Origin of the sequence: Sporofaciens sp. JLR.KK001, assembly GCF_036941055.1 — a bacterium.
Taxonomy (GTDB): Bacteria; Bacillota; Clostridia; order Lachnospirales; family Lachnospiraceae; genus Sporofaciens.
The window spans coordinates 288,357-346,027 of the sequence record NZ_JAYMNO010000002.1; the positions used below are offsets into that span (position 1 = coordinate 288,357).

A 57,671-nucleotide genomic window follows, 5' to 3' on the forward strand; every position below is an offset into this window, starting at 1 on the left:
AATCCCTCTTTGTCAAGCTGCAATTTCCTGTATCAGCTCTGACGCTTAAATTTATACTTACACTCTTAGAGTACATTGGATTTTATTTTCTCATTTTGCTTTATCAACGCAATCTTATTTAAGCCATAAAATCCCTGTATTCTGCTTTTTTAACTTTTGTTGTTATCTGCTCCTTCACCACCTTTCCACATGGTCCTCTATATCAACCGTATTTGTATCTTTTTAGCGATCTCTTCCTTGTATTCTCTCAATGGAGTCTCTTTCATGGATTCCAGTATCCTCCTGTGCTTTTGCTCCCTACTCTGCTTTACCTTTTTCCATATTTTTTCCCAAGCCTCCATGATCTGGCTGATCATGTGCCCAATCTGGATCAGATAATAATGGTTTTTCAGTGCCTGATAATTCCTGCTGTACTGGTGTTCCAGATGGTATCCCTGCCTTTTCTGCGCGTTAAACCCATCATTCTCGATTCTCCATCTCATCCTTCCGCGCTCCACCAGTCCTGCCACATTTTTTCTGGTGATTGGCAGATCTGTGAGAAACCAGAATTCTTTCCGGATCGTTTCTGCTTTTCCCTTTTTCCTGCCCTTTTTGCAGATATGCTCCCCGCTTTCTCCATACTCTGCCAGATTTACCTGATGTCCTTTATAATCTATATCTGTCACGTAATCATACCATTCCTTCCCAGTCTGTGTTTCGCGCTCCTGGTAATTCTTCTCCATTTCTTTCAGTTCTCTGTATTCTTCCCCAATGCTCGGGATGCTCCCCTCCTTATACCGCAGGATATACCGCCAGTTTTTTCCTTTGCATCTCTCAAAGAAACCTTCACAGGCATACAGACTGTCCCCGCACAGGCAGATCGGCAACCTTGGAAACGCTTTTTTCAGCTTTTCCATTAAACGCCAGCAGGCCTTCCTTTCACAGTCCTGTTTCTCCATTTCTTTTCCCTCTTCATTATCCACAAATTCCGTCTGAATACTGATCAGGATTTTCGGATGCAGTACCAGCTTTGCTTCCAGCACATAATAATAGTTCTCCTGATACTCTTTTTCCGTCCCCTTGTTATGGGTCCGGTGCAGGCTTTTCCCATCCAGTTCCCTCCGGCTGCTGCAAAGCTGCGTTCCATCTATGATCACCTGCCAGTACTTGCCCCTGATTCGCATATTTTCAAAAGCCCGGCTGCAAAGAAGCCTGCTGCAAAGGCGGTTTAAGATGTCCTGCAATTTTTCCGGATCTACTTTTTCCAGATACCGGTTGATGGTTTCCCAGTAGGGAAGCTCCTCCACGGTCTGTTCCTCCCCGGATAGATGCCAGATGTTTTGTTACTTTTCACACCCACGCCATCTGTATAATAAAGAAAAGGTTGCTGCTTTGGCGTTAAGCTTTAGCAACAACCTTTTCCTGTTTTAGTTTGGGCGGGCGTTTCCGTTCATATATTTCTGTTATCTTCTGATATACATCTACATTTTGTGCGCGTAACAAATAGACTATGCTTAAGCCATTACAAATATCGTTTAAACTTTCTTGGCTCCGCAGAGTAATTGCCTGCTTCTGTTTTCGTTTATAGACTCTTGCCAATCTTTCACATAGGGAATTATTGGCTGGAACCCGTTTATCATGCAGGAACAATAATTCACTTTCTTTATATTCCCTTAACCGGAGAAATAGATTATACCCTTCCCTATAATACTCAGTCGGCGGCTCATCCTGATATTCTTTCTCCGCCTTGTTCAGGATTTCGTCATACCTTTTCTCGAATCCCTCAACAATTATCGGATCAAGTTCTTTCTCCCCCAACCCATTTCGGTAATGCAGCATCTCCTGGAACAATCCGTGCATCTCCTTGTTCCATTCCAGCTGCGGCTCATTCTGCTCGCTTCCGATCAGATAGCGGCAGTCATGCTGGGTACACTCCTGATGTTTTGTTCCATAACGGTAAAATGTCTTGTCATGGTCATGCAAGACAATCCCAACATAATTCTCAAGCGGCGTTCCTTCTATTCCTTTATGCCCTTTTTTCTCCCTGCCTATATAAAGTGCCACATCTGCGATCGGGGATGCAAGTATAAGGACCTGCGCACTGTGCCCATTTACAGATGCGTTTGTAAAATCTGCATTCATGACCGGAGACTGCATTAGTTTCTTTATAATCTCTTTTTTCTCTTCCGCTGTTTTCGCTGAAAATTCCCTGGTAAGACCATTGATCATGCCGTCGGACAGTTCGATCTCGCCTTTTGTCAATTCTGAGATTAGCTTTCTTATTTTTCCATGGGATACGTTGCATTCATTGCTCAGGAGAAAGGCAAGTGCCTTCACCGTCCCGTCATAGTTCACTTCATTAATATATCCTTCTGGAAATGGAGCATGTACACGGGCTCCGGTTCTTTTGTCACGGTATTCCTTTGTCGTATATTCCATGACCGCTACAGACATCTGGATGACCACTTTCTGTTTCCGAATGATTTTTCCTGTCTCATAATAATTCTCTTTATCCAGGTATTTTGCAGGCGCAGGGATTTCATGTGTCTCTGTTACGGCATGGAGCTTCCTGCGGTGTCCGGCATGGCCTGGCTGTCCGCCTGGTTTCCGGTCAGTTTTTACCCGGCTGTTCGGGATTTTTTTCCTGCCGGGTTTCTGCTGGGAAGAGGGGATGGATGAATTCTCAAAATCCATATTGACCTGCGCAGTCAGTTTTTGGTTCAGGCCTTTTTCTTCCTCCAGTTCAGCCCCTACCCTGTAGAATTCCTGTCTTATATCACGGCATTTATCTAATGCTTCATCTCTCTGGCGAACAACTTCCAGATTCTCTTTTTTGAGCTTTGCAATGAGACGGTCCTTCCTGTCAAGTTCTTTCTGGCATTCGTGGTAAAGATCATCATTTGCTTCCATCCATTGATTCCGGACAGACCGGATCTCCTTACGTGCCTGTGCTAATTCTTGTTTTAATTCCCGGATATTTTTTTCAAGTTTCCGAATAATGCTCTTATATTCTTCTTCTAATTTCCGGTATCTCTCGCCGGATTTAAATTCGGCGATCTGCTGTGCCAGTGATTTCACTTTGTACTGTAATGCACTTGTATATTCAAATGGATTCATCTGTACTCTCCTTTGATGAATTAGGGGCGGGAATCTAATACCTGTGCCATCGTTCTGCTTAATTCTATTGTCTCTTCCAGTTGTAATGTCAGCATGGAAATATATTCTTCTTTCTGTTCAAGAAGCTCTTCCGAAGTCCGAATGCATTTTTCCTGGATTCGGATTACATTTTCTGCTTCTTTAAGAGCATTCTCCAATTTAGAGATCTGTAATTTATATTTTTTTATAAGTGATGTTTCTTTACTCATTGCTGCCTCCGCACTTGTAATAAAAAAAGTATAGCAGAAATCTGGAAAAAAAGCGAATGAAGGAAATCTGGTATTCGTCATTTTGCCAGGGATAAATCGTTGATTTTTCAAGACAAATGGATATCAAACCACGCAGAAAAAGATGTGAGAAGGGGATTTTAAGACGAAAAACAGAAAGGAGAAAATGTTATCCACAAGAAATACCTGAGGACAAAATATTATTAACATTTTGTCCTCAAACGTATCATTTACTGTGGATAAAAATTTTTTCAATTTCAGCACATTTACCAACACTTTCTAAAAAGCCTATTACTGGCGTGGGTGTGAAAAGTAACGATGTTTTTGATCATTTCACTGGAATTGAATTCTTCACTTGTTTTCCTCATACTGCTGATGTAAAATAGAGAAGAAAGGATACGGGTCATAAGAAGTAACACAGCAGGATAGGTAATATAGCTCTGGTTTCTGGGATCTGGAATCTGTTTTAACAGGGGTAAAAGATCTGGGAAAAAATGCCGGATTAGCTTGGCTAATTCACATGCAAGGTTCAACTGTTCCAGGTGTTCCCTAACCTCTTTTCTTCTGATTTTTATTCTTGCTTCATAGTAAAACCTCCTCTCTTTTATGGTGGTGCGAAAAAATAGTTGTTTGGTTACTTCTATTATCGCGCATCTTCCCATAAAATGGGAGGTTTTTTTATTAATTTTTTTTAAGCGTCAGAGCTGGCATCATCTTATGCCGCGCCAAATAGTAATATACCTCTTTTTATTAATACTTCCATTTGCCGACAAAAAGGCTTCGGAAGCTATACCTCCGAAGCCTTTTCATTTGCTTAATAACTATTGCTTAATAACTATTTAACGGCCCTTCTTTGTTGTCGTTGTCTTTTTAGCTGTACCAGAAGACTTGGTCGCTGCCGTCTTCTTGGCCGTTGTTGTAGATTTTTTAGCTGCTGTTGCAGTCGTCTTCTTTGCTGCTGCAGATGTCTTAGCGGATGAGGAAGATTTTGCTTTCTTACCCTTCTTCGCCTTGCTGCGGATAACCGCAATTACTGCGATACATGCCGCTACGGCTGCTACGACCCACATAATGATCTTGCTGGTATCTCCTGTCTTAGGAAGGAGAGATGCAGCGGCAGCTTTCAATGCGTCTGCTGCAGACTGGGCAGCCGACTTGGCGTCATCACCGTTGGCATTGTCACCATTGGCCGCATTAGGATCTGCATTGGCCGCGTTAGGATCTGTTGCAGTGCCGTCACCATTGCTGCCATCCGGGTTATTCGGATCATTACCATCCGGGTTGTTTGGATCGTTACCATCCGGGTTATTCGGGTCGTCCGGGTTATTCGGATCATCTCCATCCGGGTTGTTCGGATCATCCGGATTATTCGGATCATCTCCATCCGGGTTCTCCGGCGCCGTTGACCATGCAATTCCAATCGGTGATGTACCGTTTACTACAAATGTTACGCCCTTACCTGTTCCCTGGAATACCTCTGAGCCTTCACTGCTCATACAGGTCTCAATCTCTCCTGCCGAGTATTCTGCAAAGTCATCTGTCTCAAACATATGTGCTGCTGAGAACTGATTCTCCGTAGCAACCACGCCCTGCGGAAGAGACTTGGCCGGTAATGTAACCGGGATACCGCCGTTCTCAAAATCGCCTGGCTGAGCGTCTCTCGTCTCTGGATCACCTGCATCGTTGCGGGTAATAACCTGTACTTTCACATCGTAGAATGCTGTATGTTCCTGATCCTGATATGCTCCCAAGCCTGCTAGATGCCTTGTCAGATCAGTCGTAACTTCCTGCATACTTGTGTATCCTGCATCCTGTAATCCCTGGGTAAGCTCCATGCCGTCCGATTGATTCGGAATAATGCGCTTCCAGGTGGTCTTGTACTTCGGACCGGAGTCGGCTAATGGGGACTTCGGAGTCGTTAGTTCTGGAGAAGATACGGGGTCGCTTGGTTTGTAAACCAGAGTCTCTTTGTACCTAATCTGACCAATATATTTTGTACCAGGTTTACAATCTGTTTTATCCACTACAGTTGGACTATACGGAACATCTTCGTCACTTCCTACGGTTATGATACGATATTCTACATCTGGATCATCTACCTTAGGTATTGTTACCGTATATGTCTTCTTATCTGCATTTCCTTCATTAATTGATAATTCAAATGCCGAAACATCTGCCTTCGGGTTTTTCAGTTTCTCAAAGACAAGTTCATATGGTAGCATCATCTCTTGTACAACGTCACCTGTTCCTACAGACCGTGCATAGAAAATATGTTTATCTGTAGCATCCTTTGCTGCATTGATACCTGTAAATACTGCTGAACTCTTAGTCTTATCTTCACTGTTAGTGCCGTTAACCCAACCATCTTCCACGGCCGGATCTCCATCCATCTTGAACTGGTAGTCTACACCGGCTTGCTTCTGAATCTGTATCGTACAGTCAAAGGTTGTTCCGTTCGCTCCGACAACGTAAGGATCTACGTGATTCGGCTGACGTTTTTCAGGTGTTACTTTCTCAATAATCAAAGCTTCCGCTAATGGTAATTCCGCACCATCATACCCGACAACAATATAGTTTCCGCAAAGAGATCCATCAGCATATTGCAGTTCAATTTTTTCAGGATTGAGGTGTACACTCTTATATGTACCAGCATGCCCCTCATTCTTTTCATCAACAATACCTGGCGATTTGAGTATGATTTTTCCTTTATCAGCCTTTACAAGTCCTTCAAAGTCCACTCCTTCTAAAGTTACTTCACCATTGCCATTATAATATTTTGGATTCGGAGAAGCTTTTATTTTGCTGCTTGTGTCAATAGTAATTTCTTTTGGGGCAATAACATAATCTTCTGTTACTGTGCCTTCATAATTACCTTTGCCTGTTATAGTATACGTTATTGTTCCTGCATTAGTAAAATCTGCTGCTTCTCCACCCGAAGGTATTAATTCATAATCTGTTTTTTCATTCAAAACTATATCTTTATCGTCTATTTTAACTTTGACTGTAACATCCGGCTTTTGTGATGTGCCATCATATATTGGCTTTTCTGGATTAAATGTTACAGTAGCTCCATCAAGAGAAATACCTGAAACTTTATATTCAACCTCCTTCGATCCTTCAAAATCACTATCACTTGAAGGTTTAATTACAGCCTTATAAGTCCCTACATCAAGAGGATCTCCCCAGTTGATACTATATTCATTTTTCTCAACAGAAAGTTTACCAAATGTTGCAGATGCCAATTCAGGTGTAAGTTTTTCGCCCGTATAAGTTAACGGCTGTTTAACTTCGAAAACACAATCTGAAATTTGTGCTGGACGTACTTCAATTGTATCTGTAAGTTTAAATTCTTTATCAAACTCTTTTTGACCGTTTTCTTTTGTATAAAAAGGATTTTTATGTTTATAAGTTACAGTATAAGTTCCTCGTCTAAGTATTTTTGTATCAAGACTTGGCGCAGACTCATATCTGCTTATATAATGATCCCAACCATTCGTATCAACATAATAATAATTAGATTCATCCTCATCGTCTTCAGATCTAGGTGTTCTTTCTTTAGGTACAAGGATTTTATCTGTTAAATCTTCTCCCGTATAGAATATTTCATCTTTATTCATCTTCGGAGCGATATCAATAGTTTTTTCCGACAAAGACACATATTCTTTTATGCCCTTCGGCAGAGGCGGAAGGTCAGTACTTATATAATCCCTGTTATAAATTGCATTATTTTGAGGAGTATCCGAATTACCAAAGTTTCTAATTATGCAATCCTGAAGACTTGTTGGATTCTTAGCAATCGTCAATGTACTATCTGGACGGAGAAGTAAATGTGTATCATGGATGTCTTCACTTATTGTCCCATCTCCCCATATAACTCCAGTAGTATTATTTTTGGTAGCCGTATCATCTTCTGCTTCCCACACTATTGCATTAAGTTTATGTTCTTGAGTTCCTTTATTGATTACTCCTGTAAGAGAAGTATCATTAGTGAAAATATCTCCACTTCCATCAAGAGAAGATAATGTATCGCATAAAATGCCGGTCGTTAAATCAGTAGAGCCCTTCTCCACTGTACCGCCAATAGCAAACACTTTGCCCCCAGATATATCAATATTTCCACCGCTAGACTCATAGGTTTGTGCATGACCGATTCCAGGACCACCCGGTTGAGTTGATTCAACAACACCATTTACTTTATATTCTTTAGCATTGCCACCTATGGCTACTACTTCAGCATCATTTTTAATAGAAATATTTCCACATTTACCTTTAGAACCGCTACCTATACCAGCGGCAGCTTCACCTCCAGTTGCTTCTATACGACCGCCAAGAATGGTAATATTTCCAGTTGCGTCAGTAAATCCACCGATTCCAGCACCACCACTACTACCTTGAGCTTTCAATGTACCTGGTCCATGAATTATTAAATTACCCTTATTTCTAACCTGTAATCCAGCGCCTCCTTTACTAGGATTCGTTTGACTAGAATCATCTGGATCTGGAATATCTATTGTACTGTTATCCAATGTAGACGTGGTATCTTTACCTAAATATAAATCAACAGTTGCACCAGTATAAATCTCAAACGGAGGAGCTGCTACATCTCCTGTAATCTTTATATCGCTATCAAAATATACGGTATGTGTTCCACCAACCACTGCAATCGTACGTGACTTGTCTATATTGCCTTGTGTAATACGATGACCTGGACATTTCTTATTGTTAGAATTACATTTTTCAGAAAGCGATACGGAACTAGTGATAGTAGATAAATCGTAATCTGGTCCTTCGTCAGGATCCGCTGCCTTTGCCAATAACGGCGCAGAACATAATATCGTAGATGCGGCCAAGGACGCCAGCAATAACTTTAATTTCTTTCTTTGCATCATAGTAGTCCTTTCTTCATTAATATTTCTTGGATATCTACCCTATCTATGTAAACAGAGTATCATTCTGTCTCTAAGATTTCATTATATATAAGTATACCGCATAATTTGTCGAAGTTCAACGACTTTGTCCCTGAAATGAAACTGCACAGTTACCATTTACTGACAAATCCGTAACCAGTAAAGATATGCCTATATATAGAAATTTCTGAATATACGCTATTATATTCAGAGAATCCGCCCAAGAATCCGGTTTTTCCAAAATCTTTCCATAAAATTTGTCTCTAACCCGGAAACATGGCATGACATTCCATTTCCTTAATATCCACTATAATAATATATCGTCACAAAAGGAATTTTGATTATAAGAGTTTCGCGATATGAGCAAGAAAGTTGTTCCAGTTATATTTTGCAATATTTATTAACGGATTAGTTTCCTGCCTTTTCTCCTCTGCTTACTGCCTGAAAGCCTCCATCGCAAGGCGCTGCCGCCTGAGAAGCAAAAGCACGGAAATAAGTTTGACGGCGATGCGGGCGCACCTGCTAGAGCTTTTAACGGCGCAATAGTCGGGCCAGGCAGTTCAGGAGTTCGATTTCTGACCGGATGAAGCACTAATACAGCATTGCGGAATTCACCGTTAATTGTGCAATGCTGTATTAGAAGACCGGATTTTTCTTTCTGCGGACACGTTTTGAAGAATGTTCATACAGGTAAAATCAGATTACAGTATACAAAAAGCCCGCTTTTGAGGTCGTACAAGCAAATACCATAAGTTAGCTTTTTAAAAAGCTTTACTTTATTTTCATTTCTTCGTGAAGCAACACTAAATCCAGGAAATTAGGGATTGACAAAACGAAATTCATGCTTAGACTATACATAAATCAAAACTGATGTTCTGTCAGTAGATTTCTATATTAGGTATTTCTTGCAAGATCTGCAAAGAATTCATATGTATTTTTCAAAAATATTTTTCAACGCAGCTATGAAGCAAGAATAAAAATCAGAAGAAAAGAGGTTAGGGAACACCTGGAACAGTTGAACCTTGCATGTGAATTAGCCAAGCTAATCCGGCATTTTTTCCCAGATCTTTTACCCCTGTTAAAACAGATTCCAGATCCCAGAAACCAGAGCTATATTACCTATCCTGCTGTGTTACTTCTTATGACCCGTATCCTTTCTTCTCTATTTTACATCAGCAGTATGAGGAAAACAAGTGAAGAATTCAATTCCAGTGAAATGATCAAAAACATCTGGCATCTATCCGGGGAGGAACAGACCGTGGAGGAGCTTCCCTACTGGGAAACCATCAACCGGTATCTGGAAAAAGTAGATCCGGAAAAATTGCAGGACATCTTAAACCGCCTTTGCAGCAGGCTTCTTTGCAGCCGGGCTTTTGAAAATATGCGAATCAGGGGCAAGTACTGGCAGGTGATCATAGATGGAACGCAGCTTTGCAGCAGCCGGAGGGAACTGGATGGGAAAAGCCTGCACCGGACCCATAACAAGGGGACGGAAAAAGAGTATCAGGAGAACTATTATTATGTGCTGGAAGCAAAGCTGGTACTGCATCCGAAAATCCTGATCAGTATTCAGACGGAATTTGTGGATAATGAAGAGGGAAAAGAAATGGAGAAATAGGACTGTGAAAGGAAGGCCTGCTGGCGTTTGTTTCTTTGAGAGATGCAAAGGAAAAAACTGGCGGTATATCCTGCGGTATAAGGAGGGGAGCATCCCGAGCATTGGGGAAGAATACAGAGAACTGAAAGAAATGGAGAAGAATTACCAGGAGCGCGAAACACAGACTGGGAAGGAATGGTATGATTACGTGACAGATATAGATTATAAAGGACATCAGGTAAATCTGGCAGAGTATGGAGAAAGCGGGGAGCATATCTGCAAAAAGGGCAGGAAAAAGGGAAAAGCAGAAACGATCCGGAAAGAATTCTGGTTTCTCACAGATCTGCCAATCACCAGAAAAAATGTGGCAGGACTGGTGGAGCTAGGAAGGATGAGATGGAGAATCGAGAATGATGGGTTTAACGCGCAGAAAAGGCAGGGATACCATCTGGAACACCAGTACAGCAGGAATTATCAGGCACTGAAAAACCATTATTATCTGATGGAATCGGAATCCCTTTGCGAACGGTGATGCCTGGAAAAATACGCACTAATGAACCAACAGTATCAAAGAGGGGACTGTCGGGAAATGAAATTTTCACACAATATCTTGCCGTGGTGTCTAATCTGTTTCCGTATATTGTGGTTAAATTATCATTTCCCGAGCCCCTTACTGTTTAGCTTTCTGTTAATGGTAGTTCCTTTATAATTATCACCGCATGAATATACCTCCACAGGCGCATAACCTCTCCCTTCTATGCATATGATTATGCAAGGGAGAGTGATCAGACATGATAGATATCAAAGCGAATCCTTCTGCTTATGCAATGATCAAAGGGAACCAGAACCATCCGGATATCGAAGGAAGAGTCGATTTTTACGATACATATGGAGGAACAGTGGCTGTGGCATCTGTTCGGGGGCTTCCGGCAGAAGCCGCAGAGAACAGCTACGGCTTCCATGGATTCCACATTCATGCCGGCGATACATGTACGGAGAATCCTCAGGGAGAATTCTCTTCTGCCGGCGGCCATTATAACCCGAAGAATACCGTACACCCGGCCCACGCCGGCGACCTTCCGCCGTTACTGGCGAATTCCGGGAACGCCTGGGCGGCAGTGTATACGGATCGCTTTTATCCGGAAGACGTCGTTGGACATACGGTCATTATCCATGAGAGGGCAGATGATTTCCATACTCAGCCGTCCGGCAATGCAGGTGAAATGATCGCATGCGGCGAGATTGCAGCGTGGGATCCGGATATTCGTTAAGCTCTATATTCAAAAACCGCCGAATTTTCATCAGATTCCACCGGATTCGTGTACACATTTCATAAAATATGATTTTTTAGTTAAAATACTATTTACAAATCGTCTCATACGTGTATAATGAATACCATCAAAAACAAGGGCGTTTTCTTTACGGAGAAAGCGCCCTTCTTTTGTGTATTATTATTGATAACAGGAGGAAGGCAAATGAAAAAACTGGAAATCATCATTCAGCCTGAGAAGCTGGAGGATTTAAAATCCATACTCGACGAGAGTGAAGTGTCCGGCCTCATGATCAGCAATGTCATGGGGTACGGTAACCAGAAGGGCCATAAAAAAGTATACCGCGGTGCGGAATATAATGTCAATCTTCTGCCGAAGGTTAAGGTAGAGACTGTCATTGAACCAGAGGTTGCCGAGAAGCTGATCGAGACGATCGTCTCTGAGATTCGGACCGGCAAGTACGGGGACGGCAAGATCTTCGTATATGAAGTGGAGGATGCTGTTCGTATCCGAACAGGCGAACGCGGATCCGATGCACTGTAAGAACACAACTGAACATATTCAACATGCTTATCAATGGAGATAATTACGGAAACAACAGCCGTCCTTATCTCCTTTTATTTGGGAGGAATTAACATGGATTTGACAACTTTGATCACAAACGGTATGGATACCGCCGAAGCAGCCGGGCTGCTTATGAATATCATGTGGACCATGATCGGCGCATTTCTCGTATATTTTATGCAGGCAGGATTCGCAATGTGTGAAGCGGGATTCACCCGCGCCAAGAACACGGGCAATATCCTGATGAAGAACATGATGGACTTCGTTCTTGGGAGCTTGTTCTTCTTCGTATTTGGCTTCGCTGTCATGCACGGAACAGACTGGAACGGGATCATCGGCATCAAAGGATTCTTCAGTCCTTCTTCACTGGCGGATGCGGACGGGATGTTTAACGGACTTCCGATCGGAGTCTTCATGATCTTCCACACCGTATTCTGTGCAACCGCGGCGACCATCGTGTCAGGCTCTATGGCGGAGCGGACGAAATTCATCGCCTATCTCGCCTACAGCGCGGCGATCAGTATCTTCATTTACCCGGTATCCGGACACTGGATCTGGGGCGGAGGCTTCCTGTCTGAGCTTGGTTTCCATGATTTCGCAGGTTCCGCAGCAGTACATATGGTCGGCGGTCTCTGCGCCCTGGTCGGCGCGAAGATCCTTGGACCTCGTATCGGGAAATACGGCAAAGACGGCAAGGCGAGAGCCATCCCAGGACATAATCTTCCGATCGCAGCGCTTGGCGTATTTATCCTGTGGTTCTGTTGGTTCGGTTTCAACTGCGGTTCTACTACCGCCGCTGCCACCAGCCTTGGACACATTGCCATGACAACCAATCTTGCCGCCGCTGCCGCTACGCTTCTGGCCATGATCGTTACATGGATTCGTTACGGCAAGCCGGATGTGTCCATGACATTTAACGGATCTCTCGCAGGACTCGTTGCGGTCACCGCCGGATGCGATGTGGTAAACGAGTGGGAAGCCATCATGATCGGCGCTGTTGCAGGTATCTTAGTGGTATTCTCCGTTGAATTCTTCGACCAGGTTGTCAAGATCGACGATCCTGTCGGTGCGATCAGTGTTCACGGTGTCTGCGGCGCCGCAGGTACGATCCTGACCGGTGTATTCGGAGAAGGCTGCAGCCTTGTCACTCAGTTGATCGGAGTCGGCGCAGCCGCTGCCTACGTGCTGGTGATGGCCGTCATAGTATTCACCGTCATCAACAAGACGATCGGGCTTCGCGTTACGAGGGAAGAGGAAGTTGACGGACTGGATGTCCATGAACATGGATCCTCTGCTTATGCGGATTTCAACTTTAGAATATAAATACTATAGGCAAAATCATAACTGCTGCAGGGTCTTCACCGGGGCCCTGCATGCGCCGTCCTCGCACAGATAATACATTTCCCCCTCCTGCGGTATCGGGTATTCTGCGGTAAACGGCGCACATTCTGCCAACTCTTCTTGATTCTCTTCTGTCTTGACCAGAATACTCATTCCCCCTGCTGCCAGCTCTGCCAATTGCATCCTCAGCTCCTCTGACATCCTGCCGCTCACCGTACATACCAGCTCCTTATGCGGATAGATAGCGTCTGCCATGGCAAGCAGCGCATAACTGTACCCTGCCGGATACTCCTGTATCTCCCCGGCACAGAAACCAAGCTGTCTTCCTGCCGCCTCCTGCCATCTGTTCTCTCCCGTCAGCAGCGCCAGACGCTGGAGCGCCATTGCCGCCGCCGAATTGCCGGACGGAATAGCCCCGTCATATATTTCCTTGGGACGGGCGATCAACCGGCCGGCATCCGATGCGCTGATATAGTAACCGCCCGCCTCACTGTCCTCGAAGAATTCAGCCATCTGCTGTGCACGGAGAATTGCATTGCCCAGATATTCTGTCTGGAAGGTTGCACCGTACAATTCCAACAATGCAAGCGTATAGACCGCATAATCCTCCAACTGGCCCTTATGAGCCGTCTCCCCGTCACAGTAACGCAGATAGAGACGGTTGTCCTCTCCGGTCATATGTGTTTCGATAAAACGCTGCGCTCTCTTCGACGCCTCCAGATAACCGTCCTCCTTAAGCACCGCGCCCGCCCGTGCAAATGCAAGGATCGTCCAGGCATTCCAGGAGAGCAGGATCTTATCGTCTTTATGAAGCTTCGTCCGGCTAAGCCGGTACTCATACATGGCTTGTATCCAGGATGACCGTACCGATCCGGTTGTCTTCTCAATCCGGTTGGGGATGCTCTTCCCCTCAAAATTCCCCTCTTCTGTGATCCCATACAGACGGCAGAATGCCTGTCCATCATCCTTGCCAAGCACAGACTCTGCCTCTTCCGGCGTAAATACATAGTATTTTCCTTCCACACCGTCACTGTCCGCATCCTGACCGCAGTAGAAGCCTCCCCTCACATCTGTCAGCTCCCGGAGGATATAATCCGCCGTATGCCTTACTGTGTCCGCGTATTTCTCCTTACCGGTAAGACGGTAGATTTCCAGATATGCCAGTATCAACAGCGCATTGTCATACAGCATTTTCTCAAAATGGGGCACAAGCCACCGCTCGTCTGTAGAATACCGTGAGAAGCCACCGCCGATATGGTCATGGATTCCGCCCTCCGCCATTGCATCCAGCGTCCTCTCTGCCATACGTAGCGCTTCTGATCCTTCCCTGTCTGCCCTACACCCCTCTTCTTCCTCCGCGTACCGCATCAGGAAGAGAAGATTGTGAGGCGCCGGAAACTTCGGCGCGCTGCCGAAGCCTCCCCAGACCGGATCAAACTGCTGTGCAAAGATCTGATACGCTTTCCTTAGAATTGCATTATCCCTGCGGGAGATTCTGCTGTTTCCTGGATTGGCGGCGCTCCCTGTTCTGTTGATTGCCGCCGTGATCTCCTCTCCCGCCCGAACCAGTTCTTCCCGCCGATCCTTCCACAGGCTCAGCAGTTCTCTTAGGATATCCACAAGCCCGGGACGTCCGTAATACCGCTCTCTGGGGAAATATGTCCCGGCGAAAAAGGGCTTCTGCTCCGGCGTCATGACGATCGTAAGCGGCCAGCCGCCGGAACCTGTGACAGCCTGACATACCGACATATATACTGCATCAATGTCCGGCCGTTCCTCCCGGTCTACTTTGATACATATATATCCCTGATTCAAGATCTGTGCTGCCGTCTCATCCTCGAAGGATTCATGCGCCATCACATGACACCAGTGACAGGTGGAATAGCCGATACTCAGGAAGATCGGCTTGTCCTCTTCCTTCGCTCTGCGGAATGCTTCCTCACACCAGGGGTACCAGTTGACCGGATTGTCTTTGTGCTGTAATAGATAGGGGGACTTTTCGGATTTTAATCTGTTTGACATTGCCTGCTCCTTTCAGCTATGGATTACATTTCAATATAATTTTCCCCAAATCTCCCGGAAATAGAACAATTTTTCGCAAACTTCTTCGGACATTTTATGCAAGAATTCCAAAAGCTGTTCGGGAAATAATCAAACAAAAATTCTGGAAATGCACTGAGGATAAATATATTACCTTCAACTATATAATCTTGCTGAAGAATATAGATATAAGCCGGGCTCACCAAATCCTTATATGTATCATGTTTTATAATTTCTTTCTCACCTAACAGACACGATATCCTCATTACAAACACATTTAAAATCTCACGCCATACTTCAAAATCATATTTTCTAAAATCCCTATACTTGCTCTTTTGTACAGATCTTCTTTTATAATTATCAAATTCATTTAACTGACAATAACATTCTTCCCCATGACCACATATCCCCGGGTTAAAATCTCTCAATGCCTCTACCATTGGATAGCTAATATATAGTTTGCCATTTTCTGTCTCATTATCAAAATTCGACAGCATCTCATTGATTACATCTGTTTCACTATTTTCAAACGATAAATTATTCTGATGTCCATCATAATCAAAAAATAAATATACTTCCGAAAAGTCATCTCGTGTCAATCCCTTCAAATGACTTTCAAGTTCCGGACATTTTTCTCTCAATATCTCTATAATATCTGTTTCAAAATCGTCTGCCTTCAATGTCTGCCAGATCATATATATGTTCTGTCCTGCAGGCAGTGTAAGAATTTTAAAATTGGAATGTTTTATTCTCTATCTTTTCCATCAAAAGCACCTGCCTTATACATCTTCTGCAAATTATGCGCTTTTCTCAACTCTTTGTCAGTGGCTCCTGCCAAAGATGTAATCTTGTTATTCTCAAGTATGAAATAACAATCTGGTCTTAACAAATCATTACTCATGAGATCTGTATTATGGGTCGTAGTAAATATCTGTACATGTTCTATTTCATATAACCTTTTGATAATATTTTTCGCTAATTCAAAATGATAAAAAGCATCAAACTCATCAATATAAACAAAAGATGCTTCCCTCATTTTGGTATACCAATAATAAAACAAGGTCAGAGATCTTGTCCCTGTGGATGCGATCTTGAAAAAATTAGCTTTTTTTTGATTTTCAAATCGACAGTATATCTTTTTCTCTCCGTCTATTTCCTCCGCTGCCAGATCATAAGTAATTTCATTTTCCTTCAAAAACTGTTGAAATTCTGACAACTTTCCACTTTTGATAATCTCCTCCGATATGTTACCGCCTCCAGATTGAAAGCCTTCATACCCTCGATGATCCAGTGAATAAAATAAAAGCATCCGCTCCACATAAGATATAAATTCGTGAAAAACAGCGTTCTCACAATTATCTGGCAATATTGCATTGCTGTTTACATATTTTACTCTGGAAATTGGATTAGCTGCTCTTATCGTGTTATTGAGCGTTTCTGTCCCTTCTAATCGTGTTAAACCTTCTTTCCGGAGATGATCATAGTATATCACTTCTCTTCCTTCTATAGATAAACGTTCAAACTCCAACTTATTCATGGCAGATTTTCTATATTGATAGATCACCTCTTTATCATGAAAAACAAATACATATTCAAATTCTGCATAAGATTTGGGATTATTCATATTCAAATAATAATCATAACGGGCAGACAACACCTGGTTATCTGTTAAATGACTTATTATATCACAGACAGCAAGCCCCAGATTAGATTTACCACTGCCATTGATTCCAAACAAAATCCCCTTTGTAATAACCCCTTCATAGATAGCCTTTTGACTAAAGTTATAATTACTCGGCGCTCCCAAGTCTAATACTAATTTTTCCTGAAATCCTTTGAAATTCTCAACACTAAATTTTTTTAACATAACAGACTCCATCCTTACCTTTTTTCTTATTATAGCCTATTTCATAAATAAATATCAACAAATACCGTATTATATCTACACTTATACCGTAAAAATAATACGGATATATGCAGATCTCAGTCAAAGACCCCTCTGCAGTCGCCAAATGTTCATGCAAGCATGCCCGCTTGGCTCATTGCTCGCAGGAATAACCAAAAACCCCGGAAGCTCATCCAGCTTCCGGGGTTCTACTGTCTCTGTCATATATTCCTCAAACTATAATCCCAGCACATCCGCGATCGCGCCCATCTCCTCCAGCGCAACATCGATCAGGTCGTCCAGACTAAGCCCTGTGAACTCAATGGACTCCATATAATCCCGGTTCGCCCCCGCCGCGAAGCGAAGCTCGTTGAACCGCTTCATCACGGACTTATGCTTCACGCTGGCGATCTTCTTATCCGGATAGATCTGCGCCACCGCCTTCACGAACCCGCTCATAGGATCAGCCGCCAGTACCGCATACTGTATGGTCGTCTTCGCCTTCACGCCGCTCTTGGGATTATGCGCACAGATAGCGTCAAACAAGACCTTGTCCTCGATCCCCTCTTTCCTAAGGATCTCCACCGACGTAGGGCCATGCACTCCCATATCATGCTGCCAGTCACACTGCTCCTCATCCAGGTCGTGGAGAAGTCCTACGATTCCCCAGTATTCTACATCATCCGGCGCCAACCGCTTGGCAAGCCCCTTCATGATCGCCTCTACGGCATAAGAATGGGTAATGTAGTTCTGCCCCTTCATATATTTCATCAAGATATCATGTGCCTGTTCTCTGTTCACGGCCAATATTCCTCCTTATCTGGATCCTACTCTTCCGGTACTACGATCAGATCCTTCGTATAGTGGTTCAGTACCTCGCACCCGTCCTCTGTGATGATCACAAGATCTTCGATACGAACGCCGATGCCCTCATCCGCAAGATAGATGCCCGGCTCTACGGAGAAGCACTGCCCTACCTGGATAATATCCTCATTTACAGAGGATACATCTCCGAATTCATGGTCCTCAAGACCGATGGAATGGCCCGTCCTGTGTGTAAAATACTGTCCGTAGCCCTTCTCTTCGATATAGTTCCTTGCTGCAAGGTCCACATCACACATCCTGTTGCCCGGCTTCGCAGCTTCGATCCCGCGTCTGTTCGCCTCTGCCACAATGTCATAGATCTCTCTTGCACGGTCTGATACTTCCCCGATAAATACTGTTCTTGTCATATCGGAAGCATAGTTGTCCTTGAATGCGCCGATATCAAGGATGACGCAGTCGCCGCGCTTGCCCTTGGAATCGTCCGTTACATGATGCGGATCTGCCGCGCCCTTGGCGTAAGCCGTGATCGGGTCAAATGATACATCCTCACATCCAAGCTCCTTGTAGATCTCACGGATCTTGGCATTCAGTTCCTTCTCTGTCAGTCCCTTCACTACCCATGGGATCAATCTCTCCATGGCGATATCATTGAGCCTTGAGGATTCTCTCATCAGCTCCTTCTCCTTCTCATCCTTGACCATACGGATATAGTCGATGATCGGCGAACCGTTCACGAACTTGCTTCCGCCGCCCAATTCCTGCAGGCGGAGCAGGAATCTTGCCGGCCATGTCTTGTCGATTCCCATTACCTTGTCCTTCTCAACGAATCTGCTTAAGATCTCGACTCCGTCCTCAATATCATCATACCATACCAGTTCTACCCCAAGATCCTTCTCCTGCGGGAATAATTTGTTGATCACCAGCTTGTGATTGCCGTTGACATTGAGATACAATGCCAGAAGCCTCTCTCCCGGAGCGATCCATTTGCCCGTAAGATAGAAGATTGCAACCGGGTCCGATATGATCATCTGCGGAATCTCATGCTCTTCCATTGATTTTAATACTCTTGCCACCTTGTTCTGATCCATAGTTGTCCCCAACCTTTCTTAATAATAAACTGCCAAAATCGGCAGCTTCCCACTACCGATTTTAATAATTTCATTATAATATCATGCCTGTAAAAAGTCAATTGGTTGGCGGGTATTATTCACTATTCCGGTTTTTCCCCGTACATGAACCGGTGCAGCCGCTACAGCCGCACCCGCAGCCGCCTCCGTTCTTCTTCTTTTTCCAGATGCTTCTTAAGGCCAGCGCAGCCGCTGCCAATATAATCAGACCTACGGCTGCTGTTGATACAATACTGCTCGCTGCTAATGCCATACAAACTCCCTCCTGTTCATTCCGTCTTCTATCTCAATCAGACATACCAATATATCACAATGCCTTCGCTCTCCCGGCGCTCACACTTGACAGGTTCACCTGCAGCAGATCGCTCTCCTTATAAGGTCTGAACAGAAGATATAAGAATCCGCCAAGTACAAGAACTGCCGCCGCTGTACCGATCCCCAATTCACCGCCGGTGAATAATGTTCCAAACTGGAAGATACACAAGGATACCGCATATGCGAAACCGCACTGATATCCGATCGCGAACCAGGTCCATCGCGCATTGTTCATCTCTCTCTTGATCGCCCCGATCGCCGCAAAGCACGGTGCGCACAGAAGATTGAACACCAGGAACGAATATGCCGAGAGCATCGTCATGCTTGCCGCAAGCGCTCCCCAGATCTCTGTCCCGTCTTCTGCCACTTCTGCGAATCCATAGAGGATCCCGAAGGTTCCCACAACATTCTCCTTCGCCACGAGTCCCGTGATCGCCGCAACTGCTGCCTGCCAGTCTCCCCAGCCAAGCGGGATGAACAGCCATGCAAAGCCTCTGCCGATATTGGCAAGGAATCCGCTGCTTAAGTCATCCACCATCCCAAACTGTCCGTCAACAATACCGAAGTTTGACGTAAACCAGATGAAGATCGTAGACAGGAGGATGACTGTTCCCGCCTTCTTGATGAAGGACCAGCCTCTCTCCCACATGCTTCTAAGTACATTTCCCGCTGTAGGCATATGATACGCCGGAAGCTCCATAACAAACGGCGCCGGATCTCCCGCAAACATTCTTGTCTTCTTCAGAATGATCCCGGAGCATATGATCGCCGCGATCCCTACGAAATACGCGCTCGGAGCCACCCATGACGCTCCGTCAAAGAGCGCGCCCGCGATCAATGCTATGATCGGAAGCTTCGCGCCGCATGGGATGAATGTCGTCGTCATGATCGTCATCTTCCGGTCACGGTCATTCTCAATAGTACGGGAAGCCATAATTCCCGGAACCCCGCATCCGGTCCCGATCAGCATCGGGATAAATGATTTGCCGGACAGCCCGAACTTACGGAAGATCCTGTCCATGATAAATGCAATCCTCGCCATATAGCCGCACGCTTCCAGGAACGCCAGGAAGATAAACAGCACCAACATCTGCGGAACGAAGCCCAGCACTGCGCCCACTCCGCCCACGATACCATCAAGGATCAATCCCTGCAGCCAATCCGCGCAGTTGATACTTACGAGAGCATTCTCAATCATAGGCGGGATGACTTCGCCAAACAGCACATCGTTGGTCCAGTCGGTCACAAATGCGCCTACCGTCGATACCGATACATAATATACCAGCCACATCACCGCCGCGAAGATCGGCAGCGCCAGCCACCGGTTTGTAACGATTCTATCAATCTTATCCGATGTTGTCAACTTCTCTTTCTCAGCCTTCTGCAGACACTTATCAATGACGGAGGAAATATAATGATATCGCTCATTGGTGATAATGCTCTCTGCATCGTCGTCCAATTCTTCTTCGGCTTTGGCGATGATCCCTGTCACATCCAACTCCTGGCCTAGCTGCTCCATTATCTTGCCGTCTCTTTCGAATAATTTGACCGCATAGAATCTCTTCTGATTCTCTGGTATCTCTGTCAGCAGCGCTTCGATTTCGCCAAGATATCTCTCTACCTCCTCGGCGAATTCATGAACTGCCGTAAGACTTTGCCGTGCCTTCGCCGCGCTTACTGCCCTGTCTGCCGCTTCCCTGATTCCGTCTCCCTTAATCGCGGAGATCGCTACGACCTCACAGCCTAAGCTCTCTGCCAATTGCTGTGTGTCGATCTTGTCGCCGGACCTTCTGACCACATCCATCATATTTACCGCCATGACGACCGGAATCCCCAGCTCCATCAACTGTGTGCTTAAGTAAAGGTTCCTCTCCAGATTCGTTCCGTCTACGATATTCAAGACGGCGTCCGGGCGTTCTGCGATCAGATAATTCCTGGCAACCACCTCTTCTAAGGTATAAGGTGACAGAGAATATATCCCCGGCAGATCCGTGACTGTAACCTCTTTGTTGTCTTTTAATCTTCCTTCTTTCTTCTCCACCGTAACTCCCGGCCAGTTTCCTACGAACTGGTTAGAACCTGTAAGTGCGTTGAACAGCGTCGTCTTCCCGCTGTTGGGGTTACCGGCAAGTGCAATCTTCACTCCCATCTGTCTCTCCTCCTTACTTTACCTCAATCATCTGGGCATCTGCTTTCCTGAGCGATAACTCATAGCCCCTTACCGTCACTTCTATCGGATCACCGAACGGCGCTACCTTCCTGACATAGACCGAAGTTCCCTTCGTGATCCCCATATCCATGATCCTGCGTTTCGTTGCGCCTTCTCCGTGAAGCCTGACGACCACCGCATTCTGGTCGCATCTGACATCCTTTAGTGTCTGCATATTCTCATCTCCTCCTATAATCTCTGATCCCATGACAGGTTATACTATGATCTTATTCGCGATTCCCTGGCTTACCGCGACTCTGGATTCCTTCACCTGAACAATGATATTTCCATGATTGCTCGACACTACCTTCACTTCCTCGCCTACGGTAAATCCCAGATTCTCAAGAAATCTCTTCGATTCATCCTTTCCGCCGATCCGCCGGATCGCGGCGGCTTCTCCGGAATTCAGCATCGTTAACGGCATATCATTCTCCTCCTTATTAATTGATATTGATTGTCATTTACATTGGTATTGTATTCCAAATGATATTGATTGTCAATACCATTATTGATTATTTTTTTATCAAAAAAAAGACAAGAAGCCGTATATATGCTTCTTGCCTTTATCAAACCATTATCTATATTATTCTTCTACCAGTTCAACCAGCTCTTCCTCTTCGTCAGTTTCCATACCGATCGGTTCGGCTCCGCCTTCCAGATCCTCCGCGTGAGCAAGATCCACTGCCTCTTCAAGGGCTTCATCGCCTTCCCATTCCATATCGTCTTCATCCAGCATCAGTTCATCTTCCATGCTCAGGCCGGAATCCAGCTTGACGTCACGGTATTTCCTCATACCTGTACCGGCAGGGATATGCTTACCGATAATGACGTTCTCCTTCAGACCGATCAGCGGATCCACCTTACCCTTGATAGCCGCCTCTGTCAGCACCTTCGTCGTCTCCTGGAAGGACGCCGCCGACAGGAAGGAATTCGTCGCGAGAGACGCCTTGGTAATACCAAGCATGATCTGCTCGCCGGTTGCCGCTTCCTTGCCCTCCGCAAGCAGCCTGGCGTTCGCATCCTCGAACTCCAGTCTGTCTACATTGGTGCCAGGCAGGAATTCCGTATCTCCGGCTTCCTCCACACGGACCTTCTTAAGCATCTGACGCACGATGACCTCGATATGCTTATCATTAATATCAACACCCTGCAGCCGGTATACACGCTGTACTTCCTGGATCATATAGTCCTGTACGGCGCGCAGTCCCTTGATCCTCAGGATATCGTGAGGATTCACACTACCCTCTGTCAGCTCGTCGCCGGCCTCCAGTACCGCCCCGTCCTGAACCTTGATCCTGGAACCGTATGGGATCAGATATGCCTTGGATTCCCCGGTCTCATTGTTCGTTACGATAACTTCTCTCTTCTTCTTGGTATCGTTGATATTCGCGATACCGGCAAACTCCGTGATGATTGCAAGACCCTTCGGCTTTCTCGCCTCAAAGAGCTCCTCGACACGGGGAAGACCCTGTGTGATGTCGTCACCGGCAACACCTCCCGTATGGAAGGTTCGCATGGTAAGCTGTGTACCAGGCTCTCCGATAGACTGTGCCGCGATGATACCGACAGCCTCTCCGACCTGTACCGGCTCTCCGGTCGCCATGTTGGCGCCGTAGCATTTCGCGCAGACACCGTTGTGGGACTTACAGGTAAGGATGGTACGGATCTTGATCTTCTTCAAGGTCTCTCCCTTCTCATCCACACCCTTCTTCATGATCAGCTCGGCGCGCTTCGGCGTCACCATATGGTTCGCCTTCACAAGGACATTGCCGTCCTTGTCTACGATATTCTCACACAGGTAACGTCCTGTAATACGCTCCTGCAGACTCTCGATCTCTTCATTCCCGTCTACGAACGCCTTGACATACATACCCGGGATCTCGCCGCCTTCATCCATACAATCTACTTCATGGATGATCAATTCCTGTGATACGTCAACCAGACGCCTGGTCAGATATCCTGAATCGGCGGTACGGAGAGCCGTATCGGACAGACCCTTACGCGCTCCATGGGCAGACATGAAATATTCCAATACGTCCAGACCTTCACGGAAGTTGGACTTGATCGGCAGCTCGATAGTACGTCCCGTCGTATCCGCCATCAGTCCCCGCATACCTGCAAGCTGCTTGATCTGCTTATCGGAACCGCGGGCGCCGGAGTCTGCCATCATGAAGATGTTGTTATACTTATCAAGCCCGGACAGAAGCGCCTCTGTCAGCGCGTCATCTGTTGCTTTCCAGGTCTCTACGACCTCTTTGTAACGCTCTTCCTCCGTGATCAGACCACGCTTGAAGTTCTTCGTGATCTTATCCACCGTATCCTGCGCCTGCTGGATCATCTCCGGCTTCTGCGGCGGCACCGTCATATCGGAGATCGATACGGTCATAGCCGCTCTGGTTGAATACTTATATCCGATGGACTTAACTGCATCCAACACCTCTGCCGTAGCTGTAGATCCATGGGTATTGATTACCTTCTCAAGGATCTGCTTCAATTGCTTCTTACCTACGTGGAAATCCACTTCCAGCAATAAGTCCGCGCCTTCTGCCTCCCGGTCAACGAATCCAAGATCCTGCGGGATAATCTCATTGAAAAGGAAACGTCCAAGAGTGGACTCTATATTACCGCTCTTCTCCGTACCGTCAGGCATCTTCTTGAATACCCGCACCTTGATACGCGAATGGAGCGTGATCGCGTCATTCTCATAAGCGAGGATCGCCTCGCTGACATTCTTGAAGAACTTGCCTTCTCCCTTCGCTCCGGGTCTCTCCTGTGTCAGATAATAGATACCAAGCACCATATCCTGTGAAGGAACCGCAACCGGTCCGCCGTCAGAAGGCTTCAGCAGGTTATTCGGCGACAACAGAAGGAACCGGCACTCTGCCTGTGCCTCCACGGACAGCGGCAGATGCACCGCCATCTGGTCTCCGTCAAAGTCGGCATTGTACGCGGTACATACCAACGGGTGAAGCTTGATCGCCTTACCCTCTACCAGAATAGGCTCGAACGCCTGGATACCAAGCCTGTGCAGCGTAGGGGCACGGTTCAGCATAACCGGATGCTCCTTGATCACATCCTCCAATACGTCCCATACCTCCGGCTGTACCCTCTCTACCATCTTCTTCGCATTCTTAATATTATGAGCAGTTCCGTTCTGAACCAGCTCCTTCATAACAAATGGCTTGAACAGCTCGATCGCCATCTCTTTCGGAAGACCGCACTGATAGATCTTAAGCTCCGGCCCTACGACGATAACGGAACGTCCTGAATAGTCAACACGCTTGCCCAGAAGGTTCTGACGGAAACGTCCTGACTTACCCTTAAGCATATCCGACAGGGACTTAAGCGCACGGTTACCCGGCCCTGTGACCGGACGGCCGCGGCGTCCGTTGTCGATCAGCGCGTCCACCGCCTCCTGCAGCATTCTCTTCTCATTTCTAACGATAATGTCCGGCGCGCCAAGCTCCAACAGACGCTTCAGACGGTTATTCCTGTTAATGATCCTCCGGTACAGATCATTAAGGTCAGACGTAGCGAAACGTCCGCCGTCCAACTGTACCATAGGACGAAGATCCGGCGGAATAACCGGGATCGCCGTCATGATCATCCACTCCGGCTTGTTTCCTGACTCACGGAAGGCCTCGACAACCTCCAGACGCTTCACGATCCTCGCGCGCTTCTGTCCGGTCGCTCCCTTTAACCCTTCCTGCAGCTCATGATAATCCTTATCCAGATCAATGGACTGCAGCAATTCCTGAATGGACTCTGCGCCCATTCCTACACGGAATGCACTTCCCCACTTCTCTCTGGCTTCCTGGTATTCCTGCTCTGACAATACCTGCTTGTACTGCAGGTCGGAATCTCCCTTATCCAGCACAATGTAGGACGCAAAATACAGCACCTTCTCCAACGTCCTTGGAGACAGATCCAGTATCAGCCCCATGCGGCTCGGGATACCCTTGAAATACCAGATATGCGACACCGGAGCGGCCAGGGCAATATGCCCCATACGCTCACGGCGAACACTTGACTTCGTAACTTCCACACCGCAGCGGTCGCAGACCACGCCTTTGTAGCGGATCTTCTTGTACTTGCCGCAGTGACATTCCCAGTCTTTGCTTGGTCCGAATATTCTCTCGCAGAACAAACCATCCTTCTCCGGCTTCAGTGTCCGGTAGTTGATGGTCTCCGGCTTCGTAACTTCTCCCCTGGACCATTCCAGAATCTTCTCAGGCGATGCCAACCCGATTTTGATTGCATCAAAAGTCATTGGCTGATACGTTTGTTCCTTGTTGTTTTCTGGCATACTGGCACCCCTTCCTATTCATCATCCGATAAATCATCATATCCAAAATCATCATCTTCCGGTTCATAATCCATGTCGAAATCGTCCTCTTCAGGCTCTTCTTCCTCCACATCGATCAATTCATCTCCCTGGAATTCCTGCTCCGTATATCCATGCGCACCAAGATCATCGTCCTGACGGTATTTTCTGTCTCCTTCGATCAATGAGCGGAAATCTGTCTCTCCCATATCCGCCGTCTCCATGATCTCAACCTCTGTATTGTCGTCGCGCAGCACGCGCACATCCAGTCCAAGGGACTGCAGCTCCTTAAGCAATACCTTGAAGGACTCTGGAATACCCGGCTCAGGGATATTCTCACCCTTAATGATCGCTTCATAGGTCTTCACACGTCCGACCACGTCGTCAGACTTCACAGTCAGGATCTCCTGCAGTGTATAGGATGCGCCGTATGCCTCCAGCGCCCATACTTCCATCTCACCGAAACGCTGTCCGCCGAACTGCGCTTTACCGCCCAAAGGCTGCTGTGTAACCAGTGAGTAAGGACCGGTGGAACGGGCATGGATCTTGTCGTCAACCAGATGATGCAGCTTCAGATAATGCATGTGCCCGATCGTAACCGGACTGTCGAAATACTCTCCGGTACGTCCGTCTCTTAAGCGTACTTTACCGTCTCTGGAGATCGGTACGCCCTTCCATAGATTCCTGTGCTCCCGATTGTCGGACAGATACTCCATAACCTCCGGCAGCAATTCTTCTTTATACTTAGCTTCAAACTCTTCCCAGCTCAAATTGACATAATCATTAGCCAGGTCAAGCGTATCCATAATATCATTCTCATCCGCACCGTCGAATACAGGTGTGGCAATGTTGAATCCCAATGCCTTGGCCGCCAGAGACAGATGGATCTCCAATACCTGCCCGATATTCATACGCGACGGCACGCCCAGCGGATTCAATACGATATCCAGCGGACGTCCGTTAGGCAGGAACGGCATATCCTCCACCGGCAGTACACGGGATACAACACCCTTGTTACCGTGACGTCCGGCCATCTTGTCACCTACGGAGATCTTCCTCTTCTGGGCAATATAGATACGGACCGCCTGATTCACACCCGGTGACAGTTCATCCCCGTTATCACGGGTAAATACCTTCGCATCCACAACGATACCGTACTCACCGTGCGGAACCTTAAGGGATGTATCTCTGACCTCTCGGGCCTTCTCGCCGAAGATCGCACGAAGAAGCCTCTCCTCTGCCGTAAGCTCTGTCTCTCCCTTAGGAGTCACCTTGCCTACCAGGATGTCTCCTGCACGCACCTCCGCACCGATACGGATGATTCCTCTCTCATCCAGATTCTTAAGCGCGTCATCGCCGACACCCGGAATATCGCGGGTAACCTCTTCCGGTCCAAGCTTGGTGTCACGCGCTTCTGCCTCATACTCTTCTATATGAACGGATGTGTATACATCCTCCTGAACAAGCCGCTCGCTTAGCAATACGGCATCCTCATAGTTGTAACCTTCCCAGGTCATGAATCCGATCAGCGGATTCTTACCCAGAGCCATCTCGCCGTTTGACGTAGACGGGCCGTCTGCTATCACATCTCCGGCCTCCACCTTGTCTCCCTTGAACACGATCGGCCTCTGATTATAACAGTTACTCTGGTTACTTCTTAAGAACTTCGTCAGCTTATATCTTCTGAGACTGCCGTCCTCCTGACGGATCGTGATCTCTGTGGAAGTAGCGCGCTCTACTACGCCGCCCTTCTCCGCGATCACACATACGCCGGAATCGACCGCAGACTTCTCCTCCATACCTGTACCTACGACCGGAGCCTCCGTCATCAGAAGCGGCACTGCTTGACGCTGCATGTTAGAACCCATAAGCGCACGGTTCGCATCGTCATTCTCCAGGAACGGAATCAGCGCCGTCGCAACAGAGAACACCATCTTAGGAGACACGTCCATGTAATCGAACATACGTCTCTCGTACTCCTGCGTCTCCTCACGGTAACGGCCGGATACATTCCTGCGCTTAAAATGCCCTTCCTTATCCAACGGCTCATTCGCCTGCGCAACATGGTAGTTGTCTTCCTCGTCGGCCGTCATATAGACAACTTCCTCGGTAACCACCGGATTCGCTGGATCGTCATGATTGATCCTGCGGTACGGCGCTTCGATGAATCCATACTGATTAATCCTTGCATAGGTTGCAAGGGAGTTGATCAGACCGATATTCGGACCTTCAGGCGTCTCGATCGGACACATCCTTCCATAGTGGGAATAGTGAACGTCACGCACCTCGAAACCTGCACGGTCTCTGGACAGACCGCCCGGTCCCAACGCGGACAGACGTCTCTTATGGGTCAGCTCACCCAGCGGGTTATTCTGGTCCATGAACTGTGACAGCTGGGAGGAACCGAAGAATTCCTTCACCGCCGCTGTAACAGGCTTGATATTGATGAGCGACTGCGGAGAGATCCCTTCAAGATCCTGGGTAGTCATTCTCTCACGCACAACTCTCTCCAATCTGGACAGACCGATCCTGTACTGGTTCTGCAGAAGCTCTCCAACAGAACGGATGCGCCGATTGCCCAGGTGATCGATATCGTCATCATTACCCAGGCCATACTCTAAGTGAATATTATAATTAATGGAAGCCATGATATCTTCCTTCGTAATGTGCTTCGGAATCAGATCATGGATATCTCTGCGGACCGCATCCTTAAGTTCGTCGATGTCTCCGCCCGTCTCCTCTAAAATCCCTTCAAGAACAGGATAGTATACCTGCTCTGTAACCCCAACTTCCTTGGGATCGATATCAACGACCGCAGCAAGATCCACCATCATATTCGACAGAACCTTGATATTGCGTTCTTCATCCGGCCTCTCGATCCACACATACGGAACCGCCGCATTCTGAAGCTGATCCGCCAGATCGCGCGTGATCTTCGCGCCGCCTTCGGCGATCACTTCCCCGGTAATCGGACTTGCAACAGTCTCTGCAAGAATATGACCGGTAATACGGTTCCTGAAGGAAAGCTTCTTATTGAACTTATACCTTCCGACCTTCGCCAAGTCATAGCGTCTCGGGTCGAAAAACATGCTCGTGATCAGACTCTCCGCACTGTCCACCGCAAGCGGCTCGCCCGGACGGATCTTCTTATATAATTCCAGAAGACCTTCCTGGTAATTCGTGGCAGCGTCCTTCTCAAAGCTTGCAATGATCTTCGGCTCCTCGCCGAACAATTCTACGATCTCAGGATTCGTACCGATTCCCAATGCACGGATCAATACCGTAATCGGCACCTTCCTTGTTCTATCTACACGTACATAAAAAACGTCATTGGAGTCCGTCTCGTATTCCAGCCACGCGCCGCGGTTAGGAATCACGGTGGAGGAATACAGCTTTTTACCCAGCTTATCATGCGCGATCGCATAATAGATGCCGGGTGAACGTACTAACTGGCTTACTATAACACGTTCTGCACCATTAATCACAAATGTACCCGTACTGGTCATCAACGGCAGATCACCCATAAATATTTCATGCTCGTTGATTTCATCTGTCTCTTTGTTATGAAGCCTTACCCGTACCTTAAGTGGCGCCGCGTAGGTTGCATCGCGTTCTTTACACTCTTCGATCGTGTACTTCACGTCTTTCTCGCACAAAGTAAAATCAACAAATTCCAGACTCAGATGACCACTATAGTCCGTGATCGGGGAAATGTCATCAAATACTTCGTTCAGTCCTTCATCCAGAAACCACTGATAAGAATCCTTCTGGACTTCGATCAAGTTCGGCATCTGAAGAACTTCTTTTTGTCTGGAATAACTCATGCGTGAACTTTTTCCGCTTTTAATGGGACGAATTCTGTTTTTCTCCATATTGACGTTTCACTCTCCTCGCATATTTTTTGAAAAACAAACAATATTGAAAACCATTGGAAACAGCGCATTCCCCACCGTTCCCATGCGATATTATGGCAGAACTTTCCACAATAGTGCATTTTTTACTATACCATAGAGGCCTGGGGCTTGTCAATGAATTTATTTCAAATATTTTTTTAACTTGCGGGTAACCGCCTGAATATCAATAGGTTTGGCCAAATGGTCGTTCATGCCGCACTCTAAACACTTCTGGATATCTTCCGAGAAGGCGTCTGCAGTCATCGCAATAACCGGAATATCCGAGTCCTCCCGATCCAGTTCCCTGATAGCTCTGGTTGCTTCGTAGCCGTTCATCACGGGCATCCTCACATCCATAATGACCGCGTCATAATATCCGACCGGGGATTTCTTAAATTGCGCGACACAGACCTCTCCGTTTTCTGCCCAATCCAATTCCAATTCGAGATCGGAGAGCAGCTCTTTCGCAACCTCCCAGTTAAGCTCGTTGTCTTCCGCCAGCAAGATATGTTTCCCCTTAAGCTCCAGATCGGCAGCTTCTTCGTTCTTTTCAGCCGCATCCATCTCCTTCTCTTCGGCCTTCTCGAGATCAAATGTGACATGGAATTCAGTACCTTTGTCCAGTTCGCTGCGGACGGCGATCGTACCGCCCATCGCGTCTACGATATATTTAGTGATTGCCATTCCAAGCCCGGAGCCTTCTGTTTTCTGTACCTGCGCATTGTCTTCCCTGCTGAAGGAATCGAATAATTTCTCCTGATATTCCCTGGACATGCCGATCCCTGTATCCGACACCAAGAAATGCGTTCGGACGCGGGACGTATCTTCCGGTAACGCTTCCTGATACAGAGTTACCTGGACAGAACCGTTATCCTGGGTAAATTTGACCGAATTTCCCAACAGATTGATCAACACCTGATTCAGCCTCACGCTGTCACAGCGCACGTTTTCTGCAAGAATATCGTGTACAACCGTGTCAAACTGCAGGTTTTTCGCCTTGACCTGAGGCTGTACGATATTTACGACACTGTCCATAACCTCCCTCAAGGATATCGGCGCGATATTCAGCGTCATTTTGCCACTTTCGATCTTCGACATATCAAGCACATCATTGATAAGGCCCAGAAGGTGATTACTGGATAATTCAATTTTGCGCAGGCATTCCTGAACCTGCTCCTGATCATGCGTATTGGCCAGGGCAATGGACGTCATACCGATTATAGCATTCATAGGAGTACGGATATCATGGCTCATACTGGACAGGAAATCCTGTTTTGCCGAATTGGCATGTTCGGCTTCTTGCTGCGCCCTTTCAGCAATTTTGCGCGCCGCGTCCATCTCCGTATTCATACGTTCTAATTCGGATACCTGTTTCCTGAATATCCCCAAATACTGGAAAAATATATACAGCAGCATGGCAATTACAGCAAATGAAGCAGCGTAGACGATAATGAGCCAATGGCTGCCCATATCAGAAATCACATGATCCAGCCCGTCAAAAGGAAGAATCGTCACCAGGTACCAATCACAATAGGGCAGGCTGGTACAATACAGATGCCGGCGCGATTTGCCGATTTTCAAAATAACCGAATAATCTTCCCCCTTATTCATCGCCTCCGTCATCTGCCTGATATAGTAATCCGCTTCCCCATTCCGTCCGCTTATGATACTCCGCAGCCTGTCAAAATAGTTTTCATCAACGTCGCCCTCCTCCCCGACAACGTAACTGCCGTCCTCGCGTATTACAAACGAATAACTCAGTGAACTGTCCGAATCAAGGAAGAGAACCTCGCCCATATACTTAGTTGAAAGACCTACGATCATAGCAAGGCTGCCGCTTCCGTCAGACATAGGATATTCGCAGGGAACGCCGAACAAGATCACGCCGTTCCCCTCGCCGTCAACAGCGGATGCCGCTACACGTTCCCCGTTTTTCAAGCTGTCCAAAAAATGTTCCGGGTGATTTAACTTCACAGTATCGCCGTAGATCATCTCCATTTTACCATCCGGCGAATATAAGGCGGCGCACATAAAATGCCTTGCCTTTGCGCCGTATTCTATCTCTTCTTTTGATCCGTAGCTGGAATTCTCTTCATCTGCAGCGATATGCGCTATGGATTCCGCCATGGTCAGCCGTAGATCAATAATCGTCTCAAAATGTAAAGATACCTGATCATTCATTCCGCCCATATAAGCCGTGCCTATATTCTTAATCGTGTTTTCGCTCATCTTATTGATGGACATTCCTAAGAATGAAAATACGAAAATATTCAGGCAAATGATTACTGCAGTGCTGATTTTAAGAGAACGCGGCACAACCATCTTTTTCATATTTTTTAACATCTCCATTCTTTGATCTTAGTTATCGTGCAAAGCAAAAGGGTAAGACTATCGCCGTCTCAGCCGGTTCATGACCCTGAACATCTTCCTGATGTCCACAGGCTTCGCCAGATGTTCATCCATTCCGGCATCCTTCGTCATCGCTATATCTTCGTCAAACGCATTCGCCGACAGCGCTATGATGGGTACGGATCCTGCGTCCGGCCGGGGAAGGCCGCGGATCACCCGGGCCGCCTCATATCCGCTCATAACCGGCATCATCAGATCCATGAGAACACAGTCGAAGGTTCCCGGCCTGCTTGCAGAGAATACATCCACAGCTTCCTTCCCGTCGTTTGCAGTCACGACCGACGCCCCCGCCTCTTCAAGCATGAATTCTACGATCTCGCAGTTGATCTCATTGTCCTCCACCAAGAGGACGCGCATTCCGCCAATATCGCTCCTTGCACTCCTCTCCTCATCCGCAGACCGGGTATTCTGCACCTCGTCGATCTGTATCGGCAGGATAATCTGGAATACGCTTCCCCTGCCGACCTGACTGTCTACCTTGATCGTCCCTTTCATCTGGTCTACCAGCTTCTTCACGATAGACATACCAAGACCAGCGCCGTTATAGTGAGTCCTTGCGCCCTGGTGTTCCTGAGTAAACGGTTCAAAAATATGCTTTTTGAAGTCTTCCCCCATGCCAATTCCGGTATCTTCGATCTCAAATCTGTAGTCTGCGGTCCCGTTCTGACAGCCGGTTTCCTTCACCCGGATAGATACAGCCCCATGAGGCCGGTTATATTTGAGAGCATTGTCGATGATATTCACCAGAATTTGCTTCAGGTACATCGGATTACCGATCAGCCTGCTATGCTCCACATCGACTTCTTCCACCTCAAGACGGATCCCTCTCTCTTCTGCCTGGGCTGCTAAGATCGCGGTACAGCTTTCCAACGAGTCATGGATATCAAAGGATTCTTCTACCGACGGTCTTCCGCTCTCCAGCTTGCTCACCTGAAGAACGTCATTGACCAGAGACAGCAGATGCTCTGTGGATATACGGATCTTCTTCCGGCAATCGCTCTGCCGCTCTGGTTCATCCTGTCTTTCCTCCATGATTGCCAGCATTCCCAGAATTCCGTTGATCGGCGTGCGCAGATCGTGGGACATACGCGAGAGGAATTCGCTTTTTGCAGAGTTCGCCCGCCTTACCTTCTCCAAAAGCTCCATGATCGCCTGCTCCTGCTTCTTTCTGGTCATCATGGTTTCTGTGATATCCTGATGGTATCCGTTCAGGCAGGCCCCCGTTTTTTTGAAGGTCTTGTCCTGTACGCCGCCGCAGCGGACATAGATTTTCCCCAGCTTCGGGTGATTCCATGGATAGATCACCTCGGAACGCCCAGTTTCCAATATCTCACGGACCGAATCCTGCACCATCTCCACATAGTCCGGCTCAATATTATCAAACCAGTGCCGATAGCACTCCTCCGGTCCAGTCTCATCCGACACTCCCAGAAGAATCCGCATGGTCCGGTCCGCATACATCCTGGGCCCGCACCCCTCCTCAAGTTCGATGGTCCAGATACCGGTTCTGGCTCCCTCCAGAATATCCTCCATGCTTTTCCTTGCTTCAAGCTTGTTCTTCTCTTCCTGCTCCACCACGGCATTGACATCCCGCTGGGCAAATATAGCGCAATTCTCCTCCGCCGTTTTCTCTGTAGCGGAATAATGGATCTCCATATGTTTCAGCCCATATGCATTGTCTTGCACCTCATAACGCACATAGAACTTCTTCTTTTTCTGAAGCTGAGCCAGCACATAGTCCCTTTTCGTTACGGCAAAAAGTCGCTCCTGATCGCGGGGAACCACGTACCGGGTAATATACTGCTCCATAGCCGATCGATACCCGTCTTCAAAACTGACGGCCCAATCCATGCTCATCTGTTCGCTGTTCCGGTATATCTCACATTCGCCGGTGTCGAAGTTCACCTGATATATCCCCAGATAATCCACGCTGAGGGCATGGAGAACGTTATGGCTGCGCTTTTGAAGTTCACGGACCAGATTGCGCCGTTTTAAAGAGGATACGATAAAATATGCGGCGGTTTGCAGCATATTTGACGCATATTCCAAAAGCTTTGCCGGCGGATTGTCTACGCCGTAAAAACCGATAAGCTTTTCCCCGTCATAGAGCGGCACTACCACAAGAGAACGGATATTCTGCTCCTTTAAGATCTCATACTGAAGAGGGGCGCTATCCTTGATCTCTTCCAGATTCTCGATGACGATATGCCTGCCGATATCAAAGTTCCGATACCAACCGGCGCACACCTCTGAAGGAACATTCTGGAGATTCTCCTTTTCCGGTTTTACTCCTTCGGCCACCCATTCATAGGTATTGTCGTCGCCGCCGCGGTCGTTCTGTTCAAATATATAGGTGCGTTCTCCGTTCAGGGCTTTTCCCAGACACTCCAACAGCACCTCCAATGACTGGTCCGGAGTTTCCTCCAACAGGGCTACACGAAGGCCCTCATTAATGACGGTCTCCAAATTCTGAACATTTTGCATATCACTGTGCCGCTCACAGCCTTCAGCAGCCGGTGCACTTCCGCCGCCCCGTTCAAAAAACTCCCTTGAATTATTCATACACCTATCCTCCATACAGACCGCATTCCGGCCATCATTCGTGTGAACTTAAAAGTTTTACTGCAAAAAACCGCCCCTTATGGAGCGGTTCATCTGTCAGTCGACCTATCCCTGATTATTTGAGGTTAACTTCTGCACCCTCTGCCTCAAGTTTAGCCTTGATCTCCTCAGCCTCCGCCTTGGAAACTGCTTCTTTCACTACCTTCGGAGCTTCGTCAACTACTGCCTTAGCTTCCTTAAGTCCTAGTCCTGTGATCTCACGAACAACCTTGATAACCTTAACCTTAGAAGCTCCTGCAGATACTAACTCTACGTCGAACTCATCTTTCACTTCCTCTGCTGCTGCCTCTCCGCCTGCTGCTGCAACTACAACGCCTGCTGCTGCAGATACGCCAAATTCTTCCTCACATGCTTTTACTAATTCATTCAACTCTAATACTGATAATTCTTTGATTGCATCAATAAATTCAGCTGTTGTCAACTTTGCCATTGTATTATCCTCCATATTTAATATTATGTGACAGCTAACCTGTCCGCCCATCTATACGGCATCTGAAATGCATGCCCGGATGGGTATCGTTCGCACATACCTTATGGTATAGCTTTTCCCTATTCTGCCGGGGTCTCTGCTGCTTCTGCTGCTTCTTCGGCCGGAGCCGCTGCTGCACAGGCTTCTGCTCCGCCCTGCTCTGCGATCTGATTGAGAACACGTGCAAGATTGGTGATCGGTGACTGCAAGCTTCCAAGCAGCTTGGACAGTAACTCTTCTCTTGACGGGATCTTAGCTAACTCTGACAGTGCAGCGTTATCATACAAAGTTCCCTCAACCACTCCTGCCTTCAGTTCAAGAGCCTTCGCATCCTTAGCGAACTTGCACAGGATCCTTGCCGGAGCCGTTGCATCGTCCTTAGAGATCGCGATCGCGCTCGGGCCTTCCAGATGCTCGTCCAATGCCGCAAGCTCAGTCCCTTCGAAAGCTCTCTTCATCATTGTGTTCTTACAAACCTTGTAGATGATCCCCGCTTCTCTTAACTGCTTACGAAGCTCTGTATCCTGCGCAACAGTAAGTCCGCGGTAGTCAACCAATACAACACTTGCCGCATCCTTGACGTCATCTGCAATCGCCTGTACGATCGGTTGTTTTAATTCAACTTTTGCCACGAATGGTGCACCTCCTTCTGTTATTGAATACGTTGACTGCGTAAAGAAAAGCACTATTAAAAACACCCCTATGCAAAGACACAGAGGCGTTGTAAATTCATAAACATCGAATCTAACTTTCCTCGGCAGGCGTTGATCTGCTTACGCTTGGGATCTCATGTGAAACCCCTCGCACCTGCTGTCTTCGGCAGTCGAATGACATTATATCATCTCAGGACGTTTCTGTCAACTGATTTTCCGGTGAATTTTCGCCGAATTTCACTCCGTCCCCAACTGCAGTTTATCGAAATGCTCTCCCGGCACCATTATCTCCAACTGCTTATTCAGATTATCGATCACCACTTCATCATGCTCCCCGCCGAATTCTCCGTCCAGCGTCCAGGGAATCTCCTCCAGCGATTTAAAGGTGATATGTCCCGTCTTAAACGTATACATATGCTTCGTATCCACCTGTTCTATCAGAAGCGCCGCGATAATCTCCTGCAAAGCGATGGGATTAGCCGGCTTCCTGATCAGCGTCACCTCGAACAGCCCGTCATCGAATACCACCTGCTTCCCGATCATGCTTCGGAATCCGCCCACCGAGCGAGAGTTCGTCACCATTCCAAATATGAATTCATCTTCAATAACTTCTCCGTCATGCTCTACCCTGATGCTGTAAGACGGCACGTTGAACAGACGTTTCGTACCCTCCAGCACATAAGCCAAATGTCCGAGTATATTCTTCACTTCCTGCTTCGTCTCATATGATACATCCGTAAATATACCGAAAGCCGCCACATACACGAAGATATCATCATTAAACTTACCGACATCACAGGGAAACCGCTCTCCGTTGACCGCATTATCCGCCGCCTTAAGCAAACCCTTGGGAATATGCAGGCTGTTGGCAAAATCATTGGTCGTGCCTGTCGGGATATATCCTACCGGCGTTCTTGCGCTGCGGTGCATCATCCCCGTCACCACTTCGTCGATCGTACCGTCCCCGCCGCTGCAGACGACCAGATCATATTCTTCGGCATTATATCCAAGGATCTTCTTATACGCGTCTCTGTATGCCTGGGTCGGATATACCACCACCTCGTACCCGGCCTTCACAAAAATGTCAATAATATCCGACAGCTTGGGCCTCAATAAGCCTTTCCCCGCTCGCGGATTATAGATAAATAACATTCTCTTCATATTAAACAGCTCTCCTTCTATATTAAATCCTGCGCCGTCATGCGAACGCATGATATTCTATGCCAAAAACACAAAGAGGACATATTACATGCCCTCCTAGATATGTATACCCATCCGGGTATCCTGCAGTTAATGCCCGCCTGGCCGGCAAGCTGCCGTCCGGCAATGTATACTTATCCGGATACCTCTCAATGCATACCTATTAAGCAAACAGGCAATTCCGGTCATGTACAACTAGTTACTTGCAACAAGGAAATCCTCTATCCCTGCCACTGCCTCACTCTCATCTTGTCCTTCCGCTACTACTGTGATACGCTCACCTTTCTGTAACTTCAGACTCATCATCCCCATGATACTCTTCGCATTGATCTTTTTGTTATCAATCTCAATAAACACCTGGCTCGCGTACTGGCTTGCTTCCTGAACCAGATGTGCAATCGGACGTGCTTCCATGTCCATATTGTTTTGAATCGTAACAGGTTTCTTAGTCATAAAAAATTGCTCCTCCTTGCTATTCCCTTAACTTTACCGCTATATCACTTAACTTCCTGAGCCGGTGGTTCACTCCTGATTTCCCGATCGGGTTCTCAAGAAGCCCCCCCAGTTCCTTCAAAGTCGCTTCCGGATATGTAAGACGTGTAAGGGCGACGTCTTTCAGTCCTTCCGGCAACTTGTCAAAACCAATAGTATCGCGTATATACTTGATATCTTCCATCTGTCTGACAGCAGCAGATACCGTCTTGTTAATATTCGCCGTCTCACAGTTCACCTTGCGGTTCACAGAATTACGCATCTCCTTCATGATGCGGACATTCTCAAGTTCCAGCAAAGCAACATGTGCTTCCATCACATTCAGAATGTCAACAATCTGCGAGCCTTCTTTCAGATATACAACGTAGGTCTTTTTTCTCCCCACGATCTTCGCTTCCATATCAAAACTATTGATCATAGTCTTAAGATGATCTGCCTCTTCCCATGTATTACAGACGATCTCAAAATGATAAGATTTGCTCGGATCACTCATGGAACCGGCCGTGATAAATGCGCCCCGGATATACGCACGCTTACAGCAGACCGCCTGCACCATTGCGTTTCTGACTGCCAGCAGTTCTTTTCCTTTGGCGTAAATATCGTAACTTGCGCTGCCCTTTGCCATGTTCCTACGAATTGCGATACCTGTTCCTATATTAAATGTTTTTTGCAATAATGTAAAGCATTTTCTTGCAACTGCAAAATTTTCCGTATGAAAGCGGATAATGCATCTGCCCTTTTTATCCTCGGCAAACTCTCCCGACATACGGACAAATGCAGACAACTCCGCCAGATTGCAATGCCTTGCTTTCGCATAATGCTCTGACAATTCTTCCTTTATCATGCCCGAAAATGACATCCCATACTCCTATCTTGCTTTCGTAACCGTATCTTTCCCAATATCCCTGTGTTCGATGCGGATTCCATAATTCTCATTCTTACTCAAAATTTCAAACAGCTCGTTAGCCAAAGTAACTGAGCGGTGCTTCCCTCCGGTACATCCGATCCCGATCACCAGCTGGGTCTTGCCCTCCTGAACATAGTTAGGTATCAGAAATTCAACCAGATCTGTCATCTTCTCCAGGAATATTTCCGCCTTCTTATTGTCCATGACATAATCTCTGACCTGCCTGTCATTGCCGCTGTGCGGACGTAATTCTTCTATATAATAGGGGTTCGGAAGAAACCTTACGTCAAACACCAGATCCGCATCCGGCGGGATCCCGTATTTGAATCCAAATGAGAGCACAGATATGTACAGGTTCTTATACTCCTTATTCTGTACAAATATCTTATTCAGCTCTCTCTTTAACTCCCGGGTAAGCATATGGCTCGTGTCGATCAGATAATCCGCCTTTTTCTTAAGAAACAAAATTCTTTCCCGTTCCTTCTGAATCCCCTCGTCCACACGGCTGTCATTGCCCGCCAGCGGATGAAAACGCCTGGTCTCCTTGTAACGCTTGATCAGTACGTTGTCTGACGATTCCAGAAAAAGGATCTCATACTTCATTCCGGCCCCGTCCAATTCCCCCAATACCTCCGCCAGTTCATCCAAGCTCTGTCCGCTTCGGATATCCACGCCCAGAGCGGCCTTATTCAGTTCACTCCCCGGTACACGCAGCAGATCCGCCATCTTCGGAATTAGCTGAACCGGCAGATTGTCCACACAAAAATACCCCACATCCTCCAGCATCTTAAGCGCCGTACTCTTCCCCGCGCCCGACATTCCGGTTACAATCACACATCTCATCTCAGAATTCTCCCTGTCTCTCAATTACTCGTTTTATCTCAGAATTCTCCAAGTCTCTTCACTTCAGGTTCCAGCCTTACCCCGAACTGTTCCTCCACCTTATCTGATACCCGGCGCATCAGCTCCGCCACATCGGCCGCCGCCGCTCCGCCCTTATTGACTACGAAACCACAGTGCTTCTCGGACACCTGCGCCCCGCCGACCGCGAATCCTCTAAGTCCGGCATCCTGGATCAATTTGCCCGCAAAGTACCCTTCCGGCCTCTTAAACGTACTTCCGGCGCTTGGATACTCCAAAGGCTGTTTACTGACCCTTTTCTCTCTCAGCTCCTCCATCCGCGCCCTGATCTCATCCTTATCGCCTCTCTGCAGCTGTATTCCGGCTCCCAGCACAATTGCCCCTGTTCTGGCCGCAATGCTGGTTCGGTAACCGAATTCCATCTGGTCCGCAGGAACCGCGCGCACCTCTCCTTCCGGCGTCAGCAATGTAACCTCTCTGATCACATCCTTCATCTCACCGCCGTATGCACCCGCGTTCATAATACATGCGCCGCCCAGAGTCCCCGGAATACCAGAAGCGAATTCAAACCCTGCGAGTCCTTCTTCCAATGCACGGTTTGCAATGGCTGACAGCAGCGCTCCCGCCTGAGCCGTAACCGTATCTCCCTCAACCCGAATCTCATTCATCTCCCGGTAGATCTGTATGATCACTCCTTCATATCCCCGATCTGATACCAGAAGATTGCTCCCATTCCCCACAATGTAATAGGGAATCTTCCCTTCCCGGCACACAGCGACAATCGCCCGCACCTCCTCGGACGTCCTCGGCGTTACGAATACCTTCGCCGGGCCGCCGATCCGAAAGGTCGTGTGGTTCTTCATAGGTTCTTCCAACTTGATCTGCTCGTCTGTAATGATCCCTGATAATTCATTATATATGCTTCGTCCCATATTATTCCCCGTTTATTTTCTTATTTTGTTTCATACCAGTTACATATTACGCCTTACAATATTATGCCGTCAAATATCGGCTGATAACATTGTACGCAGTCGTGCGCTTTCTTATTATAACTGATATGGAGAATTTTTAACAGTCTAAATATCATTTTACTTTTGCATCCATATTCACCATTCCTGCATATCTACTTCAGAGCCAAATGTCATTTCCAGAAGTTCTGCGGCAATATATGGCGGTTTTAAGTCTGCTTGTCTGTTATGGCCTTATCTTTATTGGCTTGTATTATTCTAGAAAAAGAAATCAATTATATGAGCGAAAGGATTAAATCTCTTTCCATTACTTCTGAAAATGGCTTTGTCCTTATTCCCACAGATAATGATAGCATCAAAAGATTAGATGCTGTACTTAACGTTAAAGGAAACAGCGAAATGTTATCCAATATAACAAGCAATTTTTCTGTGCCTGAAAATATTCATGCTATGGCAGCGAAAATAGACCAAAAAGCTGATGATTTAATCAAGACATAATTTTGGACTATTACGATATGCTTGAAAGACAAATTTGATAAAAGTCTGATATTTTCTGGCAATCCTACTTTTCTGTTATTATGTCGCAGAACCTGATATAGCGAGATTCCATTGGTCAAAAACAACTATTACCTCATTGACAGTTTTGTGGCACATAATAATACAGAAAAAGAATGGCTCACTTCACATAAGAAATGAGCCATTTTTCTATCAATACTAATTTTTTATCTTTTCAAGCAATTTCTTTATATCTGGAGAATCAATTAATACACCCAATCCTGCAAGCAACTGAATGCAATCAACATACCCTTGGCAATATGCCTGCTCTTCTTCCACAAATGCGAGATGCTTTAATTTTTCCATATAATCCTCTATACTTTTCCTTTTACTTGTTTCCATTGAATCCATTGCCTTAAGAAAAATCTTCTGCGCCTCTTTTTTCTGTTCTTCTGCTTCTGCTACTTCCGAAAGCTGAATATAACTTTCACGTTTCACATTTCCACACCGCAGTCCATTCAAAAATGTTCCAATCTCACTCCATACTTCGTTTCGCATAATAATCTCCTTTCACCTTTTAAATACCTTTGAACTTATTGTAGCCATTTTATAATACTTCTTCTCTTTTTTTCTCATATATCAACTTAATAACCTGAAAAATAGCTGCTGATATTTTGATGTTAAAGGATCAAAATATATATTACTTTTTGAGATTATAGATAAAAAAACGGCCCTGTTATTAATCATAACAAATGCCGCTTTTTCATCTCACAATTAAATTTATAACCTATTCCCCAAACTGTCAAAATATATATGGGATTTGCCGGATTTGTCTCTATTTTTTTTCGCAATCTACGTATTAAGCTCATCACATTATCTTCTGCTCCATGATAAGAGGAATCCCATACTTGTGTATAGATTTGTTCTTTCGAAAATACCTGTCCAGGGCTTTTGCCAATAAATAAAGTATTTCATATTCATAATTTGTTAGTTCTATGCTTTTTCCTTTCACCTTAACTGTCCGATACCTTAAATCTATGACAAGACCATCATATTCTAGAATACTCTCCATAGAAAAAGCATCCATTAAATTAATACTATTTTTCCTCCTTAAAAAATGAACTAATTCATTAAATGTTGTTTCCTTCCTACTTGTATTAGCAATTCCACATATTGCTTTATTGATCTGATAGGTATATTTGCCATACGCATACACTGTATCATTTTTATCCATTCAATATCTGTATCCGTATACTGTCTGTACTTTTGATCCGTTCTAGTTATCTGTGGTATGAGTTTCTCTCTTTCGTAATATCTTAATGTTGCAGTGGAAAGACCTGTTATTTCTGCAGCCTCTTTTGCCGAATACATATCAATCACACCTTCCTTCTCTATCAGCAAATTCTATTGAATATCAGTATTTCAGTAAAGTATAAACTATGAAGTGCGCTTCATGTCAATAAAATTCAACTCATTACTCATATTTACCAATGATACTGCCCTGCTGAATCATATATTTCCCCGCTATTTTCATAAAACGGCTCTTTGTAGGAATACCAGTTAAATCTATCTCTCTATCAAGAGCGTACATTGTAAAACGGTATAAATGCTGTCTGCCCCTAGATGGTTTGGGGCCGGCATACCGATACAGTCCATATCCAATTCCTTGTCTGGCATTTCCCAGACCTGAAACAATTTTGCCACCCGGAATCGCTCCGTCTATCTTTTCTCTGGCTGGTATATTAAAGATAAGCCAATGTGTAAAATTCTTAAAGATCGGGTGCTTAATATCTTCAAGGATAATGGCCAGCGTTTTTGCACGTGGAGACAGATTTTTTATGATAAATTCAGGAGAGCGATTCTGCCCCCGCCCTGTATTTTCTACCGGGAATGTCTCTCCATTTTTCATATTGCTACATTCAAAGTTCAAAACATCCATATCTATTTCATACCTCCATCAAACAAACTGCTTATTTTCAAGTTGTCTGATAAAATCATCAACTATATCAGACAGACTTTTCTCTACTGAAAATCCATCATCAAAAAATCCTGCCATCTCTAATGAAACAAAGCCATGCAAAATGCTGTGGTAATATCGGGAATAATAAATTATTTTTGTTTTCTCTTTCATATATTGAGATAATGTCTCAAATAAAATTGATTTCACTTCCCGTCCTGCCCCAACCAGATTTTCTAAATTGCTATGAGGAACTTTCAAAATAATACGATACATCTCAGGATTTTTTTTCGCATAGCTATAATACGAGAAAGCAATCGCCCGAAGTGCTTCTCCCTGCTTCTTTTGTGCTACGGCATCCAACATCTCGTCTCTTAACCGGCTTAATGCTAAATGGCTTAGAGAGCTATATAACTCTTCAATTCCCTTAATATGCGTATACAGTGAAGCTGGTTTTATATCTAGCTTCGCTGCCAGTTTATGCAGCGTTAAATTTTCATACCCATATTCTTCTACTAATAATGCTGCTGTTTTAACCACTGCCTCTTTCGTAAGTCCTTGTCTTGGCATAGTTTTCTCCCTTCCTAACAATATTAGGAATATTGTATCCTAATATTGTTAGGAAGTCAATATAGAAAAACAACAGCTCAATTATTCCCTGACAGATACTGCCTGTTTCCTGTCTGGTCATACGCATCCGCACCCGACAACCTCCGACTTCCATTTTGGAAATGTCTACACAATATCCATAAATAGTTTAAATAGATCATATTTCTGCGAGTTTAGTATGCCGGAAAATTTTCAAAAGTTGACAAACGTTATTTTGTGTAGTATTATTTCAGACAGAGCGCACAGGCTCAAAAGGAGATTGTTATGAATTTTTACTTAACTAACCAGCCCAAAAAGAAACTGAACTCTACACAATTTATGCCGATGAAACATTGTGTAGAGTATAGCGTATAAATGCGCATTTAGTTTTCATCGGAAATAAGGAATAATTACGCTCATTTTCAATGGGTGCTATTTCTTATATTCCGCATGAGATAATGATGTGAGCAAAAGGCTATGGACAATGTTTTGTCCATAGCCTTTTGCTTTTTGTTCATCAGGAAAGGCAGAAGGTAGGTACGTTTGCGTGTACCGGGCTTTCTGCTTTTTCTTTTTAACTTTCATTAGTACACATAAGAAAGGATATGTAAATATGAGTTTATTAGAAATCAGAAGATTAACACATTCATTTGGGGAGAATCTTCTCTATAAAAATGCGGAATTTGCATTAAATAAAGGAGAACACATAGGAGTTGTAGGGCAAAATGGAACAGGAAAATCTACCCTCATAAAACTTTGCACGAAACAGATTTTGCCCGACGAAGGTCAAATTAAATGGCAGCCTAATATCACCATAGGCTATTTAGATCAATATGCAGAGATCGACCATAATATTACAATGCATGATTTTTTGAAATCCGCTTTTTCAAACCTCTATCAAATTGAAAAAGAGATGACGCTGCTTTATCAAAAGGCAGGTACAGGAGATATAAATGCCTTAAATCTTGCAGCACGTTATCAAGAAAAGTTAGAGCAATACGATTTTTACAATATTGACACTATGATTGAACGAGTTGCAAATGGCTTGGGACTGGTTTCTATTGGGCTTGAACGCTCCATAGCACAAATGAGTGGGGGACAAAGGGCAAAAATTATTTTAGCTAAATTGCTTCTTGAAAAGCCGGATATTCTTTTGTTAGATGAACCAACTAATTTTTTAGACAAGGAACACATTACTTGGTTAGCAGATTATTTAGCCACTTTGGGAAATGCCTTTATGGTTGTATCACATGATTATGAATTTTTGGATAGGATTGCAAATCGAATTTGCGACATAGACAACCATACAATCACAAAATATTTCGGTACATATACCGAATATGTAAAAAAGAAAACACTCTTACGAGAGGATTATGTACGGCAATATGCGGCTCAACAAAAAGAGATTAAAAAGACAGAAGAATTTATTAGAAAAAATATTGCTGGACGAAAATCAAGAATGGCAAGAGGACGACAGAAGCAATTAGATCGAATGGATAAAACGGAAGCATTGGAACAAAAAGAGAACAAACCTTATTTTCATTTCCAAACGGTTCCATTAACAAATACGGAACACCTAATCGTCAAACAGTTATCTATTGGTTATTACTATCCGCTTTTATCTGACATTACTTTCTCTGTTAAAGGCGGTCAAAAAGTTGTTATCACTGGATTTAACGGAATTGGAAAATCAACATTACTGAAAACATTGATAGGTTATATTCCTGCTATACAAGGGGAGCATAAATTCTCAAATCAAGTTACAATAGGTTATTTTGAACAGGATTTAATGTGGTCTGATTTAGAAAGAACTCCTATTCAAATTGTTTCAGACAGCTATCCTCATTTGGTAGCAAAGGAAATTCGTAAACAATTAGCACAGTGCGGAATTTCAAGTAAACACGCAGCCAATAGGAACGCTAAGCGGTGGAGAACAAGCCAAAGTAAAAATGTGTTTGCTGACTTTAACATCTTGCAATTTTTTAATCATGGACGAGCCAACAAATCATTTGGATATACAAGCGAAAGAAGCCCTTAAAACAGCACTATCCGAATTTCCCGGTACAGTATTGCTTGTATCACATGAGGAAGCGTTTTATAGGGATTGGGCGCAAAAAATAATCAATATAGAAAACCTTTAATTTCTGAAACATTCGCAATCTGCCCAGCGGCAGAAAAGAAAAAAAACGCTGTTGGGCAGATCATTTCCCATACTCTTTTTTCTTAAAGAAATCATACACGGCGGTTTTGAAATAATCAAAGCCGCCGTTTCTTTTTATCTTCTCAAGGAATGACGCGGTATCATTGTCAAAAGCGGCGGCTAAAAGGAGGTAGCCGCCATGAAACACATACCGTATCGACAAAATCCGACGGTCATTGACACATCAAAAAAAGCCCGTCCACCGCCGGGGGCAGACCGTCCGAAAACTCAAAAGTCAATTTTGAAAGTGGAGGAAACACATCATAGTCCAGATGTTTTAAAAGATAAAGTGGGTATAAACATGAATATAGAAGCAGTACAGGACACAAAAATGGAGAATGACAGAAGGTCAGAAACAGTTTTCGGACAGTCTGGGGGGATTACGTCCATAAGTATGAACTGTCTAATCATATTGATAAATTTTTCAATGCCTTTTTTCTTGTTCGCATTTTTTGCGGGCGGACTTTTTTACGCCCTCTGGTTTTCTTAAAAAGCTGCTTGGAAAGCGTAACAAAAGAGCCTTTTCCAAACGGATAGGGTGTGAAAGGGGACGGAAAGACAAGCCTTATTTCTTTTACACCACGAAGCAAGTATGTGAACTCTATGAAGCTATCTTCTTCTGAAATGAAAACTATCCAACATCGGTATGACCCACTTGCAAAAAAATCCTCAAAGGCAAAGCAAGAAATTATTACCGAAAACTTTCCAAACACGCTGCCCTTGAAGTGAATTTTTCAGAAATGAACGAAGAGGAACTCTTACAGCTTTACACGCTGGACAACTACGAGAGCAATTACTACCGCTTTGAAGTGTCCAACTATACAATCGTAGTATAACCTCTTTTCAGCACCCTTCCTACTATTTTTAGCATAACATATCTATTATTTACCCAATAAACCAATTTTTTACTTTCCTTATAAATGGTTTTCTTTTCTCGCAAGGGCAAGATTCGCCTGAGTTACTCAAAACCCACTTCGTGGATTTTGCTTACCTGACAAACTTGATGGAGGATTCCGCTCCCCATACCCTCGGTTCTGGCATATTTCCCCAATATGCAGGTTGGCTCCTATTGAAAATAGTCGCAGCGTGATTATCCCAATCACGGAGAAACCTAAATATTTCTATAAAAATCTCTCTTTCGTTTCCCATTGACGTTCCCTAATCGGCTTTATTATAAGAACTCTTTTTTATCCTTATAATAAGGGAAGTTCACTTTTACACTTTTAACAGAAAGGAACTATACAATGGCAAGACCAAAGAAGGACAGGGAACTACGACACAAACACCAAATTATGCTCCGCCTTACTGATACGGAATATGAAATCGTTTCTGAAAACGCAAAGGCTACACATCTTCCAACGGCTGAATATGTTCGGAAACAGATTATGAAGCAGAAGGTCACAGCGAATTATGAGATTGTTGCAGACCTGCCGGAGTTGAAAATCTGGTTGCAGAGTTTGGGAAAATCGGGAGCAACTTAAACCAAATTGCAAGGCATTTTAACAGCGGCGGCATCCACTCACAAGAAATGCGTAAGGCAATCGACCAGAGCGTGGCCAGAATTTATGAAATGAAGTATGAAGTCTTAAAGATGGCGGGAGATTTCCACTCTGCCGCCGGAGGTAGTTTGGATGGCAATACTGAAACATATAGCAAGTAAAAATGCCGACTATGGGGAAGCACAACGGTATCTCTTATTCCAGTATGATGAAAGTACGAACAAACCGATACTTGATGAAAATGGTGAATTGATCCCACGAAAGGAATATATCATGGACGGCATAAACTGTGATCCGTTCACGTTCGACATGGAGTGCAGGGAACTAAATGCCCTATACCACAAAAATGAATCCTATGATGAAATCAAATCCCACCATTACATCATCAGCTTCGATCCAAAGGACGCAATAGAAAATGGATTGACCGGGGAATGGGCACAGCAGATTGGAATGGAATATGCAAAGAAAAACTTTCCCGGCCATCAGGCTCTTGTCTGTACCCACATGGATGGGCATAATGAAAGCGGCAACATCCATGTGCATATCGTAATCAACAGCTTACGGAAATATGATGTGGAACGTCAGGACTTTATGGAACGGGCCTGCGATTCCCGTGCCGGGTATAAGCATCATGTATCTAAAGATTATCTGATTCACTTAAAGCAGTCACTTATGGATATATGCCGCCGGGAGCATCTGCACCAAGTAGACCTCCTTGCTCCTGCAGAAAAGAAAATCACAGACCGGGAATACCATGCGAAGCGCAGAGGGCAGAAGAAATTGGATGAACGTAACAGACAGCTCCGTGCAGACGGGCTGACACCACGTAAAACAGAATTTCAGACACAGAAAGAATTTCTACGGTCTGCAATCGAAGATGCCGCAGCCGTTTCCTGCAGCCAGGAAGATTTTCAGAACTTGCTTTTGGAAAAATACAATGTCAAATTGAAGGTCAGCCGGGGCAGGTTCAGCTACCTCCACCCGGAACGAAACAAATATATCACCGGAAGGATGCTCGGCACACATTATGTAGAAGATTATCTTCTGGAGCTGTTTAAGGAAAATGCAGAGCATAAGGAAAACAAAAAGCAAACAGTTGATATGGGGAAATATAATATGGAATCGAAGAAATCTGCAACCAGCCCATCCAATCTACTGCAAGAGGAAACTGTATCAGTCCTGTTTATCAAATCAGATCTGCGTCTGGTGGTCGATCTGCAAGCTTGCGTAAAGGCACAGCAGAATGCCGCTTACGCTAACAAAGTAAAACTTTCCAACCTGAAAGAAATGGCTAAAACAGTTGCTTATATACAAGAGCATGGATATAATACAAGGGATTCCCTGGAAGATTCTTTTTCAGAGATTAAGAGCCATGCTTCCATTTCCAGAAAAGAATTGAAGTCTGTAGAAGATAATCTCCGGAAGGTAAATGAGCAGATCCACTATACAGGTCAGTATCTTGCCAATAAATCTGTCTACCAAAAGTTTGTGAAAGCAAAGAATAAAGGGCAGTTCCGGCAGGAGCATCCGATGGAAATCGCACTCTATGAAGCCGCACGGAAATTTCTGAAAGAGCAGTCCGAAAATGGGAAGCTCCCCTCCATGAAGTTATTGAAAGCAGAAAAGGAAAAGCTGCTCCAACAGAAAAAAGAGGCACAGAAAACTTACCATTACTTCCGGGATTACCAAAAAGAATTAAATACCGTCTGCTTCAATGTCGATAAGATTTTAGGACAGACGCACACCCGACAGCCGGAAAAACAGAAAAGCACCGATATTTCTTAATCTTACTGGCAGAAAAACAGCCGCATGATTCCTTTATCAAATCTTTGCGGCTGTTATGATTCCAATGAAACAAATAGGTTTAAAAAATATCTTCCACTTTAGGGATTATTCCGCTAATGCCTTCGCTTTTCTCTCTCATGATACGACACATTTCATCCAGTTTTCTCTCCACATATTTCTGCATTTCCTCCCGTGCCGCTTCTGTTGGTTCAAAGGAAAAATAGAGCGGCTTCTCCCATTCCGCTTGGAACGGGTAGGGGAAAACATATAATTTCTTCACTTCCGGCATATCCGTGAACAACTGGAAAATCTCATAGGGCAGGATTTCCCCGCATACCAGGATGGAGCCTGTATCTACATAATAAACCTGTCCCTGGTACGTCGGCATACCTTGAGCCGCAAGCTGCTTCAAAGCATTCATCCGTATCGGTTCTATCTGGGTTCCTTGCCCCACACGCCATCTTGTCTGTGGGGCAAGCTCCCTGTAAATCCGTTCAGCTTCTTCATCCTTCCGGATATTATCGTCATAGTCATACCTGTAATTTTCTACCTGTATCTGCCCGTATGCAATCAGGCTTGTGAAAAGCGCAAGGGAATCCAGGTCAACATATACTGATTGATGTCCCCTGCCCTGATAAGAGCATAGAATATCCTCTAATGCGTCCATGATTTTCTTCATGGTTTCATACTTTTTTTCAGATTCTTTTTCCATTCCTTCTCCCCATTTTACGCTCCGCTTCTGCTGTCAGAAATATTTACTGGCATATCTTGTGTCTTATCCGATATTTCAGCCTGGTTTGCAGCTGCCGCTTTCTCCATCTTTTCTTTCTTCAACTGCTCTGTCCGTCCTAAATCCACATAGTGTGTCGCATATGCTTTTTCAATCTCCGGATTTCCGCTTTTGCTGAACCGCAGGGGGATTACCGGCTTATGTCCATGCCTTTTCTTCACACCCCACCGCTTGTAATAACAGAAAGACGGTTTCAGGTTCGTTTTCTTTGCATAGGACCGGATCTGTTTCATAATAAAGGAGAGCTTCTTTAAATTACACGTACACACCGCTTCCAGATACCGTACTTTCCCGAATCTCCAGTCCTCATACTTCTGCTTAGGCAGGACACCTATATCAACCAGCACATCAGCAGGGGCGGCATATCCCCTTTGCTGGCACTGGTGGTAGACAGCAGAATGTACTTTCCCTATCAGTTCTGATTCCTTCACTTTATCCTCCATGTGAATAACCCCGGCTGTATTCATTTGCAGCCGGGGATTCTATATACTTTTCTTTTTGTATCTGCCTGCCACCAAGTATTATATCGTTTGGAGCAGCCCTTTTTCAATTTCTCGAATGTCTTCCACAGACAATTCAGGAAAACAGCCTGCAATTTCTTCTGCCGACATTTTCCCCAACTTTAACATATTTTCTACTCCACCCCTTACTGCCTCCTTTGCAGCCTCACGTCTTTCACTTGCTATATGGGTACGCATGATCTTCTCTTCATCAAACAAAGCCATCATAATAGATATAACCTCCTTTTCTCTGCCTGCCAAAAACTTCCGAAGCACATCCCTGTCTTTACAGATACGGATGGTTTCCGTGACAGCCTCCCGGCTCCTTCCATACTGTTTCACCTGTTCATTATATACTTTTGTAAACGCAACATACTGGCTGATAATGTCATTCCCTTTATCTCCGTAAAGCACTTTAACCTTTACTTCAATAGCACATTCTTTCCCGCCGAAAAATTCTTTGGAAAGTGAGATTGTTTCCGGTCTGCTGGCACGCTCTCCTGTAAAAATCATGTATAATTCTGGTTCTGGAACATGAACCTTCTTGCTCCCATATAAATCTGCATCCTGTTCCTCAAAATAGTCATGGTAAATCTGCACTAAATACATCAGCACACGTATAATAATATTCATCGTCCATGAAGATTGATGCTCGACCAGAAACATGACTTTATCCCCAACCCTGAAAGCTAGATCGTTATAAATTCCATTCGTGAGGACGTTCCTTATGGTAATATCCATAAGCGCATCTTCCGTCGTCTCCGTATCCTCCGGATGGAGCGCACGGTATAACTGTATCAGATATTTCTTATCCTGAAAGAGCGTTGAAAAAACACTGTCTTTCGCCGTATATTTTGCAAACGCATTCTTTTTCTCCGCTGTTTTCTCTTTTGGTTCTTCCTGTAATGTTTCACCCTGCATCATATCACCTCGGTTCCAGATTTTGCCAATCAGTCCGGCAAATCGGCTATGCCCTGCCTTATAGTTTTATTATACAGAGAAACTCCCGATTGTTCAAGACATAAAAAGGGAGAAGCATCCGGCAGCATTCGCCAGACACTTCTCCTTTTCTTACTTCCGTCTGCGCTCCATATCCTCTGCCATTTCCATCTGCTGTGCCGGTTTTACACTCCGCTTTGCAATCTCTGCCTGTTTGCGGCGCAGCTTTGCCAGGACGGATACCCTGCCATTTTTCCCTTTTGGGGACATATTATTCCGCCTGCCGTCGATCATGTTGTAATTCTGTTCTTCATCTATCTCGGAACTTCGAAGATACTCCCCATTCTCCATATATTTCTGCCAGTTTTCAAGAGGCGGCTTATCCATAGCATTGCTGGACTGCATCTGGATATGCCCACCGGATATTTCCTGATTTTGCGGCTCTGCGGTAAGCTGTGGCGGATTAAGGTAATCCTTGATCTGCTGCTGCACCGACTGGTCAAATCCATGATATGCATGGTCTACAACCAGCTTCCCTTCTTCATCCAGCACAACCCATGCCACTTCCTTCCCATAAGTTTCATGCTCCATCAGAAAGAACTGCCTGCCTTCTATGATAATGCTGTCAAAGGCAAGCCATTTCCCCTCCTTCCCCTTGATGTGGAAATCTGTTGTATCAAGAGACACAAGTGTGCCGGACGAACTTATCCGGATAAACCCAGCTATGACAGTAAACCCATCTTTTTCAACATAGTAAGAAGTCACGACACCGCCCTTATTCAGCACAAGCACATCGCTGACGCTGATCGAATGCCCGTGGAATCTCCTTGGCAGCTTCTCATTGAAACGCTTGCGAATTTCTCCTGGCTCGTCCTCCGGCTGCATCCGTGCCAAATACACCTGCTCATAATCCTCATACTGTATCTGGATTCCCTTCTCCTGCAGCGCACTGTAAGGCCGGAACCGTATCTGCCTGTTTTCCGGGATATTTTTAAGCTGATAAACAGCAAATTGGTTCACATCCATCATTCGTCCTCCACCAGTTCCTCTTTGTACGGTTCCAAATCCATGTTTAAAAATGCTTCATCCGTAAGGAACCACAGCTTTTCCAGTGTGCTGTTAATAAGTGCAAGCATTTCTTCATCCCTGCCTATGTAGGGGATCACATTATATATTTCCTCTATGGTTGCCTGCCTGCTTTCCTTCTGGAACATTGCCATCAGGAAATATTCATTTTCCTCAAACCTCACCATCATAATTCCGGTTCTCCTTTCTTCTTTGCCTGTGCCTTCTGCCCCTGTTTTTCCTGTCCCGGTTTTTCCTTCTCCTGCGCTTTCATTCTTGCCTGCCGTTCCCGGAGGGCATTTAAGACAGACTGCTTCTTGCTGCCGCCGGATATGGCTCTGTCTGTTCTGGGGGCATTTTCAGCCGCTTTTTTCAGTTCTGCAGGCTGCTTTTCCGATACCTCTGTATCTCCAACAGATTTCCGTACCTCTGTGGCTGGATTCCTGTTTTCTTCCATCTGAACAGCTTTTCCTTCCTTTACCTCTGGCATTGTCTGTTGCGGAAGCGCTGCTTTCTCTTCCGGAGCTGATACTTCCTGCCCCGTCCTTTGTTCCAAAAGCATTGCTTCCATATCCGCAATCGCTTTCTGCACCAGCGGGCTTTCTCTGTAATGAGGAATTTCATTGATAAACTCTGTCTGAATTTCACCCGCTACCATAAGGTCATAAGTCGTACCATCATAAATGCTGTCATCTTCTAATTGAATACCAATACTTTTTATGCCATTTAGCCTGTCCGCAGGGATTTTTTCATATAATTCCATTGCTTCCTGCAATGTCTCCAGACGCTCATGAAATTCCCCCAATATATGAAATTCTGAACACTCTGCCACATAAAATGTTATAGACTGTTTCCGGTCTGCCCGCCCATTACTTTCAGGAATCTCCATATAGCCTTGCTTTTCATCCAGATATTTCTCCGCATTTTCCAGATATTCCTCCAATGTCCCCGTCTTTTCCGTAGAGATTGGATTGATGTCAACCGGGATTCCTGCTATCTTTAATCCATCCTCATGGAGCGCACTGAAAAAAGCATCCTCCTTCAGATTGCCGCTGTAAGACACCACAACATCTATATCCGAGCCTTCATGGTACAGCCCTTCTCTGGTTCGGCTCCCATATACCCTTGCACCAAGCAGCTCCACTTCCTCCGACAGCCCCATTTCATCAATCTGCGCCTGGGCATAACAGAGTACGGTTTCCTCAGTCCCTGCCCGGCTCTGACTGTTTAATGCAGGCTCCGGCTCTGTCATATCAGAAACCAGCGGCAGCTTCCCCTTCTCCGTTTCTTTCGCCTGTGCCTTCTGCAGATCTTCCTGTGCGGCTGCTTTTGCCTTCTCCTGCAATTCCTCATAATCCATAACCTTACATGCCGTCATGGAGATTCCTTCATCAGAAAGGATTGCTTCCATCGCTTCACCGATGGATATATCTGGGTTATCATACACGCCTCCGTCAATCTCCCGGAAATCTTTGCCATAAATCGTATAATCGTAGCCGTCTGAAACCGTCTGGATGGAAAAATAGCCTTTTCCTGTCTGGTATGCAATTTCAGCATCATAATTGTCGAGATATTCTTTTGCTTTCTGTAATGCCGACATCGTTTCCTCACGCACCCATTTTCCACTCAGGGAATATTTTTCTATGTCTGTGAGTGTTTCGATTCCATTCCTGCACTCAATCAGGGACATCCTGGAGGGCGGCTGCTCGCTGCTCTCCATGCCAAGCCGCTTGTCCACATGGTTTGGAATCTCATGATAAGCAGTAACTGCCGTATCCATATCTGAAAAATACTGATATGCCCTTTCCGCTTTGCCGCCCTCGGCATTCTGTATGACATAGTATTGTGCAATGAATGGCGGTTCCGGCTTCATCTCTATTCCTTTTTCCGAAAAATACTCGCCAATGGCTTCCATTGCCCCCTGGTCAAATCCATGCTCCAAGTCCTCTGCCACCAGCTCCCCATTCTGATTGACGATAATAGAGGCAACGGAATCCCCATATTCCTCATGCTCCATCCGGTAAAACAGCTCGCCGCTGATCTCCTTTGCTTCTACCGTATGCCATGTGCCGAAATGCCCGGTTGCAATAAACCCTTTCGTTTCCTCATTAATCTGCACGTTTTCTTCCATCACTAATTCCTGTTCCCTTATCGCATCCCTTGCCAGCCCGATAAACCCGTCCAGTACCGCCGGGTGGCTGTTTACCACATAGTCAGCGTTCATGTCCATCCCCCGGTTTATGTTTTCCGGTATCCCATATCCCTTTGCCCATGCCTTATTCCCAATAGAAAACCGCCCGTCATATTCCAAATGTTGTACGGTATTCGCAAGGATGAATACCACACGTTCCGCACCGTATTCTTCAATGATCTCCTTAGCGGCGTCATACGCCAGATGCAGCCCGTCAAAGTTCTTCCGGATCGCGTCCTCAATGGCATTTTTGCAGTCCAGGTTCCGTTTTCTTGATTCCAGGTAATCATCCGCCCGGCCATGCTCCATTGCATAGGGAAGCGTATGCGTATAAAGCGGCGGGTAGGCTTCTTCCTCAAAATACTGCGCTGCCTCTTTCCTTATCCTCTGTTCCCTCTGGCTTACAAAATCCGGCAGTTCCGTAAATCCAAAGCTGTCTACAAAGTGCGCCGACACATGCCCTCCACGGTTCAGGACCACAATATCACTCACCGAAAGGGAATGCCCTGTATATCCTTTGGGATGATTGAGATTGAATTTCTCATAAATAGTGTCCAGGTCGTCCTGTTGCCCCAGCCTTCCGCCATAGAGCAGCGCATAATCGCCTCCCTCCACTTCCATCCCGCTTTTCTTTATAAAATCCATATTGAAAAACAGGTATTCCCTGCCTTTCCCCTTTTCATCAATCTGAAAAATGCCATACCAGTCATTGGTATCCGTATAGAGCAGTTCTTCATTGGAACGGATCACCGCATCATGCATCTGTCCTTCCAATACAGAAACATCTAAGCCTGTGAGGGATTGCCGGAATTGCCCCGGCGTAGACATCCCTCCCACAAAATTCAGCTCCTCTCCCAAATTTAAAAATCCCCTTTCTGGGATTGGGATTGGCTGTATGGCAAGGACGGTTCCTGCATGGTTCACGACTACGTGATTCTCCAGCACGGCCGGATCTCCGGGATCATCGCCAGACCCCCGCAAGTCATAGCGGTAAAATCCCTTCGGCACGTCCCCCTCCGCTATCCGTCCGTTAGAAAACAAAGCCGGTACTTCAAATACTTCTACTTCCTGATATTCCTCGTCCATTTCCCTTTCTTCCTTCTCCTTATGCACAGATTCCATCACCAGGTGGCTTTCCCATGCCCTGGCGTCAACGCCGAATATCCCGCCAGTCTCTAAAATGTCCTGTTCCGTATTCATTAATGTGGAACTCCCATCTTCATGCAGACTATATATAGGAAGCCCGGCATTGTGTAAGGCAGCCGCCCGTTCTACCGTAAGCGGCAGTACTGAATCATTCCGATAGCCAAAGTCATGCATCTGCAAAAGACCGATCTGGTTATCCGGCAGGAAGTCAATCTCCGCCTGTGCCTCCTCCATAATCCGCCCGATGTCCCGGCTTCCCGGATTTTCTGCCGCTTCTATCATTTCCCCGACCAACCTTTTTGTTTCCCTCAGATCATCCAGTTTATAAGCATAGCGGACAGCCAGGTTATGTCCCTCCCTTCCCAATGCCTCACGCCCATACTCCGCACGGCTGATGATAAGCTCCACTTGTATCAGTGTGGGAGATTTTGACGCATCTATGATATGCCCTGCATCTATATACAGGACATCATAGAAATCCGGCATATTTTCATTCCTTTCCGGATTTTCAGAATCCTTCCATAAATCCAGATGCACACCATGCTCTTTTAAGAACTGTTCCGGGCTTCCGTTTTCTCCCTTTTGCTCTGCAAATGTCTGTAACAGCCTTAGAAAATCCACCCTGCCTACATTGTCTACAAGGTAAAAGCGCTTTGCGTCCTCACCGGAAAGGGCAACCTGGAATACCAGATCATCCTCCCCCAGCTCCCTCTCAGCCTCTTTTTCTTTCTGAAGCTTCTGGATATTCTCAACCATGCTGTCAATGAAAGAGCCTGCCGTTTTCCGGATAAAATCCATAGAGCTGCGCAACTCTTTCATCTCCATGCTGCTGGCCCATCCCGCCAGATACGGAAAGGAGTAGTCTGACACATCATCTAAACCGGAGAAACTACAGACCGTAAAAGCCACGCTCTCGGCCTCCGTTTCTATGGTCATCTTGTTTTTCTTCTCCCCAAGTTCCTCCATCACGTCCCGGTCATGGCACATGGCATGTGTCACTTCATGGATGGCTGTTTTCATGGTCTGCTTCTCGCTCATGCCATCCCGGATTACGATTTCTTTATTCACATTGCTGTAATACCCTTTAGTATCCCCTTCAATCTTTGCATAGCGCATAGGGGCCGGGGACACCATCCGGATCGCCTCCATGAAAATGTCAAAGTTCTCCACACTCCCCATCAGTTCCGGCGCATCCAGCTCCGGGAGCGGATCACCTTGCGTTTGCGAAATGTCAAATACCGTAGATACACGGAACCGTGGGATGATATGCTCCACTTCCTCCGTTTCCGGCTGTCCGTCCGGGCGCAGCACTGGCTCGTTTGTCTCCGGGTCAAATTTCTCCACTTCTTCCTTTTCCCTGATCGGCACAGGGGCAATAATCTTGATCCCCTTCTCCCCACGCTTCACCTGACGGTGAAATTTTTTGTTCCATGTGCCGTAGCCTGCCACCAAGGTTGACTCCGGCTTCTGCATCGCTATCAAAAGCGTGTTGTTAAAGCTGTAATTATGGAACTGCGACATCGTTTTCAGGTATTCCGTGTATTTTTCCGAAGTAAATAAATCCTTCACGCCCTGTTCCAGCCGTTCCGTAATCTCCTTTAACTGTTCTTCCCGTTTTCCGGTCATAAATTTCCTCCATTCCCTGCCGGGACACCTATGTGGAATCCCGGCAGATACGATATAAATAGAAAACGCCATCCCATCATCTGCTGACAGTATGGCCTCCTGCTTATAATTCCTGTTCTTTTTTCTTTGCTAATTTCTGACTGCCCTTATGGTTTCCGGCAAGCCTGTCTTTTGCCTCTTTCAACTTTCCAAGCACGGAAGGCTTTCTTGCCCCATCTGCAATCCGGGAAGCATCCGACACCCGGCCTGCATAGCTGACAGCTTTCCTCGGACGGTCTGCCACTTCCTGTACATCTTCCTCCATGCCAAGTGCCTCTGACGGCCCTTTGTCGTCCATGTTAAGCAAAGCATTTAATTCTGACAGCCGTTCAATCTTCTCTGCCAGTTCGTCCTCCTTTGCAAACGGCTTCTCCACTTCCTCCCTTGCCGTGGCAAGCTGCTGTTGCACGGTTTCCAGTTTCACTTCCGATTCCGTCAGTTTTTTCTCAATCCCGGAAAGTGCATTGCTGATACGCTGCAGGTTCCCTAACGGGTCTTTCCCCACTTCAATCTGGTAGCTGCACTGCCGTTTGATGGTAAGCTGGTAGGTCTGATTAAAGCTGTCAAAATTAGCGGAAAGGGTAAAGCCGTGGAACTCCCCAATCTGACC

Annotated in this window: 46 protein-coding genes, 2 pseudogenes and 1 other annotated feature (1 of these 49 only partly in view); of the genes and pseudogenes, 11 read left to right on the forward strand and 37 right to left on the reverse strand. The window is 45.7% G+C overall.

Going from position 1 to position 57,671, the window contains the following annotated elements; translation table 11 throughout:
- Positions 1–197 precede the first annotated feature (197 nt).
- The 3 genes from VSQ62_RS26575 to VSQ62_RS26585 form a co-directional block, all read right to left on the reverse strand.
- A complete protein-coding gene (locus VSQ62_RS26575; RefSeq protein WP_334638061.1) occupies positions 198–1,286 on the reverse strand; it encodes a transposase in 1,089 nt (362 codons plus the stop codon).
- A gap of 91 nt (positions 1,287–1,377) precedes the next feature.
- A complete protein-coding gene (locus VSQ62_RS26580; RefSeq protein ID WP_334632907.1) occupies positions 1,378–3,096 on the reverse strand; it encodes an IS66 family transposase in 1,719 nt (572 codons plus the stop codon).
- A 20-nt stretch (positions 3,097–3,116) separates the two neighbouring features.
- Positions 3,117–3,344: a hypothetical protein gene (locus VSQ62_RS26585; protein ID WP_334632908.1), complete on the reverse strand. Its 228-nt coding sequence runs from the start codon at positions 3,342–3,344 to the stop codon at positions 3,117–3,119.
- A gap of 116 nt (positions 3,345–3,460) precedes the next feature.
- Between VSQ62_RS26585 and VSQ62_RS26590 the strand changes: the two genes are divergently transcribed.
- The gene (locus VSQ62_RS26590; protein ID WP_334638062.1) at positions 3,461–3,748 is read left to right on the forward strand and encodes a hypothetical protein; all 288 of its coding nucleotides are present in this window, start codon (positions 3,461–3,463) and stop codon (positions 3,746–3,748) included.
- Positions 3,749–4,201: 453 nt separating this feature from the next.
- Here VSQ62_RS26590 and VSQ62_RS26595 read toward each other — a convergent pair whose 3' ends face one another.
- On the reverse strand, positions 4,202–8,251 hold the full coding sequence (locus tag VSQ62_RS26595) for a hypothetical protein (protein ID WP_334638063.1): 4,050 nt from the start codon (positions 8,249–8,251) through the stop codon (positions 4,202–4,204).
- A 1,198-nt stretch (positions 8,252–9,449) separates the two neighbouring features.
- Between VSQ62_RS26595 and VSQ62_RS26600 the strand changes: the two genes are divergently transcribed.
- The 5 genes from VSQ62_RS26600 (at position 9,450) to VSQ62_RS26620 (ending at position 13,024) form a co-directional block, all read left to right on the forward strand.
- Positions 9,450–9,887 carry a hypothetical protein gene (locus VSQ62_RS26600; RefSeq protein ID WP_502957845.1) on the forward strand — a complete coding sequence of 146 codons (438 nt, stop codon included), beginning with the start codon at positions 9,450–9,452 and terminating at the stop codon, positions 9,885–9,887.
- 4 nt (positions 9,888–9,891) lie between these two features.
- The gene (locus VSQ62_RS26605; RefSeq protein WP_334638064.1) at positions 9,892–10,398 is read left to right on the forward strand and encodes a hypothetical protein; all 507 of its coding nucleotides are present in this window, start codon (positions 9,892–9,894) and stop codon (positions 10,396–10,398) included.
- 259 nt (positions 10,399–10,657) lie between these two features.
- Positions 10,658–11,137 carry a superoxide dismutase family protein gene (locus VSQ62_RS26610; protein ID WP_334638065.1) on the forward strand — a complete coding sequence of 160 codons (480 nt, stop codon included), beginning with the start codon at positions 10,658–10,660 and terminating at the stop codon, positions 11,135–11,137.
- Positions 11,138–11,341: 204 nt separating this feature from the next.
- Entirely contained in the window at positions 11,342–11,680 is a 339-nt protein-coding gene (locus tag VSQ62_RS26615; RefSeq protein WP_334638066.1) for a P-II family nitrogen regulator, read from the forward strand.
- 93 nt (positions 11,681–11,773) lie between these two features.
- A complete protein-coding gene (locus VSQ62_RS26620) occupies positions 11,774–13,024 on the forward strand; it encodes an ammonium transporter (protein ID WP_334638067.1) in 1,251 nt (416 codons plus the stop codon).
- 15 nt (positions 13,025–13,039) lie between these two features.
- Here VSQ62_RS26620 and VSQ62_RS26625 read toward each other — a convergent pair whose 3' ends face one another.
- From VSQ62_RS26625 to murB, 20 genes are all read right to left on the reverse strand, one after another.
- Positions 13,040–15,064 carry a thioredoxin domain-containing protein gene (locus VSQ62_RS26625; protein ID WP_334638068.1) on the reverse strand — a complete coding sequence of 675 codons (2,025 nt, stop codon included), beginning with the start codon at positions 15,062–15,064 and terminating at the stop codon, positions 13,040–13,042.
- Positions 15,065–15,087: 23 nt separating this feature from the next.
- Complete coding sequence (locus VSQ62_RS26630; protein WP_334638069.1) at positions 15,088–15,777, reverse strand: hypothetical protein; 690 nt, start codon at positions 15,775–15,777, stop codon at positions 15,088–15,090.
- A gap of 50 nt (positions 15,778–15,827) precedes the next feature.
- Entirely contained in the window at positions 15,828–16,949 is a 1,122-nt protein-coding gene (locus VSQ62_RS26635) for an AAA family ATPase (RefSeq protein ID WP_334638070.1), read from the reverse strand.
- A 255-nt stretch (positions 16,950–17,204) separates the two neighbouring features.
- Complete coding sequence (locus tag VSQ62_RS26640; protein WP_334638071.1) at positions 17,205–17,768, reverse strand: HD domain-containing protein; 564 nt, start codon at positions 17,766–17,768, stop codon at positions 17,205–17,207.
- Between the two features lie 26 nt (positions 17,769–17,794).
- Positions 17,795–18,880 (reverse strand): M24 family metallopeptidase, encoded by a 1,086-nt coding sequence (locus VSQ62_RS26645; RefSeq protein WP_334638072.1) that lies wholly within the window; start codon positions 18,878–18,880, stop codon positions 17,795–17,797.
- Between the two features lie 115 nt (positions 18,881–18,995).
- Positions 18,996–19,172, reverse strand: coding sequence for a FeoB-associated Cys-rich membrane protein (locus tag VSQ62_RS26650; protein ID WP_334638073.1), 177 nt, complete (start codon positions 19,170–19,172; stop codon positions 18,996–18,998).
- 54 nt (positions 19,173–19,226) lie between these two features.
- Entirely contained in the window at positions 19,227–21,383 is a 2,157-nt protein-coding gene (feoB, locus tag VSQ62_RS26655) for a ferrous iron transport protein B (protein WP_334638074.1), read from the reverse strand.
- A 13-nt stretch (positions 21,384–21,396) separates the two neighbouring features.
- The gene (locus tag VSQ62_RS26660) at positions 21,397–21,618 is read right to left on the reverse strand and encodes a FeoA family protein (RefSeq protein ID WP_334638075.1); all 222 of its coding nucleotides are present in this window, start codon (positions 21,616–21,618) and stop codon (positions 21,397–21,399) included.
- A 39-nt stretch (positions 21,619–21,657) separates the two neighbouring features.
- Entirely contained in the window at positions 21,658–21,867 is a 210-nt protein-coding gene (locus tag VSQ62_RS26665; RefSeq protein ID WP_334638076.1) for a FeoA family protein, read from the reverse strand.
- Positions 21,868–22,026: 159 nt separating this feature from the next.
- Complete coding sequence (gene rpoC, locus VSQ62_RS26670; RefSeq protein ID WP_334638077.1) at positions 22,027–25,749, reverse strand: DNA-directed RNA polymerase subunit beta'; 3,723 nt, start codon at positions 25,747–25,749, stop codon at positions 22,027–22,029.
- Positions 25,750–25,763: 14 nt separating this feature from the next.
- Positions 25,764–29,639, reverse strand: coding sequence for a DNA-directed RNA polymerase subunit beta (rpoB, locus tag VSQ62_RS26675; RefSeq protein WP_334638078.1), 3,876 nt, complete (start codon positions 29,637–29,639; stop codon positions 25,764–25,766).
- Between the two features lie 162 nt (positions 29,640–29,801).
- The gene (locus tag VSQ62_RS26680) at positions 29,802–31,991 is read right to left on the reverse strand and encodes a hybrid sensor histidine kinase/response regulator (protein WP_334638079.1); all 2,190 of its coding nucleotides are present in this window, start codon (positions 31,989–31,991) and stop codon (positions 29,802–29,804) included.
- 57 nt (positions 31,992–32,048) lie between these two features.
- Complete coding sequence (locus VSQ62_RS26685; RefSeq protein ID WP_334638080.1) at positions 32,049–34,631, reverse strand: ATP-binding protein; 2,583 nt, start codon at positions 34,629–34,631, stop codon at positions 32,049–32,051.
- Positions 34,632–34,746: 115 nt separating this feature from the next.
- Positions 34,747–35,121, reverse strand: coding sequence for a 50S ribosomal protein L7/L12 (rplL, locus tag VSQ62_RS26690; RefSeq protein ID WP_334638081.1), 375 nt, complete (start codon positions 35,119–35,121; stop codon positions 34,747–34,749).
- Between the two features lie 119 nt (positions 35,122–35,240).
- On the reverse strand, positions 35,241–35,792 hold the full coding sequence (gene rplJ, locus VSQ62_RS26695; RefSeq protein ID WP_334638082.1) for a 50S ribosomal protein L10: 552 nt from the start codon (positions 35,790–35,792) through the stop codon (positions 35,241–35,243).
- A gap of 48 nt (positions 35,793–35,840) precedes the next feature.
- Positions 35,841–35,998, reverse strand: a sequence feature (ribosomal protein L10 leader region).
- A gap of 52 nt (positions 35,999–36,050) precedes the next feature.
- Positions 36,051–36,974, reverse strand: coding sequence for a diacylglycerol/lipid kinase family protein (locus tag VSQ62_RS26700; protein ID WP_334638083.1), 924 nt, complete (start codon positions 36,972–36,974; stop codon positions 36,051–36,053).
- Positions 36,975–37,208: 234 nt separating this feature from the next.
- A complete protein-coding gene (locus VSQ62_RS26705) occupies positions 37,209–37,466 on the reverse strand; it encodes an HPr family phosphocarrier protein (RefSeq protein ID WP_334638084.1) in 258 nt (85 codons plus the stop codon).
- A 19-nt stretch (positions 37,467–37,485) separates the two neighbouring features.
- Entirely contained in the window at positions 37,486–38,364 is an 879-nt protein-coding gene (gene whiA, locus VSQ62_RS26710; RefSeq protein ID WP_334638085.1) for a DNA-binding protein WhiA, read from the reverse strand.
- A gap of 9 nt (positions 38,365–38,373) precedes the next feature.
- Positions 38,374–39,255: an RNase adapter RapZ gene (gene rapZ, locus VSQ62_RS26715; protein ID WP_334638086.1), complete on the reverse strand. Its 882-nt coding sequence runs from the start codon at positions 39,253–39,255 to the stop codon at positions 38,374–38,376.
- A 38-nt stretch (positions 39,256–39,293) separates the two neighbouring features.
- Positions 39,294–40,205 carry a UDP-N-acetylmuramate dehydrogenase gene (gene murB, locus VSQ62_RS26720; protein ID WP_334638087.1) on the reverse strand — a complete coding sequence of 304 codons (912 nt, stop codon included), beginning with the start codon at positions 40,203–40,205 and terminating at the stop codon, positions 39,294–39,296.
- Between the two features lie 315 nt (positions 40,206–40,520).
- On the opposite strand from murB, the gene VSQ62_RS26725 reads away from it, so the two are divergent.
- A complete protein-coding gene (locus VSQ62_RS26725) occupies positions 40,521–40,739 on the forward strand; it encodes a hypothetical protein (protein WP_334638088.1) in 219 nt (72 codons plus the stop codon).
- Positions 40,740–40,955: 216 nt separating this feature from the next.
- On the opposite strand, the gene VSQ62_RS26730 is transcribed toward VSQ62_RS26725, so the two are convergent.
- From VSQ62_RS26730 to VSQ62_RS26755, 6 genes are all read right to left on the reverse strand, one after another.
- A complete protein-coding gene (locus tag VSQ62_RS26730; protein ID WP_334638089.1) occupies positions 40,956–41,294 on the reverse strand; it encodes a hypothetical protein in 339 nt (112 codons plus the stop codon).
- 185 nt (positions 41,295–41,479) lie between these two features.
- Complete coding sequence (locus VSQ62_RS26735; RefSeq protein ID WP_334638526.1) at positions 41,480–41,695, reverse strand: winged helix-turn-helix domain-containing protein; 216 nt, start codon at positions 41,693–41,695, stop codon at positions 41,480–41,482.
- Entirely contained in the window at positions 41,605–41,970 is a 366-nt protein-coding gene (locus tag VSQ62_RS26740; protein WP_334638545.1) for a hypothetical protein, read from the reverse strand. Before VSQ62_RS26740 ends, VSQ62_RS26735 begins: the two co-directional genes overlap by 91 nt.
- Complete coding sequence (locus tag VSQ62_RS26745; protein ID WP_334638527.1) at positions 41,859–42,107, reverse strand: MerR family transcriptional regulator; 249 nt, start codon at positions 42,105–42,107, stop codon at positions 41,859–41,861. The genes VSQ62_RS26740 and VSQ62_RS26745 overlap by 112 nt, the downstream gene beginning before the upstream one ends.
- A 103-nt stretch (positions 42,108–42,210) precedes the next feature.
- Positions 42,211–42,675: a YbhB/YbcL family Raf kinase inhibitor-like protein gene (locus VSQ62_RS26750; protein ID WP_334638090.1), complete on the reverse strand. Its 465-nt coding sequence runs from the start codon at positions 42,673–42,675 to the stop codon at positions 42,211–42,213.
- An 18-nt stretch (positions 42,676–42,693) separates the two neighbouring features.
- The gene (locus VSQ62_RS26755; RefSeq protein WP_334638091.1) at positions 42,694–43,263 is read right to left on the reverse strand and encodes a TetR/AcrR family transcriptional regulator; all 570 of its coding nucleotides are present in this window, start codon (positions 43,261–43,263) and stop codon (positions 42,694–42,696) included.
- A gap of 631 nt (positions 43,264–43,894) precedes the next feature.
- On the opposite strand from VSQ62_RS26755, the pseudogene VSQ62_RS26760 reads away from it, so the two are divergent.
- The 4 genes and pseudogenes from VSQ62_RS26760 to VSQ62_RS26775 all read left to right on the forward strand — a co-directional run bounded on the left by VSQ62_RS26760 (position 43,895) and on the right by VSQ62_RS26775 (position 48,765).
- Positions 43,895–45,422 (forward strand): annotated as a pseudogene (locus tag VSQ62_RS26760) (ABC-F family ATP-binding cassette domain-containing protein).
- A 198-nt stretch (positions 45,423–45,620) separates the two neighbouring features.
- Positions 45,621–45,971, forward strand: coding sequence for a hypothetical protein (locus VSQ62_RS26765; RefSeq protein ID WP_334638092.1), 351 nt, complete (start codon positions 45,621–45,623; stop codon positions 45,969–45,971).
- 754 nt (positions 45,972–46,725) lie between these two features.
- A pseudogene (locus VSQ62_RS26770) lies at positions 46,726–47,141 on the forward strand (plasmid mobilization protein).
- Positions 47,113–48,765: a relaxase/mobilization nuclease domain-containing protein gene (locus VSQ62_RS26775; protein WP_135975719.1), complete on the forward strand. Its 1,653-nt coding sequence runs from the start codon at positions 47,113–47,115 to the stop codon at positions 48,763–48,765. The pseudogene VSQ62_RS26770 and the gene VSQ62_RS26775 overlap by 29 nt, the downstream one beginning before the upstream one ends.
- A 79-nt stretch (positions 48,766–48,844) precedes the next feature.
- Here the strand turns inward: VSQ62_RS26775 and VSQ62_RS26780 are convergent, their stop codons facing one another.
- From VSQ62_RS26780 to VSQ62_RS26810, 7 genes are all read right to left on the reverse strand, one after another.
- A complete protein-coding gene (locus tag VSQ62_RS26780; RefSeq protein WP_004083166.1) occupies positions 48,845–49,477 on the reverse strand; it encodes a hypothetical protein in 633 nt (210 codons plus the stop codon).
- 14 nt (positions 49,478–49,491) lie between these two features.
- The gene (locus tag VSQ62_RS26785; RefSeq protein ID WP_330571583.1) at positions 49,492–49,986 is read right to left on the reverse strand and encodes a hypothetical protein; all 495 of its coding nucleotides are present in this window, start codon (positions 49,984–49,986) and stop codon (positions 49,492–49,494) included.
- A 90-nt stretch (positions 49,987–50,076) separates the two neighbouring features.
- Positions 50,077–50,976, reverse strand: a complete 900-nt coding sequence (locus VSQ62_RS26790; RefSeq protein WP_016221413.1) for an RpnC/YadD family protein — start codon at positions 50,974–50,976, stop codon at positions 50,077–50,079.
- A gap of 150 nt (positions 50,977–51,126) precedes the next feature.
- Positions 51,127–52,020, reverse strand: coding sequence for a YodL domain-containing protein (locus VSQ62_RS26795; protein ID WP_334638528.1), 894 nt, complete (start codon positions 52,018–52,020; stop codon positions 51,127–51,129).
- A complete protein-coding gene (locus VSQ62_RS26800; protein ID WP_004083174.1) occupies positions 52,020–52,250 on the reverse strand; it encodes a transposon-transfer assisting family protein in 231 nt (76 codons plus the stop codon). Before VSQ62_RS26800 ends, VSQ62_RS26795 begins: the two co-directional genes overlap by 1 nt.
- Positions 52,247–57,022 carry a DUF3849 domain-containing protein gene (locus VSQ62_RS26805; protein WP_334638093.1) on the reverse strand — a complete coding sequence of 1,592 codons (4,776 nt, stop codon included), beginning with the start codon at positions 57,020–57,022 and terminating at the stop codon, positions 52,247–52,249. The genes VSQ62_RS26800 and VSQ62_RS26805 overlap by 4 nt, the downstream gene beginning before the upstream one ends.
- 103 nt (positions 57,023–57,125) lie before the next feature.
- Positions 57,126–57,671, reverse strand: the 3' portion of a protein-coding gene (locus tag VSQ62_RS26810; protein WP_334638094.1) for a helicase. The gene runs 435 nt beyond the window's last position; 546 of the gene's 981 nt are visible here — the last part of the coding sequence; the start codon falls outside the window, past its right edge; it ends in the stop codon at positions 57,126–57,128.

What these genes read in the sequence shown, in the direction of transcription:
- VSQ62_RS26805 (WP_334638093.1), bottom strand. Translation starts at nt 57,022, where the DNA reads ATGACCGGAAAACGGGAAGAACAGTTAAAGGAGATTACGGAACGGCTG.
- VSQ62_RS26700 (WP_334638083.1), bottom strand. Translation starts at nt 36,974, where the DNA reads ATGAAGAGAATGTTATTTATCTATAATCCGCGAGCGGGGAAAGGCTTA.
- VSQ62_RS26740 (WP_334638545.1), bottom strand. Translation starts at nt 41,970, where the DNA reads ATGGATAAAAATGATACAGTGTATGCGTATGGCAAATATACCTATCAG.
- VSQ62_RS26755 (WP_334638091.1), bottom strand. Translation starts at nt 43,263, where the DNA reads ATGCCAAGACAAGGACTTACGAAAGAGGCAGTGGTTAAAACAGCAGCA.
- VSQ62_RS26580 (WP_334632907.1), bottom strand. Translation starts at nt 3,096, where the DNA reads ATGAATCCATTTGAATATACAAGTGCATTACAGTACAAAGTGAAATCA.
- VSQ62_RS26660 (WP_334638075.1), bottom strand. Translation starts at nt 21,618, where the DNA reads ATGCAGACACTAAAGGATGTCAGATGCGACCAGAATGCGGTGGTCGTC.
- VSQ62_RS26725 (WP_334638088.1), top strand. Translation starts at nt 40,521, where the DNA reads ATGAGCGAAAGGATTAAATCTCTTTCCATTACTTCTGAAAATGGCTTT.
- VSQ62_RS26645 (WP_334638072.1), bottom strand. Translation starts at nt 18,880, where the DNA reads ATGGATCAGAACAAGGTGGCAAGAGTATTAAAATCAATGGAAGAGCAT.
- VSQ62_RS26590 (WP_334638062.1), top strand. Translation starts at nt 3,461, where the DNA reads ATGGATATCAAACCACGCAGAAAAAGATGTGAGAAGGGGATTTTAAGA.
- rapZ (WP_334638086.1), bottom strand. Translation starts at nt 39,255, where the DNA reads ATGAGATGTGTGATTGTAACCGGAATGTCGGGCGCGGGGAAGAGTACG.
- feoB (WP_334638074.1), bottom strand. Translation starts at nt 21,383, where the DNA reads ATGGGAGTGAAGATTGCACTTGCCGGTAACCCCAACAGCGGGAAGACG.
- VSQ62_RS26600 (WP_502957845.1), top strand. Translation starts at nt 9,450, where the DNA reads ATGAGGAAAACAAGTGAAGAATTCAATTCCAGTGAAATGATCAAAAAC.
- VSQ62_RS26680 (WP_334638079.1), bottom strand. Translation starts at nt 31,991, where the DNA reads ATGAAAAAGATGGTTGTGCCGCGTTCTCTTAAAATCAGCACTGCAGTA.
- VSQ62_RS26630 (WP_334638069.1), bottom strand. Translation starts at nt 15,777, where the DNA reads ATGATCTGGCAGACATTGAAGGCAGACGATTTTGAAACAGATATTATA.
- rplL (WP_334638081.1), bottom strand. Translation starts at nt 35,121, where the DNA reads ATGGCAAAGTTGACAACAGCTGAATTTATTGATGCAATCAAAGAATTA.
- VSQ62_RS26665 (WP_334638076.1), bottom strand. Translation starts at nt 21,867, where the DNA reads ATGCCGTTAACGATGCTGAATTCCGGAGAAGCCGCCGCGATCCGGCGG.
- VSQ62_RS26685 (WP_334638080.1), bottom strand. Translation starts at nt 34,631, where the DNA reads ATGAATAATTCAAGGGAGTTTTTTGAACGGGGCGGCGGAAGTGCACCG.
- whiA (WP_334638085.1), bottom strand. Translation starts at nt 38,364, where the DNA reads ATGTCATTTTCGGGCATGATAAAGGAAGAATTGTCAGAGCATTATGCG.
- VSQ62_RS26635 (WP_334638070.1), bottom strand. Translation starts at nt 16,949, where the DNA reads ATGTTAAAAAAATTTAGTGTTGAGAATTTCAAAGGATTTCAGGAAAAA.
- VSQ62_RS26745 (WP_334638527.1), bottom strand. Translation starts at nt 42,107, where the DNA reads ATGTATTCGGCAAAAGAGGCTGCAGAAATAACAGGTCTTTCCACTGCA.
- VSQ62_RS26705 (WP_334638084.1), bottom strand. Translation starts at nt 37,466, where the DNA reads ATGACTAAGAAACCTGTTACGATTCAAAACAATATGGACATGGAAGCA.
- VSQ62_RS26620 (WP_334638067.1), top strand. Translation starts at nt 11,774, where the DNA reads ATGGATTTGACAACTTTGATCACAAACGGTATGGATACCGCCGAAGCA.
- murB (WP_334638087.1), bottom strand. Translation starts at nt 40,205, where the DNA reads ATGGGACGAAGCATATATAATGAATTATCAGGGATCATTACAGACGAG.
- VSQ62_RS26795 (WP_334638528.1), bottom strand. Translation starts at nt 52,020, where the DNA reads ATGGATGTGAACCAATTTGCTGTTTATCAGCTTAAAAATATCCCGGAA.
- rpoC (WP_334638077.1), bottom strand. Translation starts at nt 25,749, where the DNA reads ATGCCAGAAAACAACAAGGAACAAACGTATCAGCCAATGACTTTTGAT.
- VSQ62_RS26610 (WP_334638065.1), top strand. Translation starts at nt 10,658, where the DNA reads ATGATAGATATCAAAGCGAATCCTTCTGCTTATGCAATGATCAAAGGG.
- VSQ62_RS26730 (WP_334638089.1), bottom strand. Translation starts at nt 41,294, where the DNA reads ATGCGAAACGAAGTATGGAGTGAGATTGGAACATTTTTGAATGGACTG.
- VSQ62_RS26585 (WP_334632908.1), bottom strand. Translation starts at nt 3,344, where the DNA reads ATGAGTAAAGAAACATCACTTATAAAAAAATATAAATTACAGATCTCT.
- VSQ62_RS26615 (WP_334638066.1), top strand. Translation starts at nt 11,342, where the DNA reads ATGAAAAAACTGGAAATCATCATTCAGCCTGAGAAGCTGGAGGATTTA.
- VSQ62_RS26650 (WP_334638073.1), bottom strand. Translation starts at nt 19,172, where the DNA reads ATGGCATTAGCAGCGAGCAGTATTGTATCAACAGCAGCCGTAGGTCTG.
- VSQ62_RS26595 (WP_334638063.1), bottom strand. Translation starts at nt 8,251, where the DNA reads ATGATGCAAAGAAAGAAATTAAAGTTATTGCTGGCGTCCTTGGCCGCA.
- VSQ62_RS26775 (WP_135975719.1), top strand. Translation starts at nt 47,113, where the DNA reads ATGGCAATACTGAAACATATAGCAAGTAAAAATGCCGACTATGGGGAA.
- rpoB (WP_334638078.1), bottom strand. Translation starts at nt 29,639, where the DNA reads ATGGAGAAAAACAGAATTCGTCCCATTAAAAGCGGAAAAAGTTCACGC.
- VSQ62_RS26780 (WP_004083166.1), bottom strand. Translation starts at nt 49,477, where the DNA reads ATGGAAAAAGAATCTGAAAAAAAGTATGAAACCATGAAGAAAATCATG.
- VSQ62_RS26765 (WP_334638092.1), top strand. Translation starts at nt 45,621, where the DNA reads ATGAAACACATACCGTATCGACAAAATCCGACGGTCATTGACACATCA.
- VSQ62_RS26800 (WP_004083174.1), bottom strand. Translation starts at nt 52,250, where the DNA reads ATGATGGTGAGGTTTGAGGAAAATGAATATTTCCTGATGGCAATGTTC.
- VSQ62_RS26790 (WP_016221413.1), bottom strand. Translation starts at nt 50,976, where the DNA reads ATGCAGGGTGAAACATTACAGGAAGAACCAAAAGAGAAAACAGCGGAG.
- VSQ62_RS26750 (WP_334638090.1), bottom strand. Translation starts at nt 42,675, where the DNA reads ATGGATGTTTTGAACTTTGAATGTAGCAATATGAAAAATGGAGAGACA.
- VSQ62_RS26625 (WP_334638068.1), bottom strand. Translation starts at nt 15,064, where the DNA reads ATGTCAAACAGATTAAAATCCGAAAAGTCCCCCTATCTATTACAGCAC.